This is a genomic window from Rhodococcus sp. BUPNP1 (genome assembly GCF_002215235.1).
Classification (GTDB): Bacteria; Actinomycetota; Actinomycetes; order Mycobacteriales; family Mycobacteriaceae; genus Rhodococcus.
Map to the genome: position 1 here is coordinate 114,821 of NZ_NERM01000010.1, position 56,242 is coordinate 171,062.

Sequence of the window (56,242 nt, forward strand, 5' to 3'; positions counted from 1 at the left end):
GACCGCCGCCGCCGTCACCCGCGACCACCTGACCTCGCTCACGACGGCACTCGGCCGGTAGCCGAGCCGAGGTTCCCACCATCTCGGCTCGACCGCGCCAGCACCTCTCCCACCGCGCGGTCCCGCAGCACCTCTCGAGAACATCACCGACGACATCCGAATGGCCGCATAGTTCGATGAGAGACCCCGTCGTTGGAAAGCATGTCCCCACGGCAATTGGCCAACGGGTCGTTGGCCGATTGCGTCCGGGTCGGGCCACGCCTCAGCGAACCTGCGCATGTACTCGAGGTTGGCCGGGGAGAAACCCTTCACTCCGGGGAACTCGGTGCGCAGATCCGCGGAGAGCCGGGACAGGACCTTGCTGCCCCAGGGAGCTGTCTTCTGTCGCTCGATGATCGTCGCACCGATCTGCCAGTAGAGCCGGAGCAGTTCGGTGTTCACCCGGCGCTGGGCCACGTAGCGCGCTTGATGCACGAGCCGTTTGATGCTCTCGAGCGTGTCGGCGTACTCGGACGGGACGGGAGACGACATTCCTCGACGCTAACGGACCGAGCCGACACTCCGACCTCTCGAGAGGGCGAACCTACGAAGCTGCCGCCGCATAACAGGCGCCCTGCCTCCCCGATACCGGGTCCGATCCGACGAGCAGTAAACCGACCATCGCCGCCTCAGCTCGACCGCGCCAGCACCTCTCCCACCGCCCGGTCCCGCAGCACCTCGGGGCGGGCGATACGCGCCTCGTCGGCGACCGCGCGACGGAGCAGCAAGTGGGCGGGATGTTCCCACGTGAAGCCGATTCCGCCGTGGATCTGGATGCAACCCTCGGCGTTGGACACCGCGGACCGCAGCGCCGCCGCGGTCGCCAGGTGCACGGCCGCGGCCTCCTCGGGTTCCTGCGGCGAACGGTCGGCGGCCGCCAGTACCAGTCCCCGCGCGCCCTCGGCTGCGACGAGCATGTCGGCGCAGCGGTGCGAGATCGCCTGGTACGAACCGATGGGCCGGCCGAACTGCTCGCGTTGACCCGCCCAGTCCACCGCCATCGTCAGGGCCCGGTTCGCGACACCCACCGCGTCGGCGGCGACCAGCAGTTCCGCGACGCGGAAGGACGATTCGAGTGCGGCATCGGCATCGACGCCCGACACGAGCACGGTTGCCGCGGCGTCCTCGAAGGAGACGACCCCCACGGTCCCGGTCGGATCGAGCGACGTCTGCACGATGATGGATGCGTCGGTCCTGTCGACAGTGAGCAGGACGTGTTCGCCCGTCGCGTCGTCCGTCGCAAGGACGACGAGCACCTCGGCGACGGGTGCACCCGCGACCCGCTCCACGCGACCGGTCAGCCTGCCGTCCCGGAGGACGGGGAGATCGGCGGTGTCCCACCCGCGATCTCCGACGGGAACGACGAACGCTGCCGGGGAACCACCGATGATGCGTCGTGCCTCTTCGTCGGCGCCGGCCGCGACGAGGACCTCCAACGCGATCGCGGTGGGGACGAGCGCGACCGGCGCGAGATGGAAGGCCACCTCCTCGACCGCCGCGCACAGCATCCGCAGCGACCTGCCGTCGCCACCGAGATGCTCGGGCGACGACAGACCCGGAAGGCCGAATTCGACGAGCGTGGACCACAATCCGGCGTTGTGTTCACCCGCGGAGTCGACACCCTCGAGTAGCGCGACGGTATCGACGCGGACGGACAGGATGTCGCGCAGGGCCTCCCGCAGATTCGCCTCGTCCTCCGGCGGGGGTGTGAGGGGGCTCCCCGGCACCACGGCCGGTGCGCGGGTGCCCTCACCCCGGTGCGAGGGCAGACCGAGAACGTTCTCGGCAATCGTATTGCGTTGGATCTCGGAGGTTCCGGCACCGATGGTCGCGGCGCGGGACATGAGATATCCGTACGTCCAGCGCCCCTTCTCCACCACGCCCTCCGAACGGGTGCCGAGAACGGCGGCCGATCCGGTCAAACGTAACGCGAGCCGGTGCATGTGCTGTTCGAACTCGGCCTTCACCAGCCGGTTGACCGACGCCACCCCACCCGGATCGCGTCCTGCGAGAACGGCATCCAGCGCGCGAGCGCTGTTCGCGGCGATCTGACGCACCCCGGTCTCGACGGTGGCGAGTTCCTGCCGGATCAGCGGATCGTGCGCGTGTCCCTGTCCGACGGCCAGGCGGAAGACCTTGTCGACGGTCGAGCGGTAACGGAACTCGTCGGCGAGGAAGGCGGTGGCGCGCTCGTGGCCGAGCGAGGTCCGCATGATCGACCAGCCCTGCCCCTCCTCCCCCACCCGATTCTCGACCGGCACCTCGACGTCGTCGAAGAAGACCTGGGCGAAGTGGTGTCCACCTGCGGCGTCGCGCAGGGGTCGCACCTCGATGCCGGGCGAGTTCATCGGGATGAGCAGGTAGGTGATGCCCGACGTGCTCCGCCCGGACGGACCGGTGCGCACGAGGATGAAGATCCAGTCGGCGTGGTCGGCCATCGTCGTCCAGATCTTGCTGCCCGACACCCGGTAGACGTCGCCGTCGCGGACGGCGCGTGTGGACAGCGACGCGAGATCGCTGCCGGCACCGGGTTCGGAGAATCCTTGGCACCAGAACTCTTCCGCCCGCAGCAGCGGCTCGAGGAAACGCTTCTTCTGTTCGGCGGTGCCGTGGACGATGATCGTCGGCGCGACGATGAACGACAGCGGGCACGGATGCTTGGGCGCACCGGCTTCGGTGATCGCACGGTAGTAGTCGAGCTGATCCTCGAGCGACAGCGCTATACCGCCGACCTCTTCGGGCCAGCCCGGCGCCGCCAGGGAATGGTCGACGAGTTCGGACTGCCACGCGATCGCGGCCTCGAACCGTGCGCGGGACGTCTCGGGACGGGGGCGCCGCCGGAAGTCGTCGAGCAGAGCGGACAGTCGGGGACGCCAGTCGCTGCGAGCGTCGGACTCGAGCGTCACCGTGGGCTTGCCTTCCTCCACGTCACCTCCCGGGGTGATGGTGCTGTAGGTCTCGGAAACCGACTGCTGCTCAGTCGGTTGTCGAAAGCCGACTGCGGCTCAGTCGGACTGCGCGCGGCGCTTCGCGTAGCGGGCACCGATGTCCGCGCCGTCCGCGCGGTAGGTGGCCGCCGCTTCGGATTCGAGGGCGAGGGCGTGCGCGAGCGACGTGCCGGCGCCTTCCTTGAGCAATCGGAGCATCCGCCGGATCGCACCGGGATGACCGCCGGCGATCCGTTGCGCGACGGCCACGCTGCGGTCCAGGAGTTCGTCGTGCGGGACGACCTCGTTCGCGAGGCCGATGCGCGCGGCGGTCGCGCCGTCGATCGGCTCCCCGGACAGGATGAACTGGATCGCGGCGGGCAGACCGATCATCCGCGGCAACACGGCACTACCGCCCCAGCCGTTGAGCAGACCGATCTGCGCGTGGGTGTCGGCGAACTCGGCGCGTTCGGACGCGATGATGAACGAACAGTTCACGGCGAGTTCGTAACCGCCCGTGTAGCAGGGGCCGTTGACCGCCGCGATGACCGGCTTCGAGATGCCGCGGAGCACGTGCGTCGGGGTAGGGCCTTCCGCGGCCGGAGGCGGACCCGACAACGCCTCGGGCAGATCCACACCCGCACAGAAGGACGTGCCCGCGCCCGTGAGGACGACGACGTTCACCTCGTCGTCGGCATCGGCGCGCCACAGTTCCTTCTTCAGCGCCTTCCGCATGGCACGGTTGATCGCGTTGCGGCGGTCGGGACGGTTGAGGGTGAGGATCGTGACGGCACCGTCGCGCTCGACGAGCACCGGCGCGTCGTCCTCGCGCACGTCCTCGGCGGTGTCGGCCTGTCGTGTCATCGGTTTCTCCTCAGGGGACGGAAACGGAGTCGACGACGATGTCGGCGGTCAGGGAGCGCAGCTTCGTCTCGGCGTCGGCAGCGATCCGCTGCACCAGCTCACCGGCGGGCGGGATGTCGCGGATGAGGCCCTGCGACTGCCCCACCGTCCAGATACCGGCCTCCGGGTCGCCGTCCTCGTAGACGGTGCGTCCCCGCGAGCCGGCGACGAGGTCCTTGACGTCCTTGAACCGTCCGCCCTTGGCGAGAATGTCCACGACCTCCTCGCTCACCGAGTTCCGGGCGGTGCGCATGGTGTTGCGCAGTTGCCGGAAGATGAGCTGGGTGTCGAGTTCGCTCGCGTCGACGATCTGCTGCTTGATGCGTTCGTGGATGGGGCTCTCCTGCGTGCACATGAAACGGGTCCCCATGTTGATGCCGTCGGCACCGAGGGTGAGAGCGGCGGCGAGTCCGCGACCGTCGGCGAACCCGCCCGACGCGATGAACGGGATGTCGAGGGCGTCGGCGCACGCCGGGATCAGGACGAGCCCGGGAACATCGTCCTCGCCGGGATGACCGGCCGCCTCGAAGCCGTCGATGCTCACCGCATCGGCGCCGATCCGCTGGGCCTTGAGGGCGTGTCGCACGCTCGTGCACTTGTGAATGATCTTGATGCCGTGCTCTTTCAGATGCTCGACATGCTTGGTCGGGTCGGATCCGGCGGTCTCGACGATCTTCACGCCGGAGTCGATGATCGCCTGCCGGTACTCGGCGTAGGGAGGCTGGTTGATCGACAGCGTGAGGGTGAGGTTGACGCCGAACGGCTTGTCGGTCAGCGCGCGGCACCGCTCGATCTCCGTGACCAGATCCTCCGGGGTGGGCTGGGTCAGTGCGGTGATGATCCCGAGCCCGCCACCTTCGGAGACGGCCGCGGCGAGTTCGGCGCGGCCGACCCACATCATGCCGCCCTGGATGATGGGGTGTTCGATCCCGAATTCCGCCGTGAACCGCGTGTTCAGCATGGATGCTCCTGTCCGAGGCCAGCCGGGGCAATACATAGGTAACATAGTTCACTATGTAGGCATCAGCAATAGTCATTGGCTCTCCGCCTCGACCCGCGGCGACCGGTTACCTGTGAGTACGATGAGACCGGAACTTTTACCAAGTAGTCGAAGTGATCTCGGAGCAGGAGGCCGTTCCCGTGACCGACGAAGTGTTGGCGACCGGATTCGACGCGCGTTCGGGGGTCGGATTCGACACTCGCGCGAGCGGTGGCCGGGCCATTCGCACCCCCAAGACCGCAGAGCTCGTCGCCCGGAAGCTCCGCCGCATGATCGTCGACGGTGAGCTGAAGGACGGCGACCACCTTCCCCACGAGGCGTCGCTCATGGAGCACTTCTCGGTGAGCCGGCCGACGCTGCGCGAAGCGGTTCGCGTCCTCGAGGCCGAACGGCTCGTCGAGGTACGACGCGGTTCACGATCGGGTGCGCGGATCTGCGTCCCGGGCCCCGAGGTGGTGGCGCGACCGGCGTCCCTGCTGCTCGAACTCGCCGGTGCCACCGTGGCGGACGTCTACGTCGCCCGTGAGGCCGTCGAGCCCGCCGCTGCGCGGCTGCTCGCGGAGAACGGCAGCGACGAGGCATTCGACGAACTCGAACGTCTGGTGGACGAGACGATTCCGTCGTCCTTCGCCGACGGCACCTTCGGCCAGGCTGCGGCGATGTTCCATCTGCGGATGGTCCAGCTCGCCGGCAACTCGTCGCTGTCGCTCATCGCGGGCATGTTGCACGAGATCTACGAGCGGCACACCATGAACGTCACGCGCGAGAGCATGCAGCGCGACGCGGAGAAGTACGAGGACCACTACAAGGTGTTCGTCCGCTCGCAGCGCAAGCTCATCCGGCTGTTGCGTGCCCGCGACGGCGAAGGCGCCTTCACACACTGGCAGAAGCACATGGCCGCCGCGCGCGAACTCGTCGTCGGTGGACGCGAGGACGTCGAGGTGCGCGACATCCTCGACTGACCGGACCTGGTGTCGCCGTTCAGTTCTCGATCTGCACGGCGACGGCCCGCACCGGTGCGCCGTCGATGCCGGCGAACGGGATCGGCAACAGCGAGACGAGCGGATCCGGGAAGTCGACCGCTTCGAGGTTGCGCAGGTTCTCGCAGATGATCGCGCCCGCGTCGGCGAGCACGTGGTGCGCCGCGAGCGTCTCGTCGCCCGTGGGATCCACGCTCGGCGCGTCGATCCCGATCGTGCGGACGCCGCGGTCGAGCAACCAGCGGCAGGCGTCGACGCTCAGAGCCGGATGTTCGAAATAGCGGTCGGTGCCGAAATACTGCGACCAGCCGGTGAGGACGAGCGCGATGTCGCCGGAACCGATCGCCGGCTCACCCCACATGTCGGCGGTGACGAGCGCACCGGTGTCGACGCGGGAGCGCACGTCGAGCACCACCCCGCGTCCGACGAAGTTCTCCGGCGGCACCGCATCGATCGCGGTGCCACCGCTGCGCACGTGCCGCGGCGCGTCGACGTGGGTGCCGGTCTGCGATCCCATGTCGATGCGCATCAGGTCGAACCCGTCGGTCTCGACGGTGGCGTGCGGAGTGAAGGTCGGTGCCGGATCCCCGGGATAGACCTGGATGTCCGGGGAGACGACGTGGGTCAGGTCGACGATCCGCCGTACACGCATGCGATCACTCCTGTTCGGGTCAGCCGAAATCGACCTGCCGCTGCGCATTCGCGAGCGCGGTGACCACACCGGTGCCGAATGCGCCGAGACGGTCGAACAGCACCGCGGTACCGACCGCGATGCCCTCGCTGCTGATGTGGTTGTCGGCCTCGATACCGACCTCCGGTCCTTCCGGCAGGCGGGACAGCGCCAGGGTGACATCGGAATTGATGTAGCCGACGCCCTTGTCCGACCAGTTGGTCACGAACGACGTGCCCTCACCGACGGTCGCGGTGTTGACGAACGGTGACAGTTCCTCGCCGACGATGATCGGCAGCTGCCGCGACCACAGCCGCTTGCGATCGGAGTTCTGGTGCTCCGACCGCACCCGCGTCCATCCCGGGCCGTCGCTGCCGTACCAGGACGAGTACTCGAGCGGTCCGGGCTGCGTCTCCAGGGAACCGGGAGGAGGCGTCGGTGACTCGCCGCGCAACCACACCGACCCGGGCGGCGGGGCCGACTTGCGGAGGAAGGTGAGCGTCGCGCGCGCCGACACCTCTCCACCCTGCATCAGGTTCGCGTCGGCGACGCGGATGCGGTTGCCGTCGCGCACCCGGGTGGTGGTGAAGGTGATCGGCTCGTTGCGGACCGGCCTGAAGAGATCGAGCGTGAACCGGGACGGGACGAAACCCTCGACGGCATGGTGGATCTCGAGCTCGCGTGCGACCAGACCGCTCACACACGGCCCGTTGAGCATCGTGTCCGACCACGGACTGGACGCATACTTCGTGGGCAGGTAGACACCGTCGTCCTCGGTGAAATAACCGCGGTTCTTGCGCTCGTGCATTCGGGAATTCTCCCAGCACCGGCCGCAGTGCGCTCATCCGGATACCCCAAGATGGGTTCGTGCACGTACACGAACCCGATGTTCCGGCCGCCCGTACCCGTCTGATCGTCGACGTCGACACCGGCATCGACGACGCTCTCGCCCTGCTCTATCTCGTCGCGAGCCCGGAAGCCGAGATCGTCGCCGCCCTGTGCACGGCGGGCAACGTGCCGGTGGACCAGGTCACCGCCAACACGCTGTCGTGGCTCGAGGTGTGCGGCCGGCCCGATATCGAAGTGGCTGCCGGATCGCAGGTTCCGCTGGTCGCGCCGCTGATGACCACCGAGGACACCCACGGTCCGCAGGGAATCGGGTATGCGGAACTTCCCGCTGCGTCGCGGTCGCGGTCGTCGCGGTCGGCCGCGCAGGCGTGGGTCGACCTCACACACGAGCATCCGGGAGAGCTCACCGGGCTCGTCACCGGCCCGCTCACCAACCTCGCCCTCGCCCTGCGCATCGATCCGGAACTGCCGTCGCGGTTGCGTCGCCTCGTGATCATGGGTGGGTGTTTCCACCATCCCGGTAATACGACACCGACCTCGGAATGGAACGTCGCGGTGGATCCGGAGGCCGCCAAGGTCGTGTTCGACGCGTTCTCGATCGTCCCTCCGGACCGGCGGCCCATCGTGTGCCCGCTCGACGTCACGGAGTCGATCGAGATGCATCCCGAGCATGTCGCGCGGATCGGGGACGTCGTCGGTGTGCCCCGCTCCGGCGAGCTGTCCCCGGACGCTCCGCGCGGTACGCGGTCGACGGCCGATGTCCCTCTCGTCCGCCACATCTCCGATGCACTGCGGTTCTACATGGAATTCCACCGTGACCAGGGCCTGGGCTTCCTCGCGCACGTGCACGACCCGTTCGCCGCGGCGGTCGCGCTGGGCACGGTTCCCTATACCTCCCGGCCCGCGACGGTCGACGTCGAACTCGACGGCCGGCTCACCCGGGGCACGACGGTCGCCGATCTGTCCGGTATGTGGCAGAGGACGCCGAACGCGGATATCGTGGCGGGCACCCGTCCGGCAGAGTTCTTCGATCATTTCGTCGAGCGGGTGGGATCGTACATTCGCGACTTGAACCTACCCCCGAGTAAGAACTAGCGTCGACAGCGCACAGTTCGGGGACAAGGAGATAAACGTGGCACAGAAAGTGCGCGTCCAATATTTCGACGATATCGACGGCCAACCGATCATGGACGGCCTGGCGCAGTCGTTCCGCATCACGGTCGACGACGACGAGTACGAAATCGACCTGCGGCCGGCGAACGCAGACAAGTTCCTGGCGGTCCTCCGCCCGTGGCTGCACGAGAAGGCACCGGCGAAGCCCGCTTCGAGCACCCGCACCATCACACCGAAGCAGACGGCAACAAAGGCTCGCACGCGGACGGCGGGGACCCACAAGGCGATTCCGCCCACCCGGTCGCCGGAGCAATTGGCCGCGATCCGACACTGGGCCCGCAACAAGGGTTACGACGTCAGTTCGCGCGGCCGGATCCCGCGTCACATCCTCGAGCGGTTCGAAGCCGCTCATTCCTGAGCATCACCCCGCCGCCTCCCGCGGCAGGCCATGAACACCACCGACGACCGGTGCCGCCTCGTCACGCGACGAGATGGTGCCGGTCGTCGCGTCGGATGGTCACCGCAGCGACGATCACGCCCACGACCACGCCGATGACGGTGTCGGCGACCCGGTTGACGGCGAGGCCCGGACCCGCGTGCTGCCCGAGACCGGTGAGCAGCAACGCCATCGTCGTCACCCCGACCGAGGCGAGCCCGTAGTTCCGGGTCACCGTGAGTTCGGTGAGGGTCTGGAACAGCACGGCGGCCGCGACCACCGGCCAGTAGCCCAGGTCGAGCGCGAGCAGCACGGCAGCGATCATCGCGCCGCCGACATTTCCGATCAGACGCTGGATGCCGCGCTGAACGGTGTTGCGGTAGTTCAATCCCTGCAACGCCGCCATGGCACCCATCGCAGCCCACAACGGATGGTCGAGCCCGATCAGTGCGGCCAGCGACGCGGCGAGCAACGACGCGACGAAGATCCGGGCCGCTCCGATCAGCACGAGACGGTCGAGCAGACGACCGCATCCTTCGCGGACGAAGCCGGGCGGCGTGGGCAGCACCGGCCGCCCCTCGGCATCCACGCGCGGAATCTCGATGTCGCGCCGCGCTTTCCGAAGCTCCTTCTCGACTCGGGCGAAATCGTCGCGGCGGGCGCGGGAGGTGTCGTGCGACCCGCTGTCGAGCACCACCTCGGCCGCATCGAGGAGGACGGCCAGTTCGTGGACATGGGCGTCCGGACGTCGCGGGGTATTCAGTGCGACGGTCTCCCGCGCCTTACGGATGCTCTGTCGCGCAGCGGGAACGGCGTCCGCACCGCGGATCTCGACGGCGGAGACCGCCGCGAGGGCACGCGCGACCGCCAGACGAGCGGGCGTGTGGGGATGGGAGAGCGCGGGCAGCATCGCGATGACATATCCGAGCAGCGCACCGATGGTCGCCGCAGCGGTGACCAGACCCGCGTCACCCCATCCGTCGGAGAAACCGGCGGCGCCCGCGGCGGCGAAGATGAGGATCACCGGGCCGGGGCCCATGAGCGAGAAGGCCGTGAACACCCAGTACGCGACGGCCGAGCCCAGCGAGAGCGCGACGATCTGCGCCCACAGCGGGGCGCCCATCGCGCCGAGTACAGCCCCGAAGGCGGTGTAACCGACGATGCCGAGGCCGACCCACGGAAGGCGCACGGCGAGACGCGGATACGGCTCGTATCGCAGGAAGGCACTGGTGAGTGCGCCGAGGGCGGCGAAGCCGGCGACCTGTCCGTAACCGAGCAGACCGCCGCCGACGAGGGCGAGCATCGTCGCGAACCCCACGCGCAGCGCCACGGCCACGGTCGGATCGCCGCGCCGCACTTCGAGGGCGTCCTTCCACGCGCTCGCCGACAGCGGATGCGCGAGCGCTCCCCGGGTGTGACGGAGCTGAGGGCGGTCGTCGAGTCGGCGGTCCAGCATCCGTCCACCATATTACTTCACTGGTAAAATATCTATGAAATTGTTCGTCCGCTGCCGTTAGACTTGCCACATGCCCTCCGAGACACCCCAGCCCGATTACGTCGATCGCGTACGTCTCGGATGGACTGCCCACTACCCCGACCTCGACCTGCGCCCCATCGACGTGATCGGCCGCATCACCCGCATCGGGTCGCTCGCGCTCACCTACTTCGATCGGGAACTCGAACCGAGCGGCATCAGCCGCAGCGAATTCGAGGTACTCAGCGCGCTCGCCCGCAGCGACCACCCGTTACGCGCCAGCGAGGTCACCTCGATCACGGGGATCTCCGGTGCGTCGACGACGAAGCACACCGAGCGACTCGCCAAACTCGGTCTCGTCGAACGCAAACGACTCGAACGCGACGGCCGCGTCGTCCTCCTCACCCTCACCGGCGAAGGGCGCGCACTCGTCGAGAAGGAATTCCCGCGACGCCTGGCGCGCGAGCGGCAGATGCTCGACGGACTCGACGACGACGAGGTGCAGACCCTGTCCGACCTGTTACGCAAGGTCGTCCGCAACGTCGAGAACCACTACCCGGCCTGACCCCCGGAACAGCTCAGGGCATCTCCTGCGTCTCGGCCCGCTCGATCTCGCTCACGGCGCGACGCAGATACGTCTCGGGAGCCACGCGGCGCGCAGCGACGAGGTCGGCGACGACGAGCAGGCCCGCGGCCAGATACTGCTCGGGACGAATCCTCGGGCGTTCGGCGTCGGGATCGGACACACCGAGCGCGCCCGTGAGTACGGCGACGACGGCCTCGGGTTCCAGCGACGGCAGCCATCGCAGCCCGGAACGGATGGAGCGTTCGAGCACGGCCTGCACGTCCTCACCGGCGAGGCCGTCGGGATGCAGTTCCTCGAGCAACTCCCGGACCATGCCCGCGTGCACGGCCGTGACCTGCTCGTAGGGCAGGTCGACCAGTACCGCGACCGCCTCGTCGAAGGGCTCGGCCGACTCGCTGCGGGCAGCGGCGAGCGCATCGGCGGTGGCCGTCGCGATCTCCCGCGGCGTTCTCGGCCAGTGGTCGGGCCACACAGCGATCTCCTGTCCTTCCTCCGGACGCCCTATCACAGTTGTTTCTGTCACAGGCGTTCCTGCAACGCGAGCGCGTCGTGCGGTGCATAGCCTTTCATGTCGTTGTCGAAGTACACGTAGACGTCCCTGCCGTCTCCGAGCCATCCGCGGATCCGCTCGGCCCACACGTCGAGAACGTCGGGGGTGTATCCGCTCGCGTACAACTCCTTGTCGCCGTGCATCCGCACGTAGACGAAATCGCTCGTGACGTCGGTGAGGAACGGGAACTTTCCGGCCGTGTCGGCGACGACGAGCCCGATGTCGTGCGCGCGCAGCAACTCCACGGCCTCCGGGCTCGCGAGGTCGGGATGTCGCACCTCGACGGCGTGCCGCAGCGGACGCTCGGCGTCCACCTCCACCCACACCCGGTCGTCGGCGAGCTTGTCGGTGTGCCGTCGGGCGAGTTCGCCGGCGGCCGTCGTCGTGCGGGGCAACCGGTCGAAGAAGTCCGCGAGCCTGTCCTCCTCGAAACCGAGGGTCGGCGGGAGCTGCCACAGCACCGGACCGAGTTTCGGGCCGAGCGCGAGCACACCGGAGGCGAAGAAATTGGCGAGGGCGTCGTCGACACCCGCGAGCCGTTTCATGTGGGTGACGAACCGCCCGCCCTTGACGGCGTAGACGAAGTCGTCGGGTGCGGCGTCCCGCCACGCGAGATAACTGCTCGGACGCTGCAGCGAGTAGAACGAGCCGTTGATCTCGATCGATCCGAACCGCTCGGCGGCGTATTCGAGTTCCCGGCGCTGGACGAGTCCTTCCGGATAGAAGTCTCCGCGCCAGCCCGGATAGCGCCATCCCGATATCCCGATCCTCGCCACGGCCACGTTCCCGAGCGTAACCTCGGCTTCGATTCGGCACGCGAAGCAGCACAACCGCGCTTATCCTCTGGGCTACAAGATCACATCACACGCCAGGAGCCGTCATGTCCACGAGCTCGGTTTCTTCCAACGATCCGTTCCGATCACTGCTGAAGCAGATCTGGTGGGTGGTGCTGCTGCGCGGCATCCTCGCGGTCCTCTTCGGTGTCGTCGCACTCGTCTGGCCCGGCATCACCGTGTGGGCGCTGGTGGTCGTCTTCGCGGCCTACGCGATCATCGACGGCATCGTGCTGGTCGTGCAGTCGATCCGCGACAAACCCGAGGGTTGGGGCTGGTGGCTCGCCATGGGCGTCGTCTCCGTCCTCGCCGGTCTCGTCGCGCTGTTCTGGCCCGGTATCACCGCACTGGCCCTGCTGTATGTGATCGCGTTCTACGCCATCCTGTTCGGCATCACCGGCATCGTCGGCGGCATCCGCTTCCGGAAGGTGCCCGAGTCCGGATGGGTGTGGTCGGTGCTCGCAGGTGTCGTCGCCGTCCTGTTCGGCATCGTGCTGCTGATCTTCCCCGGCGAGGGCATCCTGAGCCTGATCGTGCTGCTCGGCATCTACGCGATCCTGTTCGGCGTGCTGCTCATCATCCTGGCGTTCCAGGCACGCAGCGCAGCGAAGAAGGCCGGCGTCATCTGACCACCGGCCTTCTCCCCGATCGATCTCAGGCGTTGCGCAGACGACCCCATGCGTGCCATCGGTCGATCTCGATCCACGCGTTGACGCGTTTGCCGTCGCGCGCGTGGTACGGCTTGCCCGTGTAGTGGCGAGCGATCCGGTCGATGTCCTCCAGGGACGGATCGTCGGTGAATTCGACGACCCGTCCCTGGAGGCTCACGTGCGTGATCCAGTCCTGCGGATCCATCGCCGACAGGCTCACCCGCGGATCGTTGCGCAGGTATTCGAGGCGCTTGCGGGTGGAGTCCATGTTGACGAGGATGCGGCCGTCCTCGTAGACGTACCAGGTCGGAACGGACACCGGATGACCGTCCGGGCGCAGTGAGCTGATCGTGGCGTAGTTGGGCTGGGCGAGGAACTCGGCGACGGCCTCGGGTACGGGTCGTTTCGGCACGGCACTCCCTTTCGATACGGCGGACAGGGTCTCGATATCGAGCCTAGGCCGCGATTCCCGGCGAAACCGTCCCCGGCGACGCGGGGTGGACCGACCATGGAGGTCGGGATCTCGAAAGGAGACGGTCATGCCGCGATATCTCTGGCAGGTCAACTACACCGCGGACGGCGCACGCGGGCTGCTCACGGACGGCGGTACGTCCCGGCGCGACGCCATCGTCCGGATGGTCGAAAGTGTGGGCGGGACGGTCGATTCGGTGCACTTCGCGCTCGGTGGTCACGATCTGTACGTGCTCGGCGAAGTGCCCGACGAGATCGCGGCCGCGACACTCGAACTCCGCACCATCGCCTCCGGCGCCGCACGCTCCACGCCGATCGCCCTGCTCACTCCCGAACAGGTCGACGAGGCCGCGCGCCGCGACGCGAGTTACCGGATGCCGGGGACCGCGGACGGCTGACCGCTCGCCTCCCGGGACGCGCTGCTGGGTATCGTCTGCTCATCCTGTTGCTTTCTCGAAGAAAGTGAATTCACGATGAGTGTGCGCTCGGCCCAGCGCAGCGACCGCCGCCCGGCCCGCATCCACCCGGCATGGTGGGTCGCCGCGGTGGCCTTCCTCGCGTTGTTCGGCGCCGCCGGCTTCCGGGCCGCACCCGGCGCGCTCATGGTGCCGCTGCACGACGAGTTCGGCTGGTCGACGAGCGTCATGTCGCTCGCGGTCAGCATCAATCTCGTCCTGTTCGGACTCGTCGCACCGTTCGCCGCCGCCCTGATGGACCGGTTCGGCATGCGCCGGGTCATCTCGTCGGCGCTGTTCCTCGTGGCGCTCGGCGCCGCCGGCAGCGTCGCCATGACCGCCTCGTGGCAGTTGCTCGTCTTCTGGGGACTGCTCATCGGTACCGGCACGGGGTCGATGGCCCTGGTGCTGGCGGCGACCATCGCCGACCGATGGTTCGTCGAACGGCGCGGGCTGGTGATGGGCATCCTCACGGCCGGTTCCGCGACCGGTCAGCTGGTGATCCTGCCTCCCGTCGCCGCCCTCGCGGAGAACGTCGGGTGGCGGCAGGCCTCCCTCGTGATCGCTGCGGCGGCGCTCGTCGTCGTCCCGCTGGTGTGGGCGGTGATCCGCGATCACCCCGACGAACGCGGCGTCCTGCCCTACGGGGCCGACCCCGAGAACTACGTCGCGCCGGTGCGGGCGACCGGTGGTGCCGTCAGCAGAGCTCTCGAAGGGCTGGCCTTCGCGGTGCGTCACCGGGCGTTCTGGGCCCTCGCGATCGCCTTCGCCATCTGCGGAGCCACCACCAACGGACTCGTCGGCATCCACTTCATCCCGTCGGCCCACGACCACGGCATGCCCACGACCACCGCGGCGAGCCTCATGGCCGCCGTGGGGATCTTCGACATCGTCGGCACCATCGCCTCCGGATGGCTGACCGACAAGTTCGACCCCCGCAAGTTGCTGGCCTTCTACTACACCTTCCGCGGCGTGGGTCTGCTCCTGCTGCCCTGGTTGCTGCAGGAGTCCGTGCACCCCAGCATGATCCTGTTCGTCGTGGTCTACGGCCTGGACTGGGTCGCCACCGTGCCGCCGACCGCGATGCTGTGCCGCCGCATCTTCGGCGACCGCGGAACCATCGTGTTCGGCTGGGTGTTCGCCTCCCACCAGATCGGTGCCGCGGCGGCCGCTTTCGGAGCCGGGGTCATCCGCGACAACCTCGGCACCTACACCTACGCGTGGTGGGCCGGAGCGTCCCTGTGCGCGGTCGCCGCGTCGCTGTCGATCCTCACCAGGGGCCGCGTCGCCACGACCGCACCGATGGTCCGCAACTGAGCGACGCGACCGCGTGCGGATCGTGACGACGCAGAGGCACTATCCGGTTCGGAAGTCGCGTTCGCTACCGGCCCACTCGCGGGCCCACTCGCGCAGTTCCACGGCGCGGATCTTCGATCCGTTGCCCCCGACCGTGGTGGGCATCCGTTCGATGATGTGGATCGCCGTGGGCACCTTGAAGGCCGCGAGGGTCTCGCGGCACCAGGCCCGAAGGGTCTCCGAGGTCGTGTCCGCGGGTGCGTCGTCGGTGGGGACGACGAAACCGATCGCCTCGGTGTAGCCGCCGTCGCCGGTGATTCCGACGACCTTGGCCGTCGCCACGCCGGGATGCTCCGCCAGACGCGTCTCGATCTCGGCCGGATCGACGAGGAAGCCGCGCAGGCGCAGGACGTCGCCCATCCGGCAGATGTAGCGGAAGCCTCCGTCGCCGAGGTCGACGGCGAGGTCGCCGCTGCGGAACCAACCGTCGGCCGTGAACGCGCGCGCCGCCGCGTCGGGGTTCCCGAGATAGGCGTCGACGACGTTCGGGCCGCGGAACTGCAGTTCGCCCTGCTCACCGGCCGGGAGGACCCGATCGTCGTAGGGATCGGCGACCCGCAGTTCGATCGCGGTGTCGACCGCGCGGCCGCCACCGTTCCAGCGCACCGCTTCCGGATCGTCGGCGTTCCACAGCATCGCGAGAGCGAACACCTCCGACGAGCCGAACACACCGGAGGTGTGGGTGCCGAACTCGTCGCGCAGCCATCGGGCGATCTCGTGGGAGCGGCCGAGGAAGTCGGCGATGCCGACCCAGCGCAGTGACGACAGGTCGACGCGTTCGCCGTCGTGCCAGGCGTCGTAGAGACGGCCGAACAGGTCGTCGGCGCCGACCGCGTGCGTGACTCCGACCTCCCGCATCCGGTGCAGGACCGCATCGGGATCGAAGACCGTCTCCATGAGCAGCGCTCCCCCACCGGCGAGCGCGGCCATCGCGGTACTGAAACCGAAGACGCCCGAGACCGGGAGCACGCACAGCGCCACGTCGCCCCCGGCGACCTTCATGATCGCGGCGTCGGCGCGTCCGTGACGGACGACGGCGTTGCCGCGGTGTGCGGCCAGCTTGGGCACGCCCGTGGAACCGGACGTCGTGAACGCCACCGCGATCCGGTCCTCGGGATCGTCGTCGATCCCGGCCGGGGTGAGTGTCGCGGTGTCGGGGGTCTCGGGTGCGCTCGCGCCGCGCGTGTCGCCGCTGCCGGCCGTCCACGCGCCACCGCCGAGATCGAAGTCGGCCGGGGACGCCGAGGCGTTCGCCGGTCCGGGCACCACCGCGACCACCGGGGTGGCCACGTCGGGGACGGACGCCGCGGCCTCGGTGAGTCGGCCGAACAGGTCGAGTCCGTGGAAGGCGGCCGGCACGGCCACGACGGCAGGTCGCGCGGCGGTGAGGATGTGGGCGACCTCGCGGGTGTTGTAGCGGGTGTTGACACCGATGACGTGGGCGCCGAGCGCGGAGGCCGCGAACTGCCACACGAGTGCGTCGGACCAGTTCGGCAACATCACCGCGATGCACTGGCCGGCGCGCAGGCCGATGCCGTCGAGTTCGCTGCGCACGGCCTCGACCCGGTCGCGGAACTCTCCGCGGCTGCGGGCGACCGCCACGTCGTCGACGATGTCGTAGGCGATCGGGGCATCCGGGTTCGCGGAGACGAGTCCGTCGAGCAGTGCGGGCAGGGTATCGGTGCGGGTGGTGGTCACAGCGCTGCCTCCTCGGGAACAGCGACCCGGCGCAGTTCACCGATCCAGGTGTCGGCGAGCGCGGCGAAGTCGTCGATCTCCTCCATCGGATAGTGCCCGATGCCGGCCAGTGCCGTGAAGCGGGCGCGTCCGGGAAGTGCGTCGTTGATGGTCTCCGCGGCCCGGGCCACGGCGTCGGGGTCGATCCACGGGTCGTCGACTCCGGCGACGAGGTGGATCGGTGCAGTCACGCGGTCGAGGCGGTCGCGCACGTCGTGGGTTCCCCAGCCGATGAGGTCGGACGACGAGATCTCCGGGTCCTCCCGCTTGTGCATGAGCGCGATCGTGTGCGCCTTCGCCTCCGGCACCGAACGGCCCACGGATGCAAGGGTTCCCAGATAGGTGCGTTCGGAGCGCGACGGTCCGGCGACGTCCTCGAGTTCGCGACGCAGACCGGCGACGTTGACGCGGCCCGGGCCGGGTTCGGCTTCCATCGCCACGGCACCGGACAGCGGACGGTCCGGGCGGGTCGCGAGTTCGAGGGTGAGCTTGCCGCCGATCGAGCAGCCCATGACGAACGGCCGGTCGACGCCGAGCGCGTCGAGCACCTCGCACAGCCAGTCGCCGTAGGTGATCAGGCTCGTGACGGGGCCGCCGGGTGCGGGTTCTGAACGTCCGTGGCCGGGCAGGTCGGGGACGATCACCCGGTAGCCGCGGTCGGCGAGATCGCGGGCCACGTGGCGCCACTGCACGCCGCTCTGGCCGGCGGTGTGGATGCACAGGACGGTGGGCAGGTCGGTCGCGTCGAGCGCGTTGCCGGATCGTGCGTCGGGAGTGACGATCTCGACGAAGCCGAGCGCTCCGCCGATCTCCAGGTAGCGGGCCTCGATCATGAGCGGGCCTTTCGGGCGAGGGCACGGGCGTGCCCGATGATCGTGTTGAGCGGCTTGGTCAGGCGCAGGTACTCGTATCCGTCTCCGGTGGAGGAGAATTCGCCGCGGATGGCGCGGCGCATGAAGTCGTTCTCCTCGGACAGGACGAGATCGGCCCAGGCGTGGTCGGGGGCGACGAAGGTGAACGTCGCACCGTGCGGGGTGCGCCGGGTGACGTCGACGATGCGCCCCTTGTAGATGCGCAGGTGCAGTTCGGTCTCGCCGCTGCGCAGTCCGATGGTGCCGTCCCAGGTAGACAGCGACGAGGTGAATTCCCGGTCTTCCGAGAGGCTCTCGGCGAGCAGCGCACCCCAGGCCGGTGTGCAGAAGTCCAGTTCGGCAACGGTCGGCTTGTCGTCGTCGAAGGTCCATGTCTCGGTGCCGGATTCGCGTACCGTGCCGGTCGCGTCCACGAGCCGGATGAAGCGGCGCGCGGTCCGTCCGGACACGCGGGTGATCACGGTGTCCGCCGACACGATGTCCGAGGCGGAGACGGGATCGTGTGCGTTCCAGTCGAAGCCGGAGGGGACGCCACCGGGGACGGGCGGGACGAGCGATGCGACGGCCAGCGCACCGAGGACGGGTGAGTTCGGCGGCGCCACCGCACCGGAGTCGGTCAGGACATCGGCCACGATGCGGGGTTCCGAGGTGGTGCGGTCCCCGACGGTGAGCGGGCGGGTGACGGTGTGTGCGCTCATGCCTGTTCGGGCCTTCCCAGGAGTTCGTCGGAGATGATGCGCATCTGGATCTCGCTGGTGCCCTCGAAGATCTTCGTCAGACGCGCGTCGCGCCAATGGCGTTCGACCTGGAAGTCGGTGGTGTAGCCGGCGCCGCCGTGGATCTGGACGGCCTCGCTGGTGACCTGCTCGGCCATCTCGGTGGCGACGAGCTTGCACATCGAGGCCTCGAGCGAGCATCGCCGGCCGGTGTCGATGTCGGTGGCGACCGAGTACATCAGCTGGCGTGCGGCCTCGATGTCGGCGGCCATCTTCGCGATCTTGAACCTCAGGTGCTGGAAATCGCCGATGGGGCGGCCGAACTGGCGGCGGGTGTGCACGTACTCGATCGAGTCCTCGAGTGCGGCGCGGGCGAGACCGATCGCGCGGGCGGCGGTGTGGGCGCGGCCCACCTCGAGACCGGACACGGCGAGATAGAAGCCCTTGCCCTCCTCGCCGAGCATCTTGTCCGCCGGGATGCGGAAGTTGTCGAACGACAGTTCCCAGGTGCTCCACCCGAAGTAGCCGATCTTGCGGACCTTGGTGCCCGAGATGCCCTCGGGGAACACCCCGCGTTCCTTCTCGACGAGGAAGGCGCTGATGCCGCGGTGCGACTTGGCCGGGTCCTTGTTCGGATCGGTGCGGGCGAAGAGCACGAGGTAGTCGGCCTCGTCGGCGTAGGTGCACCACATCTTGGTGCCGTTGACAACCCAGTCGTCGCCGTCGCGCACGGCGCGGCACGATATGTTCGCGACGTCGGATCCGGCCTCGGCCTCCGACAGGGCGTACGCGCCGAGGTACTCACCGCGCGCGACCTTGGGCAGCAGCGCCGCCTCCTGCTCGGGGGTGAAGCCGCCGCCCATGCCGTTGCCGCGGGCGAGCAGACCCGACACGCTCATCCATGCCCGCGACAGCTCCTCGGCCACGAGGCAGTACTCGAAGACACCGAGCCCGAGCCCGCCGTGTTCCTCGGGGATCATGATCCCGAAGAAGCCGATCTCGGCCATCTCCTTCTTGAGGGAGTCGGGGATGGTGCCCTGGACCGGGTCGAGTTCGTTGGCGACGGGCAGCACCTTCGTCATCGCGAAGTCGCGGGCGAGGTCGCGGATCGCGAGGCGTTCCTCGGTGAGATAGCGCGGGGAATCGGTGCGCGGCTGCGAGGGGCGGTGGGTCATGGGAGGTGCACTCCTTCGATGGACCGGAGTAGGTCATTAACGCTTGTTCACCCAGTACAGCACGGCACCCATGACCCGTCAACGGTTCAGCGCGAATATCCGACCAGATTGAGCGCGTATCCGGCGAAATCGTCGGCGACCTCCTGCGCCGAGAGGGGGCCGCTCTCCCGGAACCAGAGGGGGATACCGGCGCACATGGTCAGCACCGCGGTGACCCCCTGGTGCACCCGCTTGAGCGTGAAAATCCCTTGCTCCACACCGTCTTCCGCGATGTCGACGAAGAGCTGCTCCTGCGCGTCGCGCGAGCCCACCACACGCTTGCGGTCGAGCGGACCGAGATACCGCAGCTCCGAATTCGCCACCAGACACGCTCGCGGATTCCGAGCGGTGTACAGCGCGTGGGCCGAGACCGCCGCGCGCCACCGCTCGGCCGGATCGTCGCCGACCTTACGCAGGGCGTTGCGGGTCGCCGTGAACTGCTCGTCGCTCGCGCGGCGGAGAATTTCCACGAGCAGTTCCGACTTGTTCTCGAAATGGTTGTAGACGTTGGCAGCGCTGCAACCTGCGGCGTTGGCGATATTGCGCATCGTCGACCCGTGGAATCCGCACTCGTAGAACTCGTCGAGCGCGGTCTCGAGAATCCGTTCCCGAATGGACGAGGACGCACCGTTCGACCGGCTGTTCATCCCTGCACAGTAGGCACACCTCGCGCCGACCAGCAAGAACCTTCCCGTTGACGGGGCTGTTCACCGTTGTTATGGTCCGCATCACATGAACGGTTGTTAATAACCACGCACAACGGAGGATCTGCTGTGTCCAGTCCCCATCCCGAACCGTCCCTGCTCGACCGCATCACCCGCCTCGAAGACCTCGAGGCGATCCGGAAGCTCGACGCGCAGTACTGCCGCCATCTCGACGACGGCAATTGGGACGCGCTCATGGAGCTGTTCACCGACGACGGCGAGTTCGACGGCCTGTCCCACCCGAGGGGAAAGGAGGAGATGCGCACCTTCTTCGCGGGACTCGCCGACGGCGGACTGACCTCCTTCTGGCACTTCATCACCAACCTCGAGATCGACCTCGACGGTGACCGCGCCACCGTGCGCTCGTTCCTGTGGCAGCCGTGCGTCACCGACGGCGCCCCCGCGATCGCCGCCGGTCGCTACAACGACCAGGTCGTCAAGATCGACGGCCGCTGGCTCTACAAGGTCAAGCAGGTCCGTTTCCACTTCTTCGGTCCGCTCGAGGCCGGCTGGGACGAGAACCTCTTCGCGCTCGACAGCGCCCGCGGCGCGGCGGTGCGGGCATGACCGACACCGTGAACAGCGCCGTCCCCGCATCCTCGACGGACGAACTCGTCTGGACGCGGATGCTCCACCTTCCCGAGATCGCGGAACTGCGTCGCCGACGCGCCCGGGTGACCAACACGCTCGGTGGCATCACCGTCGTGCTGTTCACGTCCTTCCTCGTCGCCTTCATCGGGTTCCCCGATCAGCTCGGCGCCACCGACGTCCTCGGCATCCCGCTGTCGCTGTGGGTGGTGTTCTCGCAGTTCGCCGGAACCTGGGTGCTGGTCTGGGCATACTTCCGTCTCTCCCGCACCTACATCGGCCCCGCCGTCGACGACGCCGTCGCAGCCGTCGAACAGAACCGTCCCGCATCCGAGGAGGTCGCATCATGACCGGTGACGCCGATTATCTCGCCATCGCGATCTGCAGCGCCGTCATCTCCCTGACCCTGTGGGTGACCTTCGCTGCATCCCGGCGCGCGAAGAGCGCCGACGGATTCTTCGCCGCGGGTCGCTCGATATCCAGCTGGCAGAACGGATTCGCCATCGCGGGCGAATTCATCTCCGCCGGCAGCTTCCTCGGCACCACCGGCCTGATCTTCTCCAAGGGCGTCGATGGCACCGTCATCCTGTTCACGTCCGTCATCTCGTTCCTGCCGGTGCTGTTCCTCCTCGCGGAGAAGATGCGCAATCTCGGCAAGTACACCCTCGCCGATGTCCTCGTCTTCCGCACCGACTCGCGGAACGTGCGGGTCGCGGTCGCGCTGAGCACGATCGCCACCGGCACCTTCGTGCTGCTCGCCCAGCTCGTCGCCGCGGGTGTGCTCCTCGAATCCGTCTCGGGCATCCCGTTCTGGCTGTCGGTGGTGGTCGCCGGATCGCTCATGGGCATCTACGTCTTCGTGGGCGGCATGCTCGCCACCACCTGGGTGCAGGTCATCAAGTCGACGATCCTGTCGGTGCTGGCGATCATCGTGTGCTTCGGCATCCTGGCGCAGTTCGGCTTCGCGTTCCCGAAGGTCCTCGACGCCGCGACCGACAACGCCGTCGCGGGCGACGCGATCCTGTCCCCCGGACTGATCTTCGGCCAGACCAGCGCGATCAACCTCATCTCCTACGCGCTCGCGTTCGCCCTGGGCACCGCCGGGATGGCGCACATCCTCATCCGGTTCTTCACCGTCCCCGAGGCCACGACCGCCCGGCGCTCGCTCGGCTGGACCGTCGCGCTGTGCAGCCTGTTCTACCTGATCGTCATCGTGATGGGCTTCGGCGCCGCGGCCGTGCTCGGCCCGAACGGCACCGACCTCGTCGGGCCCGGTGGCAACCTCGCAGCACCCGTGCTCGTCACCGAACTCGGTGGCGGCGCCGGCACGATCGGTGGGTCCGTCGCGCTCGCACTCGTCGCCGCGGTCGCCTTCGCGTCCATCGTCGCAGTGGTCGCCGGTGTCGTGATCTCCGCGGCCGGTACCTTCGCCCGCGACGTGTGGCCGGCGGTCACGCGGAAGGAACCGATCGAGAATCTCGACGCGGACGAGCAGGCCCGCGAGGACGAGGCCCAGGCCCGCATCGCGCGGTACGGGGCAGTGTCCTTCAGCGTCCTCGCCATCGGCTTGGCCATGCTCATCGGTGACGACACCAACATCACCTTCTTCATGGGCATGGCGTTCATGGTGGCCGGCAGTGCGCATCTGCCCGCTCTCGTGCTGAGCCTGAACTGGCGGCGCTTCAACGCCACCGGTGCGGTCTGGGGTGTGCTCACCGGTCTCGTCTCGACGGTCGTGAGCCTGATGTTCACCGAGGCCTTGTGGATGGGCAGCGGCCCCGCTCCCCTGACCATCCAGCTCCCGGTGATCGTCACCATGCCGCTCGGCATCGCAGCGTGCGTGATCGGGTCGATCGTCGGCGAGAAGCGCCGGGGACGCGGCCGACTCGAGGACGAGAAGTTCGCGGAGATGCTGGTGCGCGCCGAGACCGGCATCGGTGCGGAGGTCGCCGCCACGCACTGATCCGTCAGCGGTATTTCGGGTTCGCGACCTTCAGCCGGTTCGCGGCCAACCCCCTGATCACCTCGGCGACCTGCGGGTCGTCGAGGTGATCTCGTCCTGCACGCACACCGAGGGCGAGTTCGGCTTCGGAGCGGTAGCCGAGCCCGGCGAGCCGCACCCGGTAGGTCTCCCGCACCCCAGGGGCGAGGGTGGCCTCCCGCGCGGCGATGCCGAGGACGTGCGCGGCCACCCGGCTGCGGTAGCGGGTCTTCGCATCGGCGCCCGCCCCGACCTCCAGGACGAACTCGCGGACCGCCTCGAGCAGCTCCTCGACGGGCGGTGCCCCGAGGAACTGCGGGGCGGCGGGCGGAGTCTCCGTCTCCTCGTGGGGAGGAACGCCCAGCAGATCCAGCAGGTCGTGTTCGCACTCGGCGACGCGGCGGCCGATGGCGAGCAGTTCGAGGGTGTTGTCGCCTCCCGTCGCTGCTGCGGCGGCCTGCATCCGGCAGATCACCGCCCATCGCAGCGAGCCGTAGACCTCCCACCAGTGGACGACCTCGGGGTCGGGACTCTCACCCGATTCGTCGGCGTACCCGCGGAACAGGTCGTCGCGGGAACCGAACCCGCCGACCGGATGCGGCGAACCGAAACGCCACGTCCGGGTGCACAGCCACCCGAGGTCCTCCATCGGATCACCCATGTGCGCCAGTTCCCAGTCGAGCACCCCGCGCACACCCTCCGCGTCGACGAGGAGGTTCCCGTTGCGGAAGTCGCCGTGTACGAACGCTTTCCCGGTCGCCGGTGGACGGTTGCGGGTGAGCCACGCGAAGGCGGCCTCGAGCGTCGGCACAGGGTCGCCGTTGGTGAGGTACTCGTCGAACAGGGAGGTCAGCGGGTCGTGTTCCGGCAGGTTCGGTACGGCCTCGATGTCCATGCGGTGGATCCGGGCGAGTATGCGTCCGAGTTCGTAGGGCAGCGCGGCGCGGACCTCGGCCAGATTCTCGTCGCGCAGCAGCCGCTGCGGCAGTGCCTCGCCGGGCACCTTCGACATCACGAGGTAGGCGCCGATCCCGGGGTGCGGTTCGTCGCCGCTGCGGTCGATCACGTCGGGCACGGGCACGCCGACGCGGGCGGCCTCGTCGAAGGACGCCGCTTCCATGGCGATCCTGCGTGCGTCCTCGCGGCCCGGTGGGTCGCGGCGCAGGATGAGTTCCCGGGTGTCGCCGGTGGCCGACACCGCGGTGATCGCCCACGTCTCACGGCTCGCACCGCCGGTGAGCCGTTCGATGCGCCGCAGCGTCCAACTGCCGTCGAGTACCGACGAAAGACGCTTCGTCAGTTCGTCTTTCAATTCACCGCTGACGCCACCCACCGCGACCTCCCCTGTTCGGTTTCCTGCGGTGGATACTCCCACGGGGATCGGCGGTGTGCGAGCACTTCCACCGCGACGTCGCGGAGTGTCAGGCCGCGAACCCCACCGCCCCGATGACCGGGATGATCGTCATGAAGACGATGGCGATCGCGAAGAGCGTGATGGTGATCTTCTTGTCCCAGCGCGATCGCGTGCCCGTCGCGGCGAGCATGAAGAAGACGAACCCCACGCAGATGGATCCGATACCGATGACGACGGGTGTTTCCAACATGGCTCCATCATCGCCCATCACCGGTTTGCTCTGCGGTGGCGGCTGCGAGAACCGATCACAATCAGCCGTGTCGTCTCAGCTACCTTCGGGGACACACGAGAGAGCTCGAGCCACCGCCGGTGCTTGCATCATTTTGCGGATCGCGGCGGCGAAGTTGGGAGCCTGTGCGTCTTCGAGACGAGCCACCAGGTTGAACGGTCGACCGAGTCTGCGGTGATAGGCGATCTGTTCGAGCAGGGCTTCACGGACAGTGGAGATTGCGTCCCGGTGGACGAGCATCAGGAAGTCGTCCGGGGTATAGACCTCATAGCCGAGAAATTCGTCATGAGCTACCGCAAAGTCGTGAAACCCATTGTCGCTGGTGATGACATATTGGACGTCACCATGTTCGGCAGCGGCATGCAAGTGCGCGTCGTACTCGTCTGTATATGCCAGACCCGGATCGATTTCGTATCCCTTGATTCGGCCATGTGCGGCCACTCTGACGATATTGTCCCGCACTCCCCCGATCTGACGATCGGAGAAGTGCGGGTGCTTCTTGCGCAGGTGATATACCAACTCCGCAAGAATGTCCTCGGTCCAACGCAGATGGAACAATGGCGGACCGGACCTGTTGGCCAGCAGACAGAGCCAGTCCCTCAAAGTCCGCGAATACAGTACGTTCGCGTCCGGCAGCACGTTCGGCACTCGTGAACTCACGCGTGTGACAATAGGCTCCCTACCGCCACATACACATACGAGCCTCCCGACTGTCAGTAATCCAGTCCCTCGGCTTCCTCGAAGTCGCGCAGATCCTGCAATGCGGCCCTTTGTTGCTCGCGCAGCCGGTCTCTGTAAGCGAGGACGTCCGCAGTATGGAGTCGCGTGTGGGTCCCGACCTTGTGTCCTGGGATCTGCCCTTCGCGGATCAGTTTCATCAGCGTCGGGCGAGAGATGCCGAGTAGATCCGCCGCTGATGTAGTGGTCAGCTCATCCGGCATCGAACCGATGGTTACCGTGCCACCCGCAGCGACGATCTGCACAACTTCGGTGAGGATTGCGGCCAGCTCGGCGGGAACCACCGACAGCAGATCCGCAGGGTTGAACGCTCCGGCCTGCGACACCTGATCCGATGTCACCGTCAGTGTCGTCTTTCCCACGCCGCGATCGATCACTGCGTCCATCGCTCACACCTCCTGCATCCACTCCGACCGTAGCCACTTTCACTTATAAGTGCAACATATTTGTAGGGGGTGATACCCGCCCCTGGAAGACCCGAACGGAGAGAGGCTGTGAGGCTTCTCGACAGTCCGAGCCGCCACAGCCGAGAGATCAATGCCGGAGGCCGGACCCCGGCCGGAAGGCTCCGTGGAAGGTCATCGGCACGTGGTGCTGCAGGTTCACCGCCGCGACCGGCCCGTCGCCCGGTCGATCGGCGCGCAGGACGACGAGTCTGCTGGTCCTGCGCGCGGGCCGGTGCTCGAGTGTCAGCAACCAGCCGTCGCCCTCGGCGTCGCCGCCCGGCGCGAAGAGCGGTTCGCAGACGGTGTCGCCGGCGGCGGCCGTGTATCGGCTCACGGCTCCGGCGCGATGATCGATCGTGGTGACCGAGTCGGGATCGCCTCCCGGGACCGATGCCGATGCCGTGTAGCTGTAGCGATGCTCGGTGGTAGCGAACCGCTGGTCGAGCTGGGGGAACTCACATCCGTGATCGTCGAGTTCGATGGTGGTGACGCGGCGGGTCCGCCGGTCGACCGACAGCCGGGTGAGGGTGCCCCCGAAGGCCGGCCCGGCGGACTCGCGATAGTTGCGTAGGTGCCTGTTCCACCCTTCCCAGCCATCGGCGGGATCGTGTGCGACGAGTTCGACGACGGTGCGGTCCCCGTCTTCGTGGGCATTGGTGACGTGGAAATGGAACAGCGCATCGTGTTCGACGGTGGTCGGCCTACCGCCGTCGCGCGGGACCAGGACGATGGTGGTGCCGAGTTCCGGCCGATAGGACAACGCGTCGTCGAAGGGACGCAGACCCAGAGCAACCGGGATCGGATTCCGGACCACCAACGGTCCGAGTACGAACATCAGGTGGCGTTCGGTCAGCGCGAAGTCGTGGACGAATCCGAGCTTCGGAATCGGGACGGTCGCGAGTCCGTGCAGCCGACGGCCGCGATCGAGTCGATAGCAGCGGATCATCGGTCGCGGGAAGAAGTCGAGCCCGAAGTTGAACACCTCACCTGTCGCGGGGTCGGTCTTCGGATGCGCGGAGAACGCTCCGACGCGCTTCAACGCACCACCGAAGGATTCGGGCCCATAGGTCTGCAGGGTCTCGGCGTCGAGCCGGTGCGGTCGTCCCCCTTCCCAGAGGGCGTAGAGCACGTCGTCGTGCAACAACACACTCGTGTTCGCGAGATTCTCAGGGAACCTCAGCGCGTTTGCGAGCGCACCGCCGATCCTCTGTGTACTGAATCCTTTTGCCGGACGACGTGTCTCGTTCGTCCTCGCGAAGCTCTTCGTCCGCACGTACCGATTCCGGTAGTGGACCCCCACCGGCCCGATGTCGATGTGGGAGACCATGCCGTCACCGTCGAAGATATGACTCAGGGGATGACCGTCGACGTCGAGACGGCCGGGCCCGATCCGGTAGAGCGCGCCCCGCAGGCCCTCGGGAATCGCGCCCTCGATGTCGTCCAGGTCGTAGTCGAACTCCCGGTGCTGGGAGTCCCACGGTGACGCCCCGAGTTCCTGCGCTTGCTGTTCCGACGCCCCCGTTGCAACGGTCATGTACCGACGGTCGCACAGATGAGACAGATTGCGAAGAACTGTCTCATTGCCCTCCGCGACATCGGCGGATCAGCGATTGAGCTGTGTGATCCGTCCGGTCAGCAGCGTGGCGAACGCCGTCCACGCCGAGTACGGAGCCAGCGCAGCCCCCGCAGTCGGATTCGCCTCGGCCGTCCAGCGCGTCAGATCCGCGGTACTGGCGGCGAGCAGGGCGGCGACCACAGTGGCAGGCATCAACCGATGCCACTTGAAGAACACCCACGACCACGACGCGTTGAGGACGAGATTCGTGGCCAGAGCCGCGATATAGTTGCGACGACCCGCGTAGTCGTCGGCGTCGGTGTACTCGTCGATCGCGACGGCCGAGGTGACAGCGATATCGGCGTACAGCGCCGTCCAGACGATCGGGAACGCTGCGGCCGGAGGCTGGAAACCGGGCTTGCGCAACTTGCGGTACCACCGGGAGTTCGTGTCCTGGGAGGCGATCGATCCGACGATCGCGGTGGTCGTGGTGGCAGCTGCGGTCGCGAGGACGGTACTGAGTCTCATGTCTGTCGGCTCCTGTGGATGACGGTTGATCGTCGGCTACCCGAGCCGAAGGAGCACGAAACGGACACCTCGGTAGGGTGGCGGGCCGGGAGGTCGACATGAGTGGATTGCAGCAGGTCGGCGACGGGGTCTGGGCGTTCGTGCGTACACCCGGCGGCTGGGGCGAGGCCAACACCGGGTTGGTCGTCGCTCCGGGAACGGCGTCGCTGGTCGTCGACACCGCATGGGACGTCGCATGGGCGCAGCGCATCGCCGAGGCGCAGGCACCGCTGGTCGCCGATGCTCCGATCACCGACGCGGTGAACACCCACAGCGACGGTGACCATTGGTGGGGCAACGAGACGCTGCCACCCGACGCGCGGATCACCACCAGCGCCGCCGCACTGGACGGGATGCGCGAGGATCTTCCCCCGCGCGCCCTCACCGCGCTGGCCGGCATAGGCTCCAGGATCCGGCGCGTCCCCGGCCCCGTCGGTGCGGCCGGTGCCTACATGGCGCGGGTCCGCGGCGGTGCCCGATTCCCGCGCCGCACCCCGCGGATGCCCGACACGACCTTCGCGACCGCCACCTCACTGGACATCGGTGGTCGCACGATCGAACTCGAGCAACTCGGGCCGTGCCACACGGCCGGCGACCTGGTCGTCCGCGTGGCCGATGCCGGTGTCGTCTTCACCGGCGACCTGCTGTTCATCGGGTCGACGCCGATCCTGTGGCACGGCCCGCTCGACAACTGGTTGTCGGCGCTCGACCGATTGCTCGGCTGGGACGCCGCGGTGTACGTACCCGGGCACGGGCCGACCTGTGGTGCAGCGGAGATCCGAGCACTACGCGACTACTGGCTGTGGCTGCGCGACGCCGCCCACGATCATCACCGGGCCGGACTCACCCCGCTCGAGACAGCACGGAAACTCGTGCGCACGAGAGACTTCGATGCGTGGCGCAACTGGGAGTCGCCGGAGCGCATCGCGTTGAGCCTGAGCACCCTGTTCGACCAGTGGAACGGCAACCCACCGGCGCCGCCCACCATCACACGTCGCGCCGCAGCCTTCATCGCGGCCGAAACACTGCTGCGCGAAGGAGCATTCGAGGCAGCCTGACCGCCGGTCAGGACAGGTGCTTCGGCTCCGGGGTCGTCTTGTGCGACCAGTCCGACCCCACGGGCGCAGTTCCGAGCGCGTCCGGGCACTCGTCGCGTCCGGCAGGAGCCAGGGAGATCACGATCGACTTGTAGGTGGGGCAGTTGCTCTTCAGTGCAGTCGAATCGAGCGGGACGAGAGGGTTGGTCTCCGGGTAGTAGGCGGCCGCGCTTCCTCGTGGCAGGTCGTACTCGACGATCCGGAACCTCTTGGCGCAACGGTCGCGGTCGTCGCCGTCCCATCGTGTGAACAGGTCGACGAAGTCCCCGTCGTCGAAACCCAGTGCGGCGATGTCGTCCCGGTGCATGAACACGACACGACGGCCACCCTCGATCCCGCGGTAGCGGTCGCTGAGGCCGTAGATGGTGGTGTTGAACTGGTCGTGGCTGCGCATCGTCTGCAACAGCAGATGCCCCGGCGGAACCTGAACCACTTCCACCGGCGATACGGCGAATTCTGCCTTACCCGAATCGGTATCGAAGGTCCGGGTGTCGCGGGGCGGATGCGGCAGGATGAACCCTCCCGGACGCCGGACGTTGACCTCGTAGCCCTCACAGCCCGGGACGACGCGAGAGATGCGCGAGCGGATGTTCGCGTAGTCGTCGCGCATCGCCTTCCAGTCGATCCCGTAACGGTCACCGAGCGTGGCCTCGGCGATGCCGGTGATGATCGCGACCTCCGAACGAAGGTGCTCGGAGGGTGGCTTCAACGGTCCCCGGGACGCGTGGACCGCGCACGTCGTGTCCTCGACCGACACGAACTGTGGCCCCGAGGTCTGGACGTCCTTGTCTGTGCGCCCGAGCGTCGGAAGGATCAATGCGGTTCTGCCGCAGACCAGATGGGAACGATTGGGCTTCGTCGAGATGTGCACGGTCATGTCGATTCCGGCCATCGCCTCGGCTGTGACGCCGGTGTCCGGCGCCGCCTGCACGAAGTTGCCGCCGAGGCCGAGGAAGAAACGCACCTTGCCGTCGCGCATCGCCTTGATCGAATCGACGGTGTCGTAGCCGTTCTCGCGAGGAGGATCGAAACCGAACTCCTTCTCGATAGCGTCGAGGAAACTCTGCGGCGCGCGTTCCCAGATCCCCATCGTGCGGTCGCCCTGGACGTTCGAGTGTCCGCGCACCGGCATGAGCCCGGCACCGCGCTTGCCGATGTTGCCCTGCGCGAACGCGAGATTGCAGATCTCCTTGATGGTCGCCACGGCGTTGCGGTGCTGGGTGATTCCCATGGCCCAGCAGAACACCGTCGCCTTCGAGCGGCGCAGCATCTGGGCAGCCTCGGTGATCTGCTGGCGCGACAGGCCGGTCGCGGCGACCACCTCGTCCCAATCGATGTCCCGGACGTGTTCGACCCAGTCGTCGAATCCCCGCGTGTACTGCTGCACGAAGTCGTGATCGAGCGCGTCCCATTCGACGAGCAGCGACCCGAACGCCTGCAGCAGTGCCAGATCTCCGTTGACCTTGATCGACAGATGCAGGTCGGACAGGTCCGTTCCCCGTCCGAGCACGCCGCGCGGCGTCTGCGGATTACGGAAGTTCACCAGACCCGCCTCGCGCAGCGGGTTGATCGTCAGGATCTTCGCACCGTTCTGCTTGGCCTCTTCGAGTGCGGTGAGCATGCGCGGGTGGTTCGTGCCGGGGTTCTGGCCCTGCAGGATGATGAGCTCGGCGTTGTGCACGTCGTCGAGCGTCACGCTGGCCTTGCCGATGCCGATCGATTCCTGCAGCGCGATGCTCGTGGACTCATGGCACATGTTGGAGCAGTCGGGCAGGTTGTTGGTCCCGAACGCCCGCGCGAACAGCTGGTACACGAAGGCCGCTTCGTTCGACGCACGCCCGGAGGTGTAGAAGGTGGCTTGATCAGGGCTGTCCAGCGACTTCAGCTGCTCACCGATGAGGTCGAAGGCCTCGTCCCACTCGATCGGGGTGTAGTGCGTGGCGCCGGGCCTCTTGACCATCGGGTGCGTGATGCGGCCCTGCTTGCCGAGCCACAGTTCGCTGTGTGCGGCGAGCTCGTCGATGCTGTACCTGGCGAAGAATTCGGGGTCGGCGCGTCGCTTGGTGCCCTCCTCGGCGACGGCCTTGGCACCGTTCTCGCAGAACTCGGCGATCTTGCGATGCCCGGGGTCCGGGTCGGGCCACGCACAGCTCGGGCAGTCGAACCCTTCGGCCTGGTTCAGTTCGAGCAGTGTCTCGGCCGAACGCACCAGTCCCATCTGTTCGAGGGATCGTTTCATCGCCACGGCGACGCCGGTGACGCCGGCGGCAGCCTTCTTGCGGTCTCCGATCTCGAGGTCGGCCTCGTCGTAGTCGGACTGCAGGTCGCTCTTTTGCATTCGCTCACCTCTCACCACGCACAGCTCTGCACGGCGGGTACCCATGGTGTCCGCCCCTCGAAACCCCGCTCGGTTCCCGCTCCGGGGCGGTTGATCGGACGTACCCTCGGAGAATGGGATGGTCGAAAACGCTCGGTATCCCGGCCGCTGCGGCGGCCGCTGTCGGTGCCTACGATCTTGTGCAGAAACGACATTCGCTGCTGCGGAACTTCCCGGTTCTCGGGCATGCGCGTTACGTCCTGGAGTCGCTGGGACCCGAACTGCGGCAGTACATCACGACGAACAACGACGAGGAGCGGCCGTTCAACCGCGACCAGCGCAGGTGGATCTACGCGTCGTCGAAGAACGTCACGAACACCTTCGGTTTCGGCAGCGACAACGACATCGAGTACACCGACGGGTACACGATCATCAAGCACCGGACGTTCTCGGACCTGCCGCCGTCGGCCGCGCCTCACGGTGGCGAGAAGGTCTCCATTCCGTCCGCGAAGATCCTCGGTGGTGCCCGGGGGCGCGCCCGGGCCTTCCGCCCCGGGTCGTTCGTCAACATCTCCGCGATGAGCTTCGGCTCGCTGTCCGGTGCCGCCGTGGAGGCACTCAACCGGGGTGCCGGCGCAGCCGGGTGTCTGCAGAACACCGGCGAAGGTGGCCTGACGAACTACCACCGCAACGGCGGAGAATTGATCTTCCAGATCGGCACCGGCTACTTCGGGTGCCGTGACGAGGACGGCCACTTCGACCTCGCACGGCTGAAGCGGGTCGTCGACTCGGCGCCCGTCCGTGCTCTGGAGATCAAGCTCAGTCAGGGCGCCAAGCCCGGACTGGGCGGACTGCTCCCCGGAGCCAAGGTCACCCCGGAGATCGCCGAGGTCCGCGGAATCCCCGTCGGCAAGGACTGCGTGAGCCCCTCCCGGCACACGGAGTTCCACGACATCGACAGTCTGCTCGACTGGGTCGAACTGCTTGCCGCCGAGACGGGCCTTCCCGTGGGCATCAAGTCCGCCGTCGGCGACACGACCTTCTGGGACGAACTCACCCGGCGGATGAGCGAGACCGACCGCGGCGTCGACTTCGTCACCATCGACGGTGGCGAAGGTGGAACCGGCGCAGCACCATTGGTGTTCGCCGACGCGGTCTCCCTGCCGTTCCGCAGCGGATTCGCGCGGGTCTACGCGACGTTCGCCGAGGCCGGCCTCACCGACGACGTCACCTTCATCGGCGCCGGCAAACTCGGTCTGCCCGACAACGCAGTGGTCGCCATGGCACTCGGCTGCGACATGGTCAACGTCGCACGCGAACCGATGTTCTCGATCGGATGCATCCAGGCACAGAAATGCCACACCGACCGCTGCCCCACCGGCGTCGCCACACAGAACCGCTGGCTCACCCGAGGACTCGACGTCCCGACCAAGGCCGACCGCGTCGCCGACTACATCGAAGCCCTACGCCGCGACGTGTTCAAGATCGCGCAGGCCACGGGTGTGGCCCATCCGGGCCTGATCACCGTCGACGACATCGAGATCGCCGATGGCAACCGGCACGCGATCACTCTGCGCGAGATGTACGGCTACCGAGACGGATGGGGACTGCCGTCGCAGGCCGACCGGGAGGAGATCACGCGGCTGATGACCGTGGAAGCAGTGACTACGCCGGGTGGGACGGAGGCGTCGACAGAGACGTCGTAAACACCTGCAGGTCAAGTGATCAAAGAAGCCCAACCGATAAGACCTCGTTATGTTAACTAGTGGTTTTCGGACGTTGCATGTGATGACCGATCCGTCTGCCCCGATCATCGATGCCGGGCGCGGTGTGTCTGGAAAGTCGATCCGACCCCAGTCTCGGGCGGGACTCCGCGAAGCCGTTACCGACGGCGATTCCAGCCACTGGTCCGATCACTGCGTATCGGCCGCCACCGAGTCGCGGTGACACGCGAATGCTGTGTCCGTTGCAGAGCAACGCCATGCTGCCGGTGGCGACCGCGCGCATGGGACACCTCTATGCCCGACAGCGCGTTGGGCACCGCGAAGGCATCACGCCCCCCGGAGTGTTTCTACAACCCACCGGCCACCATCACCCCTTCCACATTTGATGGATAATCGCGGTTATCCATGTTATGCCGATCCGATAGGCGCGCGGCCAGCTTGTGAACCTTCTCGATTTCCAGCAGTTCTCCCCTCGGCGGAGAACCCTGGCTGCAGGTCCCGGCCGGTTCGTCCGCTGCGGCGCATCGCCGCCGCAGCGGACGAACCAGTACTGTTGGCTGGCTCCTGATCACCGCAGACGATGTGCGCACCGGCGGCGCCGACGCCGCCGACCATGTGCTCGCCCCGATCTGGAAGAAGGTTGCCCCATGAACGCCGCGATCGAGGTCGAGATCCTTGCTGCGTCGAAAGCCGCCGTCCATGGCCTGCGTGCGTTGGCCGATCTCGCCGCAACCGAGGCCGGGAGCAACTACCGGATCGTCGGTGGACCCAGGGATGAGACACGTACTGAATCCGGCTCGACCGAACAGCGCCTTCTGCACATTCCCCGGGTCTACTGTCGGATCAGCACTGGTTGACCGGCCGGATCGCCGCCAGTGCACGGTGAGGTGGTGATCTGCCATGGCCGACGGGATCTCTTCCGCCGAAGAAGGTCAGCTCTCCGGCCGACGTCGGTTGCTCGCCGTGCTTCTCGCGATGGCGATGTTCGTCCTTGTCGTCGACACGTCGCTGATGAACGTGTCGATCTCGGCGGTGGTGCGCGACCTCGGCACCACCGTCAGCGGTGTGCAGTCCGCGATCGCGCTCGAAGCGCTGGTCTCGGCGGCGTTCATTCTGATCGGCAGCAAGATCGGTGACCTGATCGGTCGCAAACGCGCATACGTGCTGGGACTGCTCGGCTACGCGACGGGCGCTGCGGCGATGACCCTCGCCCAGGGACTGACCGTGGTGATCCTCCTGTGGGCGGTGGTCGGTGGGATCGGCGCATCACTCCTGCTGCCTGCCATGCAGTCACTGGTACACGGCAACTTCCACGGCGCCGCTCAGAAGAAGGTCTACGCACTCGTCGGCGCGGCAGCTGCGATCGCCGCTGCAGTCGGCCCATTACTCGGCGGCTTCGTCACCACCTATCTGTCGTGGCGGGTCGGGTTCGCCCTGGAAGTGGTGATCATCGCGGTGGTACTGGCCGGCATCGGGCTCGTCCGGGACGTGCCGTACACCGGGCCGCGCGGCGTGGACCCGATCGGAGCCGTGCTGTCGGTCGTCGGCATGGGTGGGATCGTGCTCGGGATCCTGGTGTGGCAGGAGGGCGGCGACGCGGTCGCGGCACTGCTGCTCACAGGAGCTGCCGCGCTCACCGCTCTCACCTACTGGTTGATCCGCCGCACACGGCGCGGCGAGCCTGCCCTGCTGGACCCGGGCCTGTTCCGGTCGAAGGTGTTCCGGCTCGGCGTCACCGGGCAGATGCTTCAGCAGATCGCGTTGGGCGGGACGATGATCGCGCTGCCCATCTATCTGCAGATGGTGCTCGAGTACAACGCCATGCAGGCCGGTCTCTCACTCGCACCGCTGTCGCTGAGCATGTTCGCCGTCGCTCTGCTCGCGGGGAACAAGGCAGGCAATCGCCGTCCCGCAGTCATCATTCGGTGGGGGTTCGCGCTCGTCACCGTCGGCGTCGCCGTGCTGCTCCCGTTGGTACCCCGCGCGGACTTCGGGTGGGTGCTGCTGGCACCACTCGTCGTTGCCGGTGCCGGGCTGGGGCTGCTGGTCTCGCAACTGAACAACTACACCCTCGCCCCGATATCGGAGGAGCGGGTCAGTGAGGCCGCGGGCACCAATTCCGCGGCCGGGTCGTTCGGGCTGTCGTTCGGACTGGCCTTCGCCGGGGCCGTCATGCTGGCCACCTTGTCCCTCACGTTCACCGCCATGACGCAGTCGAGCACCGTCCTGCCGCCCGACGAGAAGCAACACATCGCGCAGGTCCTCGAGGAGGACGCCGAGGTCATGAGCAATACGCAACTCCAGGACCTGCTCGCCGGCCGGCCACCCGAGATCCGCGACGAGATCATCCGCATCAACACCGACGCCCGGCCCGTCGCGCTGCAGGCCGCGCTGCTCGTGCCCATCCTCACGGGACTGCTCGGACTGCTGAACTCCTTCCGGATGATGCGTGAACCCGACGCACCGCCCGCGGCACCGGGAGCCGCACCCGGACTGCTCTGACACCGCTTCCGCACTGCACCAGTCGGCGCCGGCGTGACAAGGAAAGCCGTTCCGCGAGACCCGGGACAGGCAAAGAAGATCGGTGCCACACGCGTCACGATGTCCGCCACCGTCGGATAGTGGATGGACCGGGCAATGCGGGCCCACGCCGTAGCCAGCGGCAGGTGAGACCGTCGCAGGGTCCGGAACCCGTCCATCGTGCGGAGGCCCCCGCTCGTTGTTGAATCGACGATCGAATTTACCAGAATATGTTGCGGTGTCCGACCGAGCAGGCGCACAATTCGGCAAAAGAGGGCGATGAGCGCCCAGTGTGGGAAGTGACCGTGTCGATGATATCGATGCTGGGGGACCGATCGAGCGGCGAGCCCTTGCGCGACGCCCTCGCAGAATTGTGATTGCAGCGGAGCCTGCAGCGTTGTCACGCCGATTCGGGTACGAGCAGGACGATTCACCGTCGTCGAGTCCGGACCGACAGCGCTGACCCGTACCACGAGGTCGGTGACCGGACGATCGAACGCGGTGACACCGTCGTTCTCGACTTCGGCGACCAGAGAACGCAGGACTCGAGATGAGCACTGTGCGCGCCACACCCGACAGTCAGATCGCGGATCGGCTTGCCGCCGAGTTCGAGGGCTTCCTCCCGCGGTATCGGATCGAGGCAGTGGTTGCGAGCTGTCTGGAGGACCTGCGAGGAATTCCGGCGCCGGCTCTGCCGGAGCTGGGCGAACGCCTCGCCCGCCAACGTCTGCTCGACCTGGTCGAAAAGCCGAAAGCCGCGGTGCCCTAGCTACGGCGGTGCAGTGGCAGAAAGACGTACTCTCCCCCGCGGCCAGACCACTCCGAACTTCTCGGCCTGTCTCGCCGGTCCCTTCACCGGAGGTGCACATCATGGACTCGTTCTGGGATCTCCTGTGGTACACGATCATCGTGTTCGCCTTCGTGGCGTACCTGCTCGTGTTCTTCCTGATCCTGACGGATCTGTTCCGCGACCACACCGTGTCCGGGCTGGGCAAAGCCGTCTGGGTGATCGCCCTGATCCTGATTCCTTTCTTCAGCGCTCTGCTCTACCTGATCGTGCGCGGACAGGACATGGCCATCCGGGCCCGAGAGGCTCAACTCGCCGCCCGGCACGCCACCGACCAGTACATCCGGCAGGCCGCCGGCAGATCCGCCGTCGATCAGATCGCCGACGCGAAGGCGCTGCACGAGTCCGGGGCGATCACCGCGGCCGAATTCGAGCAGCTCGAGAACCGTGCCCTGGAACAAGACACCCCGGGGCGCGGCGAGATGCCGAGCCGATGATGACCACCGGGCCGTCGTGCTCCGTGCGATTGTGGCGGCGCGCGCCCTGGCACCGGAGCCCGCTGCTGCGCCGTCGCGACCGGCTCGAGTCGACGGCAGCTCTCGTGGTGGTCGTCTTCGTGGTGATGATGGTGCCTTTGGCAGCCACCGTCGGCACCGTCACCTACGGCACGCTGGTCGAGCAGGCCCGCCAGGACATCCACACCCACCGTCAGGTCGAAGCAACCGTTCTGGACAGCGCCCCCACCGTGGCCGCGGCGCCGGAGACCGCCCCACCGCTCCCGCCGGCCGTCGACCAGACCGAACTCCGGTGGGTGCGGTGGAATGTGGACGGGCACACCTACACCGGTCGGCTGAGTCGGCCGCTCGACGCGCAACCCGGCGCGACGATCGACCTGTGGGTGGACCCCAGCGGCGTCCCGGTCGATGCTCCCCACAGCGGGACGGACAGCGCCACTACGGCCGTGCTCACAGCGATAGCCGTGTGGGCGGCCGCGTTGGTCGGCGGGGTCGGGTTCTGGTACGGCGTGCATCGGTACAACGAGCACCACCGACTGCAGGAATGGGAACATGAATGGCGCCGGGCGCACCACACCCCCGGGTGGACTATCGGCTGACCGACCGAAGGGTAATACCGCCAGCGGAGATGTGTACGCCATATCGATCATTCGTCCCGAGCTTCCGACCGCGTGGACGAAGCTATCAGGACGCCACGATCGGGGCACTCGGCCGCGAACTTCACCTCGGTGATGTTCCCCGCACCCGTCAGTACGGTGAGGTCCCGCGATGTAGCCGTCCAATCCGTTCCACCAGAGCGGATAAGTACGAGTGCGGGCCGAGACTACTCCTGAGGCTCGCCGCCGTCGGCTCCCACTTGCCCCGCCCTGCCCCGCACTGCCGCGCCGCTGAGACAGCGTGGAGACGGTGACGGCCACTGTCGCCACTACGGCTGTGCGGCCGGTGTCCCCTACCGGGGGAGTTCGAGTGCGACGCACTTGTTTGCAAGCTGGGAGAACGAAGGGTTCTAATATTGTTTCTCTCAGTAAATTTCGTAACCTGTCGACTCAGATTCGGCACGTCGCGTTGCACGGCAACCTTGCCCGACGCGGCGAACTGGAGGCGTGCAAGTAAGTGAGTGGACGAGCGAAAGCCCGCGCGGTTCGTTGCGGCGCCGCGGCTGTACCCCAGTCGGTGGCCGACACGCGGGTAGCTGCACCGTTGTCCATTGCCATGTGCAGGAGACTTTTCGACTCCCGGTATCCACAGACGCCGAAGTTCGGGCACGCGAGACGCCAATCCTCGTCCGTTCGTCCCGAACCCACGCACTGCGACTTTCAGAACATCCTGAATCCGACCGAACGCGCGGACGATCGCAATTTCACCGTCCACCGTTCGGTGACGGGAATGTCAGCCGGCGTTCGCGAGCGTTCAGGGGTAACGAAAATTCATACCGAGCGGGTCACGGGTAGGACGGTCGAGTGGTCCGGTACCCGCCAGATTGGCGGAAGTCTCCGAGGCATTACTGCATCGAACATCGATTTTATTGGAATGTGCTGCGGCGTCCGACTGGGCAGGCGCACAATTCGGGTAAAAGAGGGCGATGAGCGCCCCATAGGGGAGGTTGACCGTGTCGATGATGTCGATGCTGGGGGACCGATCGAGCGGCGGGCCTTGAGCGACGACCCTCGCAGGGGTTGTGTACGTGGCGAGTTCGTAGAGGCGAAATCAGCTTCGCGCCTAGCAGATTAGGCAGTCGGTCGAGCATTCCCAAGGCCCTTGGAGAGCCCGATGACATCGCAGGTGCATCCCGCTCCGATGCCGTTCACCAGTGAGGATTATGCCGCCCGTATGACGCGGGTGGTGCACGACGCGGCCCTCGCGGGTCTGGACGGCGTTCTCATCACCCCGGGACCTGATCTGGTCTGGTTGACGGGATATCGACCGACCGCGATCACCGAACGCCTCACGTTGTTGGTGCTGCGCCTGGACCGATCACCCATCATGGTGGTTCCCACGCTCGAACGGGCCGATGCCGAAGCGGCGGACGGCGCTGCCGCGGTCTCGTTCGCCGACTGGGCCGATGGCGCCGACCCGTATGAGCTGGCCGGGGCACTGCTGGATCCGTCGAGCCGATACGGCGTCTCCGACTCGGCGTGGACGATGCACCTGTTGGGCCTGCAACGGCAACTGCCGCACTCGTCGTACGTGGCCTTGACCTCAGCGATGCCGATGTTACGGGCCGTCAAGGACGCTCGCGAACTGGCACGGCTCACCGCAGCCGGCGCCGCGGCCGATGCAGTCTACGAGCAGATCGTGCAGAGACCCTTCGCCGGCCGGCGCGAGCGGGACATCGCAGCGGAGCTGGCAGCGTTGTTGCGTCGATTCGGGCATGAACAGGTCGATTTCACCGTCGTCGGGTCCGGACCCAATGGCGCTGATCCGCACCATGAGGCCGGTGACCGGACGATCGAAGGTGGCGACATCATCGTTCTCGACTTCGGCGGCTTGATGTTCGGTTACGGGTCGGACACCTCTCGCACGATTGCAGTCGGGCCGGTGGATGCCGAAGCGCAGCGGGTGCACGAGGTCGTCCGGCGGGCGCAACAGGCAGCGGTCGAGGCGGTCCGTCCCGGAGTCAGTTGCCAGCAGATCGATCGGGTGGCGCGGGCGGTGATCAGCGAGGCCGGCTACGGCGACCGATTCATCCACCGCACCGGTCACGGGATCGGAGTCATCACCCATGAACCCCCGTACATCGTCGAGGGTGAGCAGCAGCGTCTCGTTCCCGGCATGTGCTTTTCGATCGAGCCGGGAATCTACCTCCCCGGCAGGTTCGGGATCCGCATCGAGGACATCGTCACCGTCACCGACGACGGCTGTCGTCGTCTGAACAACACCAGTCGCGACCTCCGGGTCGTCGACTAGCCCGCCACGCAGACCGGATCGAGGAGGACAGCGTATGCACCGCCACCGCAGGTCCACGACAGGGGCGCCCGATCGCGCCGTGACGAGGAAGGCACTGGGATGACCCGCGCCCTCGGCGCTCAGAGCGCCCGGTACAGGATTTCTGGCAGGTGGATATCATGAGCGCACCGGACATCCCGGCCGACCAGCCGCCCACCGAGTCGAAGGTCCGGACCCGGGTTCCGGCCGGGCCCTGGATCTCCTGGGTGGCTCTGGCGTTGATGACCACCAGTTCGGTTGCCAGTCTGCGGCCGTCGCCGACGATGGCTGTCTACGGTCTGGCCTGCGTGTTCTTGTACGTCATACCCGCCCTCGTGTTCCTGCTCCCGACGTCGCTGGTGTCGGCCGAATTGGCGTCGGGATGGGAAGGGGGCGTCTACAACTGGGTCGCTCTCGGGATCTCCAAGCCGATGGGGTTCCTGGCGGTGTGGTGCCAGTTCGCGATGACGATCTTCTACTATCCGAGTCTGCTCGGATATGTGGCCAGCACACTCGCGTACGTCATCAACCCCGCCCTGGCCAGCAACGGTGTGTGGACCGCGTTGGTCATCATGGTCTGCTACTGGTCCGGGGTCTATATCTCCTCCCGCGGCACCAAGGGTGTCGCGGGCCTGGCCAGCGGCGGACTGATCATCGGCACCCTGATCCCCGGGGTGCTGCTGGTGATCTTGGGGGCGGTCTTCCTCGGGCAGGGCAACCCGTCGGCCGCGCCGATGACCGCCGATCATCTGCTGCCGGCCTGGGCCGGACTGGCCAGCCTGGTGTTGATCGTCAACAACTTCCTGTCCTACTCCGGGATGGAGATGAACGCCGTTCACGTCTCCTCGTTGCGCAACCCCGCCAAGGAATTTCCGAAGGCGATGTTCCTGGCGATGGGGTTGGTGCTGCTGATTTTCATCCTGCCCGCGCTGGCCATCAGCTGGGTGGTGCCCGCCGAACAGCTGTCTCTGACTGCGGGAGTGATGCAAGCATTCGACGCCGTGTTCGCTCAATTCGGATGGCAGTGGCTGACTCCGGTGATCGGAATCATGCTGGTAACCGCTTCGCTCGGCGGCATGTTGACCTGGTTGGCGGGCCCCTCGAAGGGCCTGCTGCTGATCTCCCGGCAGGAAGGCTATCTACCGCCCTTCCTGCAGCGGGTGAACAAGCAAGGGGTGCAACAGAACATCCTGGTCACGCAGGGTCTGGTGACCACGGTCATCGCCCTGCTGTATGCGTTCATCCCGGACGTGTCGAGCACGTACTGGATCTTCTCGGTGATCACCACCCAGGTGTACCTGATCATGTACCTGCTGATGTTCGTCGCCGCGGTCCGGCTACGGCGCAAGTTCCCCGATCACCCCCGCGGTTACCGGGCACCGATGCTCGTCGGACTCTGCGGGGTCGGCTTCGCCGCCTCGCTCGCTGCCCTGCTCATCGGCTTCATCCCGCCCTCGCAGTTCAGTTCCGGAAACGCCGGGGTCTACTTCCTGATCGTCGCTGCCGGCGCACTCGGTCTCGGCCTGCTCGTGCCCTACCTGTTCTACAGGTCCCGCAAGCCGTCATGGAAACAACCCGAGGAGAGCCCCTCATGACCACCGCGGAGGAAACATGGAATCGCCGTGACCGCATGATCATCTACGGGATCGTCGCATTCATCATCGTCATCCTCACCGTCATTGCCCTGCTCCTGTTTCCCTATGTCTCGTCGAGCCGAGAAGCCGAGGACAAGGCCGACCAGCTCATCGCCGCCCTGGACGAGGCCGGCGCCCACACCCCCTCCCGCGACCAGATCATCGGGGTGCTCGGCGAAGACGGCGGAGCCATCTGCGCCAACCCCAATGCTCCGCTGACCCGAGCCACGTTGCTGTCCCAGATGGTCAACGGCGCCGGTGGGCCGGGTACTCGCCCGGTCGTCGTGGACGAGCGGGTCGTTCAAGGAGAACTGCTGATCATCGAGATCTACTGCCCGGACAAACTCCCCGAATTCCAACAGTTCGTGGACGACCTCGCGACCAGCGACGTGGCAGGGGGGTAATGGCATGGACCTGAAGCAGCGCATCCACGATCTGATGCCGCAGGTGAAACACGATCTGACCGAACTCGTCGCAATGCGATCAGTGGCCGATCCTGACCAATATCCTCCCGAAGAATGTCACCGCGCGGCGGAATGGGTACGGCAGAAATTCACCCAGCAAGGGTTCACCGATGCCCGTCTGGAAGAAACCGCCGACGGAAGTGATGCCGTGGTCGGGACGAGGCGCTGCTCGAACCCGCACGCCCCGACCGTATTGCTCTATGCCCACTACGATGTCCAACCGCCGCTCGACGACACTGCCTGGAATACACCACCCTTCCAGCTCACCGAGAAGAACGGGCGCTGGTACGGACGCGGAACCGCCGACTGCAAAGGCAATATCCTCGTCCACCTCACCGCACTGCAAGCTCTCGGCGACGAACTGCCCGTGCACCTCAAACTCGTGGTCGAAGGGTCGGAGGAGCAAGGCACCGGCGGACTGGAAGCCTTCGTCCCCGACAACGCCGACCTGCTGCGCGCCGACGCGATCCTCGTGTGCGACACCGGCAATGCCGACGTCGGAAAACCCGCCGCCACCGTCAGCCTGCGCGGAATGGTCAATGTCGTCGTCACCGTCGAAGCACTCACCTCGGAGCTGCACTCCGGCATGTTCGGGGGCGCCGCGCCGGACGCCCTCGCCGCTCTGGTCGCCATGCTGGCAACCCTGCGAGATGCCCAGGGCAACACTACCGTCAACGGTCTGGACAACAACCAGACCTGGGCCGGCGAGCACTACCCACCGGAACAGTTCCGCGCCGACGCCGGCATGCTCGACACCGAATCAGTGCTCGGCGATGGCACCGTCTCCGACATGCTCTGGGCGCGTCCGGCCCTGACCATCCTCGGTATCGACTGCCCGCCGGTGATCGGATCGGCGGCAGCGATCACGCCCCGGGCCCGTGCCCGTTTGAACCTGCGGATACCCCCCGGCCTCGAAGCCGCCCGGGCGCAGAAAGCGCTCGTGGATCATCTGCATGCCGCCGCACCGTGGGGGGTTTCCGTGGAGATCGAGGTGGAGGCCGTCGGAGCGCCGTACCGAGCCCGCACCGACGGGCCCGCCTACCAGGCTCTCGCTGCAGCCATGCAACAGGCCTACGACCGTCCCATGGTCATGCTGGGACAAGGGGGATCCATCCCGTTGTGCAACGTCCTTGCCGACACATACCCCGACGCGGAGATCATCTTGATGGGCGTCGAGGAACCCCGGGCACTGATCCATGCCCCCAACGAAAGCGTCGACCCAGCCGAGATCGCCGCGATGTCGCTGGTCGAATCCACATTCCTGCAGAACTACGCGAGCATCCGTCCATGAGGCACGAGAAAGGAATGACCCGAAAAGTCGCCGGTCAAGCGAAGTGTGCAAAGAAACCGCGTTCCCGGTGCGGTCCTCGTCGTCATCGCCTGAGTTCTCGTAGTCGAACACGGCGCACAGGTGCAACGCGATCGCTCCGACCCCACCAGTATCCGAAAACCCTGCGATAAGGGCAGGATTCAGCGCTGACTTGCCTCATCACGTCCACTGACAAAGGAGACGACCGTGTCACAGAATGCGCATACCGATCGGGAGAGTATGTCCGTCAAACAAGGCATCGCCGCCGGCACCTCGATCGGCGCCGCGATCATCATGGCCACCATCGGCATCCTGCAGTTCTTCCAAGGCATCGCGGCGGTGGCCGAGGACGAATTGTTCGTGCAGGGCCAGGAATACATATTCAAATTCGATTTCACCGCGTGGGGATGGATTCACATCGTCTTGGGTGTGGTGATGGTGGTCGTGGGCATCGCCTTGATCACCGGGGCCACGTGGGCACGGATAGGGGCGATCGTCATCGCCGCATTGTCGATCCTGGCGAACTTCCTGTGGCTGCCGTACTACCCGTGGTGGTCCATCCTGATCATCGCCCTCGACGTAGTGGTCATCTGGGCCGTGTCGACCTGGCAGCCGCGAGCCGACTACTACTGAGCCGAACACTCTCGACCGCGCGCCTGATGCCCGCCCAGGCGGCTCGAACAACCCACTCTTCATCTCGGTGATCTGGTGCTCGGCGGCCATCACCAGGTCGGAATCAGTTGCACCGAGGGGCAGGCGCGAGATCCGATCGTCGCCGCGTTCGGTCTTCACCTACGAATACAGGACGGCAGCGATGACCGCAGAGACCGACCAGCCTGACCGGTCTGCTCAGCACACCCCCACCGGTCGGCTGCACACCGACGAACGTGCCGAACTCGAACGGCTGCGCCGCGAGGTAGCCGCCCTGCGGGAACAGGCCACCGAGGCGGTGGCGCGCGCACCGGATCGGCCGCGGCCCCCACGGCACGGCTGGCGATGGGCTGCGGTGACTGTGCTGACCGTCCTGGTCGCCGTGCTCGCCATCACCTCGGTCGTGTCACGATTCGTCCGCAGCGAAATCCTCGACACCGACCGCTATGTCAGCACCATCGCTCCCCTGGCCACCGACCCGGCCCTGCAAACCCAGCTCACAAATACCATCACCGACGAGATCTTCACCCGTGTCGACGTCGAAGGCTTGACCACCGACGCTTTGACCGCCCTGACCGATGCGGTTCCGGCGACGGCGAATGCCCCTCGCGTCGACCGCGCGGTCGAAGGACTGGCCCCGGTCCTCGCCGGTCAGGCCCGCACCTTCGTCAACCAGACGGTGCTCTCTTTCGTACGCAGTGACCAGTTCGAAGACCTGTGGATCCAGGCCAACCGTGCCGCCCACACCGCGCTGGTGGCCGTGGTGACCGGCGCCGGCGGTCCGTCTTCGGTGACCGTCGACCAGTCCGGCACCGTCAGTCTTTCCCTCGGCACGGTGATCGACACCGTCAAAGCCCGGCTGCTCGACCGCGGATTCACCTTCGCCGAGAAGATCCCCCGCGTGGACAAACAATTCGTGCTGTTCCAGTCCCCGGAACTGGTCCGGGCCCAACGCGCGGTCAACACCCTCGACAAGCTCGCGGACGTGCTGCCCTGGCTCACCATCGCCGCCGCAGTCGCCGCAGTCGCCGTCGCACCCTCAGGGCGACGGCGACGGGCGCTCGCCTTCGTCGGACTTGCCCTGGCGGTCGGGATGCTGGTGCTGGCGGTTGCACTGCTCGTCGCCCGCGCGGTGTATCTCGACCACGTGCCCCCGGAGGTGCTCTCCCCCGACGCAGCTACCGCGATCGTCGATTCCGTGCTGGTCCCGCTGCGGGCCGCGCTGCGTGCGGTGGCCGTGCTCGGGCTGGTCGTCGCGCTGGGAGCCTATGTGACCGGGGATTCCGCCTCGGCCGTGGCGGTGCGTCGCGGTTTCGGACGGTCCCTGGACTCCGTGCAACGCGCCCGCCGCTCCCGGGCGCCGAACCCGTTCGAGATGTGGGTCTTCCACGTACGCATCGCACTGCGGGCAACCATCATCGGGATCGCTGCCCTGCTGTTGATGTTCTGGCGTTATCCCACCGGACTGGTGGTGGTGTGGCTCGTGCTCGGCACTCTGCTGGCACTGCTGGTCCTGGAGATCGTGATACGGCCCGCGCGCACACAGGAAGAGTCGTCCTCTGCCCGAGAGCAGGCGTCGGCTCTGCCCGAGAGCACGGCAGCGGGCAGCTCGGGGGAAAGGACCACGCCGTGACCGATAACGTCGCCCCGTTGAGCTGGGATCCGTATCCCCTGTCCTCGGCATCATTTCCGCGGCATACCGGCATCGACGCCCCGGTACCTCGGAATCCGGCCGGTTCCCGACCCAGCGAGGACGAGACGTTACAGATCGAGCTGGTGATCGAACGGCTCGTCACCCGCTTTCCTTCGGTGCCGCCCACCGACATCGAAGCCGCAGTGCGGACCGCCGAAAAGCGGTTCGCCGACGCAAAGATCAGGGCCTACGTTCCCCTGTTGATCGAGAAATCGGTCAAGCGCGAAATCGGGAACGGTTCCGCTCTTGCCGGACCGGTTGCCCAGAGACAGACAACGAAGGGACCGTAGGGAACCCGGGGCGATGCGGGCGCCGAGCACGACCGACACGGCGAACACGAAAGCACGCTGTCCGTGATTGTGGACCGCACGCTGTTGCATGTCGGCCGCGTCGCCCCGGAACAGTCCCACACCGGCATCGTTCAGAACCGTCGGCACCCCGCCGAGACAGCGTCCACCACTTCCGTAGTCAGAGACAGCTCTTCGGCGGGCACCACCCAGCTGATGGCCGGCGCGGGCAGGATGAAAATCAGCAGCACCAACCCCATCGCCAAGACATCGCCTTCGGAAATTCCTTGGCGGGGTTGCGCAACGAAAAGACGTGAACGGCGTTCATCTCCGTCCCGGAGCAGGACAGGAAGTTGTCGACGATCAACACCAGGCTGGGCAGTCCGGCCCAGGCCGGCAGCAGATGATCCGCGGTCATCGGCGCGTCCGACGGGTTCCCCTGCCCAAGGGGAGACCGCCCCAAGATCGCCGGCAGCTTGTGCGCCTGCTCAGCCCTGCGCCGCAGCATATTCCGGTCAAGGCGACCGCTTGCCGGATTCGGGACGAATCAGGTGAGCGTTTCGTCTCACAAATCCGAACGTCGGTGTCGGTGATCCCCGGAGTCCGCAGAGCGCGTTGGCCTCCGCGTTCTGCGGTACGGCCGTCGTCTTCGGCTAACCGCCCGCGCCCGCAATCGCTACCGCAGCGGCGTACCTGCGGCACATGCACCCGGGCACGCACCTGCAACCGGCTCGGCCCGCATCTGGAGCGCCGCAACGGTGGCCTTGTAGCGGGCTGTCATCTCGCCGATTCAGATCCGAAGGCGGTGGGAAAGGGGTTGGGACCGAGGGCGAGGGTGAAGGTGACGGGGTGGAGTCCGATCTCGGTCCAGCCGACGGTCACGGTCAGGGACCCCGAGCGTGGATAGCCGCCGATCCAGTAGGTCGGGGTAGTGCGGTACGCCCTCGACGCCCCGGAGTCCGGCTCGCTCGGACGCCGCGGGTCAGCGGGGCCGTCCAGGTCGTCGGAGCGGACCCGCACGCTCAGGTAGGACCACTGCGCCGACCAGTCCTGGGGGTCTGTCAACGGCCGGGTTTCGTGGCGGGCGAAGTCGGCGCGGAGCCCGGTGACCCGCAACGCCAACTTCAACAGCAGCCCGGACGCGAATGCGGTCACCGAGGACAGTTCGAGGATGAGGTCCTTCTCGGTCGCGAGCAGCAGGGGTGACCGCACGTACAGGCCGCGCTCGGGCGGCGGCGCGAGAGCCGGCCAACGGTGGCGGCGCATGTCTAATCTTCGCACCACCCACCTGCGATCGGATCGAAATCATGGGCGTGGATCGGGTCCTCGGTGGACACTCGCGCCGAACGGATCCGCGGGGATCGTGCATCGAACACCGCCCGTCTCCGCGCGCCCGGGTGAGCGCGGTCGACACCATGCAGATCTTTCGATGGCCAAACACCAATCTGGAGGTCCTTCTGTGGGGAACCGTGGAAGGTATGGACGAGAAGGGTTCTCAGGTGCCCGACGGCGGTGACGGGGCGGCCGGTGCAGGTAGAGACGCTTCGGTGGCGGTGCGGTCGATGACCGTGCGCGGTGCTGCCTTCCTGGGGGTCGGCTCGATGGTCGGGGCGGGGATTTTCGCGCTGCTCGGCGAGGCCGGGGCGGTGGCCGGGTCGGCTGTGTGGGTGTCGTTCCTGCTGGCGGGGATTGTGGCCACTTTGCAGGGCTATGCAGTAGCCCAGCTCGGTGCGCGATATCCGTCCTCCGGTGGCATCGTGACTTTCCTGCTGCAGGCGTACGGTCGCGGCCACACCACCGCCATCTCGTCCTGGCTTCTCTACTTCGCCGCGCTCATCGTGACCGCACTGGTTGCCGTCTCGTTCGGCCGCCCCCAAGGTCTGCGATCGCGGCAGACCACCGCCGCCGCGGCCTTGCATTCGCCGGTGACGATCGTCCAGCCCGCACCTGACGGCACGTCCGTTTACCTCTAGACGACCAGCCGGGCCGCGTCCAGGCGGGCCTGCCGGGCCGCCTGCAGCTCGAGCCCGTACAACAGGCCGAAGGTGAAACCGTTCTCCCCTGGGGTGGCCCCGGCCCGGGCACCGAGTCCGCGCAGGATGCCGGCGGCCACCACGCTGTCCTGGTGCTCGCCGAGCACTTCCTGCATCGTCTTGTACCGCGCCACCTTCTTCCGGGCCTTCTTCTTCCCCAGGACGGGCCGCGCGAGCTCGGCGGCATAACGGGCACGCTTGGCCGCCTTGCGCGCGCGGTGCAGAGCTTCCTCGTCGCTACCTTCCGCGGCGACCGACACCCTTTTCAGCGCCTTCCGCTCCGCCCGCCGCAGCGCCGCGCGGATCACCCCGGGATCGGTCGCAGCATCGGTCAGCGGTGGAGCCGTGCGCCACCGCGCCAACGTGGCCAGCAACGTCCGGTAGCGCTCCCCGTTCAGGGTCGTCCGCACCTCGGCCAGGTGATGGAGCTGTTCGGCGAGCAGATCTTCTTCGATACGCGCAGCGACCGGACCCATCACCAACTCGCTCGGCAGGGCGGCGACCGCGTGCGCGAACCGGACCCGTTGCACCTGCCGATCGCGCACCTCGCCGAGTACCCCTGCATACCAGGACAATTCCGCTTCGAGCGTCGCCGTCGCCGTAGGCTCGAACAGGTTTTTGAACACCCGCAGAGTGCTGCGGAAACGCCGGATGGCGACCCGGGTGGGATGGACGGGGTCCAGGCCGCGGCGCAACCAGACATCCCCCGCCACGATCGCCTGGACCTGCGCCTCCAGATAATCGGTGAGCAACCGCGCCGCCGTCGACGGACTCGTGTCGGCGTCACCATCGCCCGTGTGGTGGTCGTCTGCGTGGTGACGGTCGGCGAGCGCGCGGGACAGCGTCGACGGGTACCGCGACGGACGGCCGCCGCTGCGGGTCAGGGATTTACGCAGCGCCTTCACCATCTTCTTGTCGCCGATCTCGCCGGGTTCGACCGTGATCTCCCGCCACTCGGTGGCCACCGCGCCGTCGCCGGCGACGGTGCCGTGCACCACATCGTCGGTCACCTGCATCAGCAGTCGCGCGTCCCGGTCGAGGAGGCGGTGGGTGTGCCGCGCGGTGGTCAAGGTGATCACCGGGTGCACGGGTTCGCCCCCTATCACGCCCGCCACCCAGCTCGCCAAGTCCTCGGGCACGGTGTCGTCGTCGCCCGAGGGCACGCAGACCTCGGTGGGGGTCTTGTCGGCCGGTACCGTCAGCTGCCATCCGAGATCGGTCTCGTCCGTCCGGTGACGCAACGTCAGGTGCTGGCGCAGCAGATCCCTCGCGGCGGTGTCGTAATAGACGCTGCGTCGGGTCGTGTCTTGTTGCTCGATCCGCCCGTCGGCAGGAAGCAGCGCGCCCAGTTCCGGGAGGGTGAAGTCGAGCCCTATCTCGTACGTGCCATCGTGCGCACCCCGTGACGAGTTCATGCCTTCAGTCTGCGCCTGCATCATCACCGCGGACCCGGGAAAGGCGCACCGACCGTATGGGATCTTCTGCTCCGGCGGTGACCGTGCGGATCGACTGGCATGGACCGGCCCGGTCGGGAGCGGAATCGGCAGCACACAGTGGGACCCACAGCTCTTACGATCTTGGTCGGTGGTCCTCGCGCCCGGACCGCACACCCCTGCAGTGCCATCGTCCGCGGCTGTTGAAACGCTCCACGCGGCGCACCTGCCGGTTCCCGGCACCGGCGGTCACCGGCTCGAGCGCGTCAGCCCGGTGTGGACGAGGAAGCTTTCACATCGCCAGACAGTGACGAGTCCGGCCCGTAGCGCGACCCAAATGAGACACCCGGCGCGGACGCAGCCAACGAACACCGAAACCCTCAGGGAGCAGCGCCGTCCCACACACCATACGCACGGTGCGTGCGAGGCATGCACCGCGTGCACGCCTCGCACGCCGATAGGGCGCTCTTATGTTAAATATCAGTTTGGTTATTCGCGTGGACTGCGAATGCAACCCTGCCGTCGCCGCCGATGAAGACGCCGCGGGGATTAGTCCGAGCGCGACCTGTCGGCACGAACCAGCGATCCGTAGTCATCGCCCCTGTCAGTCCGGACGCGCGTCGATCAACTCGGATACCTGGCATCCACCTCGGCAATGACCGACACCTCGAAGCGAGGCGAGGACCATCCCGGGTGGCGGGATGCCGACCGAAGACACGACACACGACCGCGGTCGTCATGCTCATGTCGGCGACGGTCGCCTCCGTGCCATAGACCGTTCTCCCGGCACTGATCAGCTTGCGGCGCAGGTCGCGGTGGTCGCCCTCGCGAGTTCGGGTGCCTCCATGGTTCCCGCCGCGCGGGTCAAGTTGAACGCGATGACCACCAGCACGAGCCATGCGGCATTAGAACGACAGGTGTGCCAGCGCTGAGTGCTTCAGGTCGGCATGGACCGCGGCACCCTTCGACGGCATGAAGCAGAGCGGGATCGGCCGGAGGGCAGACACGAGGGCCTGCCTGAGTCCACAGAGTCGCAGTACGTCGCGCTCACCTGGTGATGACCTGCCACCAAGGGGCCGACCTCGCCTCGGTGCTCCGGTAACGACAGGGTCTCGCGAGGGCCCGATCGGCAGGCGTTTTTACTGAATCGTCACTGGTGTCGGCGAGCTGACTCAGAGTCACAGTCCCCGATCGAGCGCCTGCTGCTCGAGTACCGCGCTCTGTTCCAGTACACGGCCCGCTTTCCGGAGTTCCATCACTGCATGCGTCAGAAGGCGCAGACCAACACCCCCTGGCTCGATTGGGTGGCGGACACGGTCATCAACCCCCTCCTCGAACGCCTCCTCCCTCAGTCGGCGCCTGCGGCGTCCGGTCAGGGCCAAGCCGCAACCAGAAGCGGTGCACTCACATGCTCCTTGTCGATGTCGCGCGTGAGGCCACCGCGACGGCACAGGACCTCGGGCGTAGAGAAGACGGTGCACGAACAAGCGGCGAGCACATCGTGTTCGGTGCGTGGCTACCCCAAAGGAGTACCGCTCACGCGGTCATCACGCGTATGGCCAGCTCGGCCACGCGGCGCAACTGCTCCTCGTCGGCGCCGTCGCGAGCGTAGGACGACAGGCCCACGAGCAGAGCATGGGTGAAGGCAGCGAGCGTGTCGGCGTCGACGCTCGTCTCCGTGTCGATGTCGACTGTCCGCAGTCGGTCTGCGGTGATCGCGCGGTTCTGGTTGCGATTGCCGATGAGCTCAGGTGCGGTGTTGACGAGACATCCACGCGGATGTGCTTCGCTGACGTACTCCTGGCATGCACGGTCGAGCATCAATCGCAGCACCTCGTGCGGAGTCGTTCCGGCGATCCCGGCTGTCGTCACCGACGCGGGGTTGGCTTCATAGCGGGCCACGGCCTCCTCGAACAGGGTCCGTTTGTCGCCGAACGCGGCGTACAGGCTCGGCGCGGAAATGCCGAGCTCCCGCGTGAGGTCGGCGATGGAGGTCTGCTCGTAGCCGTGCTCCCAGAACAGAAGCATCGCCTTGTCCAATGCGGTGTCTCGATCGAAGTTGCGCGGCCGTCCCATACATTCATTCTATAGCGACCACTACAGATGTGCTAGCGTTCTGTATCGACCACTACAGATCGGCGGTCGGCGATCGCCACCAGAGACAGGACACCTGATGACCCCCACCACAACAGACACCACGACCGCCTTCCTCGAGGCCCTCGGAGCGCAGGACCCGGAACAACTGGGCGAGCTGTTCGCGGAGGAAATCGACTGGTTCGTTCCCGGCGACCCGGCGTTAGCACACTGGGTCGGCGCTCGCTCGCGCAAAAGCGAGGTGCCCGACTACTTCCGTGCCCTGTGGGCCGCTCTCGTACCGGGCAAGAGCGTCGTCTCGGTCGAGGCTGTCGTCACCGACGGCGAGGATGCCGTCGTCTTCGGTGCGTTCGACCACGTCGCAGCTGCGACCGGACGCCCGTTCCACACCGACGTCGCGATGCGCTTGACCGTGAAGGCAGGAAAGATCACGCGCATGCACCTGTTCGAGGACACAGCAGCAACCGCAGCGGCGTTCGCAGCCTAGAGGGGTATGGGCAGCCCCGGCGTTGAGCCAGAGGCTGCCCATACCGTCCAGGTGAGGAACCGCCCACCGTCCGGCAGAGCGACTTCGACCAAGCGGACTGAGACATGCGCTTTCTGTCCGCGCTCACCCGACATCTGTCGGCACACCCCTCGGGACACCGGGGTGTACGAGATCGAGTAGCTGAGCTGGGCAAATTCGGTCATGACGCTGGGGCGCGCATGGGGTCGCGACGACTCCGGCCTGGTGGGCTGGCGCGAACACCTGCCCATCGTGCGAGCAAGCTTCGGACCCGACGATCCGCAGATAGTCGCCGGGCATGGCACACCGGCGAGTTCTATCGCGCTACCTGCCGCCACCGTACTCATCTGGTCCCGACGGCATTCACTGGACCCGGACCGGACGACTGTCTCACTCCAATAACCGGTGATGCTGACCTCGCCATAGACCGTCACAGAAAGTGGACCAGAACCCAAAGACTGACCCCTTAGCGGAGGTGAAATCAGACCCGTTGCGTATGGGGGTCAGGAATCACCCGGTCCGCGATGCCCGGGGTCACTGGTGACGTGGTCGCTGAAGAAGTCGCTGCGAGCCCGTGCAAACAATTCGGGATAGTCCATCCCGTAGGTCTGCGCGGTGTGCCGCATTGCTTCGATCGGCGGCTCGAGCGGAGCTGCCTCCGAATACATATTCCGCGCGTACGCCTGCATCGCCTCGTACCGCTGAACGAGCTCCGCACTCGCAGGTAACCCGGATACGAGGCCGAGCCGGATCCGCGGATCGGCGTCGGTCCGGTTACGGGGGTTGGGGTGCTGCCGATGAAGTCCAGGTGGACGGGGTGTCCGGCATTATCTCGGCGAGCCGCTGCACGAGTCCGGCACGTTCCCGTGCCCGGTGCACGCACCAGCGCGTGAAAGTGCGTTGCCGATCGCCGTCGAGTGCTTCGACTCAGTCGATGAGGTCGCAGTCCAGTCCGGCGACGTGCCGGGTGGCATGGATCGTCTTGAGGGAGAACATCACCGAGATCGCAGCCCCCAAGCCGGTAGGAATCGCCCCCAGGGCGACGACCGCGGGGAACCATCAGCGCGTCAGCCCGCCCACACGGAGACGTGACTGCACAATTCACCGATCAGCGACACCACCCGGTCATCGTGGGGATCGATCCAGACCACGGCGTCGTCGACCTGTCGCGGCCGCAACAGATGACGACCACGCGAAGGCCACTGCACGAAGTCGTAGGGGGCCAGCTCGGCCTGGGCGGTATCGGCAACCCAGATTGCAGCTTCGGCGAACGAGGTATTCATCGACAGTCCCTGACACAATCCAAATCCACTGATAGCCGCAGCGCCGTGCCATCCGATGATGACGGCATAGGTCCGGCCGATCGACAGTTCCCACATCAGCCGGTCGCAACCGACGCCCCGGCTGTAGGGCAGACACCGCAGATCCCGCACGGTGGCCACAACTCGCCGGTAGCGGCAACAGTCACCTCGAAGGCTCCGCCTCCTCCTTGCGGGATCGGTCCGAGCTGTACCAGTGCTGGTCCCGCCATGTCGGCGACGGACCTGACCGGATGTCGCGTGCGAACACCGTCAGCTCGCGGATCTGACCGTAGCCCGAGACATCGGTGCCGCCGTCGAAGCGCTGCAACAACACATCCAACGCACCACCGACTTGCTTGTCGCCTACACAATTCCCGTGAATCCAAAGTTGTTGATACAGAAGAGAATACTGATATTCAACCGAGCTGGATGAACGAGGCGGTCGGTATTGACGCCGAGTCGACACGCGGAGCAGGCATCGGCTGGACGCGTAAGCAGTTTCGGTAATGGTGCGTAGTCGTCGCGTGCCCTCGGCTCATGGGGTCAAGCCAGGAGTCGATAACCCGCCGCACACCGGTGGGCATGGGCGACTGTTCAGGGGCGAAGTCGAGGCACACCCATGAGCATCCCTGTCCCCCATGCCTACTCGAGAACTTGGAGCCACCCTCAGGGATCCTGCATCACGCCAGGTACTCGCCCTGTGGATCGACAACTTTGGCGCGTTGCCGGGTACTCCCCTCGGTGCTGGCAAGACTTCGGGTGAAGTTGTCCGGGAGTGCGAATGCGGCCGTTGCACTGAGCACTCCGAGGACAATCAGGAAGACAGCGATAAGCCAGGTGTTGCTCCCACCGCCGGCCATCGCAAGCAACGAGGTAGCGATGAGCGGGGAGAATCCTGAACCGACAGTCTGTGCAAGCTGATACGTGGTGGAGACTCCGGTGTACCGAAGCTCGGTGTCGAACAGTTCGGTCAACAGGACTGGGGCAACTCCGGTTACCGCTGGCATGACCAGCGCCAGGTACGCGGCGACAGCTGCCACGAGGACGGTCGGATTACCGAGGTTGACCAGGTGAAATAGGGGGAAGGCAAGGATTGCGGTGGCCAGGATTCCGCCGAGAACAACTGGTCGACGGCCGATGCGGTCGGACAGCGACGCGTACACCGGAGTGAGTGCGATGCTGCCCAGTGTGCCGAGCATGACAGCCAGCAGGGCGGTGGAGCGAGAATATCCGATGGTGGGAGCGTACGAGATGATGAAGATTCCGAACACCCCCTGACCGGCATAGGGCCCGATCTGGAAGAGCGTTGCCTTGACGAACGTCGTCGGCGACTTCTTCAGCATCCGAGTGATCGGAGCGCCCGCCGGACGTGCCGAGGTGGTACTTGCTTCCAGGAACACCGGACTTTCGCTGATCCGAGTACGGAAGTACAAGGCAAGGGCCAGCATGGCGAAGCTGGCAATGAAAGGCACTCGCCACCCCCAGCTGAGCATTTGTTCATCCGGCATGGCTGCTACGGCAAGCATTGCTGCCGTGGCCAGTACTGATCCGCTGGGCGCACCCATGGCCGCAGCACTGCTTGCCAGTCCCCGCCGCCCCGATTGCGCATGTTCGGAGGCCATGAGAACCGCACCCCCGTACTCCCCTCCCACTGCAAATCCTTGCAGCAACCTCAAGCCGACGAGCATCAAGGGCGCGAACGAGCCGATCTGGTCATATGTAGGAAGAAGACCGATGGCCCCGCTGGTCAATCCCATGACGACGAGCGTGACCAGCATGACGTTCTTGCGGCCGAAGCGGTCTCCGAAGTGCCCGAAGACGACTGCCCCGAGGAAGCGGGCTGCATACCCGGCCGCAAGTGTCGCCAGGGCAACGATGGTGCCGATGACAGGACTGAGGTTCGAGAAGAAGACTTTGTTGAAGACCAGGGCTGCAGCGGTGCCGTACAGGAGAAAGTCGTAGTACTCGATGGTGGTCCCGAGATAACTCGAGAGAGCAACTCGACGGACTTCGGAGCGCGATCGGGACGGCTCGGATGCCATAGTCGTCCTTCCTGAAGGAGGGGTGAGCGGCCGGAGTGCGACCTGAAAGTGATGCGGCCCACATCTGGGCCGAATGAAAGCTACATCACATTCAATATTGAATGCAATAGGCGGACAGGTCGCCCTCAGCTAGGCGCCGATCCGTTCATGAGTATTGCATTCAATATTGAATTCATTCTATGGTGTGCTTCAGAGCACACGTCCAACCGGATGTGTCGACAGACATCCGAGGGATCCATGACCATCTCGACATCACCGAACAGTGCGGACATCGGCACCATGCAACTCGAACCTCTACCTGCCGCCACTGTGCACGAGGCCGGCGGAAGGATCGGCGCACTTCCGGCCCGACTCCGGCCGGCCTTCGCCTCAGCCACGATCCTCGGCCCGGCATATCCGGTCCTGTGCCCGACCGGAGACAATCTCTGGCTGCATCGAGCTGTTGCCGCTGCCCCAGCCGGCCATGTTCTCGTGGTGCAAACCACAGGAAGCGACGAATTCGGTTACTGGGGAGAAATTCTCAGTGAGGCAGCACTAGCGCGGGGGATTGCCGGGCTCGTACTCGATGGCGGAGTGCGCGACATACGAGCCCTCGAACGGGTCGGCTTGCCAGTCTTCGCTTCGGCTACTTGCATCAGGGGCACCATCAAGGACCCGGAAGGACCCGGCCGTCTCAACGTTCCGATCCGACTGGGTGAGGTCAGGATCGCTCCTGGAGACCTGATCATCGCCGACTTCGACGGCGTTGTTTCCATTCCTCGGGATTCCGTGTCGGAAGTCTGGCAAGCAGCAAGAAAGAGAGAAGAAAAGGAAGCTCGGATGATCGCCGAGATCCGAGCAGGAGCCTCCACCCTCGAC

Annotated in this window: 57 protein-coding genes and 1 pseudogene (3 of these 58 running past the window's edge); 27 read left to right on the plus strand and 31 right to left on the minus strand. The window is 66.6% G+C overall.

The features are described 5' to 3' along the window. Window positions 1-61 carry the 3' end of a FadR/GntR family transcriptional regulator gene (locus B9C99_RS12500; RefSeq protein WP_088898077.1) on the plus strand. The gene continues 611 nt to the left of window position 1, outside the view, so the window shows 61 of its 672 coding nt (coding positions 612-672); its start codon lies beyond the left edge, outside the window; the stop codon is at window positions 59-61. Here B9C99_RS12500 and B9C99_RS26120 read toward each other — a convergent pair. From B9C99_RS26120 to B9C99_RS12520, 4 genes are all read right to left on the minus strand, one after another. Continuing rightward, window positions 1-531 carry the 5' portion of a DUF1016 N-terminal domain-containing protein gene (locus B9C99_RS26120; protein ID WP_253250060.1) on the minus strand. The gene continues 30 nt to the left of window position 1, outside the view, so the window shows 531 of its 561 coding nt (coding positions 1-531); the start codon lies at window positions 529-531; its stop codon lies off the left edge, out of view. The genes B9C99_RS12500 and B9C99_RS26120 overlap by 91 nt on opposite strands. 137 nt (window positions 532-668) lie before the next feature. Then, window positions 669-2,966, minus strand: a complete 2,298-nt coding sequence (locus B9C99_RS12510; RefSeq protein ID WP_088898078.1) for an acyl-CoA dehydrogenase family protein — start codon at window positions 2,964-2,966, stop codon at window positions 669-671. A gap of 78 nt (window positions 2,967-3,044) precedes the next feature. Next, complete coding sequence (locus B9C99_RS12515; protein WP_088898079.1) at window positions 3,045-3,830, minus strand: enoyl-CoA hydratase-related protein; 786 nt, start codon at window positions 3,828-3,830, stop codon at window positions 3,045-3,047. 10 nt (window positions 3,831-3,840) lie between these two features. Continuing rightward, window positions 3,841-4,830 carry a nitronate monooxygenase family protein gene (locus tag B9C99_RS12520; protein ID WP_172414937.1) on the minus strand — a complete coding sequence of 330 codons (990 nt, stop codon included), beginning with the start codon at window positions 4,828-4,830 and terminating at the stop codon, window positions 3,841-3,843. Between the two features lie 179 nt (window positions 4,831-5,009). Here B9C99_RS12520 and B9C99_RS12525 point away from each other — a divergent pair, with 179 nt between their 5' ends. Next, window positions 5,010-5,831: a FadR/GntR family transcriptional regulator gene (locus tag B9C99_RS12525; RefSeq protein ID WP_253250061.1), complete on the plus strand. Its 822-nt coding sequence runs from the start codon at window positions 5,010-5,012 to the stop codon at window positions 5,829-5,831. Between the two features lie 19 nt (window positions 5,832-5,850). Here B9C99_RS12525 and B9C99_RS12530 read toward each other — a convergent pair whose 3' ends face one another. Next, a complete protein-coding gene (locus B9C99_RS12530) occupies window positions 5,851-6,501 on the minus strand; it encodes a cyclase family protein (protein ID WP_088898081.1) in 651 nt (216 codons plus the stop codon). Window positions 6,502-6,520: 19 nt separating this feature from the next. Continuing rightward, window positions 6,521-7,327, minus strand: coding sequence for an acyl-CoA thioesterase domain-containing protein (locus tag B9C99_RS12535; protein ID WP_088898082.1), 807 nt, complete (start codon window positions 7,325-7,327; stop codon window positions 6,521-6,523). A gap of 59 nt (window positions 7,328-7,386) precedes the next feature. Between B9C99_RS12535 and B9C99_RS12540 the strand changes: the two genes are divergently transcribed. Then, on the plus strand, window positions 7,387-8,463 hold the full coding sequence (locus B9C99_RS12540; RefSeq protein ID WP_088898083.1) for a nucleoside hydrolase: 1,077 nt from the start codon (window positions 7,387-7,389) through the stop codon (window positions 8,461-8,463). A 37-nt stretch (window positions 8,464-8,500) separates the two neighbouring features. Beyond that, the gene (locus tag B9C99_RS12545) at window positions 8,501-8,899 is read left to right on the plus strand and encodes an Lsr2 family protein (protein ID WP_088898084.1); all 399 of its coding nucleotides are present in this window, start codon (window positions 8,501-8,503) and stop codon (window positions 8,897-8,899) included. Between the two features lie 61 nt (window positions 8,900-8,960). Here the strand turns inward: B9C99_RS12545 and B9C99_RS12550 are convergent, their stop codons facing one another. Then, entirely contained in the window at window positions 8,961-10,373 is a 1,413-nt protein-coding gene (locus B9C99_RS12550) for an FUSC family protein (protein ID WP_088898085.1), read from the minus strand. A 70-nt stretch (window positions 10,374-10,443) separates the two neighbouring features. Between B9C99_RS12550 and B9C99_RS12555 the strand changes: the two genes are divergently transcribed. Next, window positions 10,444-10,956: a MarR family winged helix-turn-helix transcriptional regulator gene (locus B9C99_RS12555; RefSeq protein WP_088898086.1), complete on the plus strand. Its 513-nt coding sequence runs from the start codon at window positions 10,444-10,446 to the stop codon at window positions 10,954-10,956. A gap of 13 nt (window positions 10,957-10,969) precedes the next feature. Here the strand turns inward: B9C99_RS12555 and B9C99_RS12560 are convergent, their stop codons facing one another. Together B9C99_RS12560 and B9C99_RS12565 are read right to left on the minus strand one after the other, a co-directional pair. Next, complete coding sequence (locus tag B9C99_RS12560; protein ID WP_172414942.1) at window positions 10,970-11,449, minus strand: hypothetical protein; 480 nt, start codon at window positions 11,447-11,449, stop codon at window positions 10,970-10,972. A gap of 47 nt (window positions 11,450-11,496) precedes the next feature. Next, the gene (locus B9C99_RS12565) at window positions 11,497-12,309 is read right to left on the minus strand and encodes a DUF72 domain-containing protein (RefSeq protein WP_088898088.1); all 813 of its coding nucleotides are present in this window, start codon (window positions 12,307-12,309) and stop codon (window positions 11,497-11,499) included. A 98-nt stretch (window positions 12,310-12,407) separates the two neighbouring features. On the opposite strand from B9C99_RS12565, the gene B9C99_RS12570 reads away from it, so the two are divergent. After that, window positions 12,408-12,989, plus strand: coding sequence for an HdeD family acid-resistance protein (locus B9C99_RS12570; protein ID WP_060652608.1), 582 nt, complete (start codon window positions 12,408-12,410; stop codon window positions 12,987-12,989). A 25-nt stretch (window positions 12,990-13,014) separates the two neighbouring features. Here the strand turns inward: B9C99_RS12570 and B9C99_RS12575 are convergent, their stop codons facing one another. Further along, a complete protein-coding gene (locus tag B9C99_RS12575) occupies window positions 13,015-13,422 on the minus strand; it encodes a TIGR03618 family F420-dependent PPOX class oxidoreductase (RefSeq protein WP_088898089.1) in 408 nt (135 codons plus the stop codon). Window positions 13,423-13,549: 127 nt separating this feature from the next. On the opposite strand from B9C99_RS12575, the gene B9C99_RS12580 reads away from it, so the two are divergent. Together B9C99_RS12580 and B9C99_RS12585 are read left to right on the plus strand one after the other, a co-directional pair. Beyond that, window positions 13,550-13,879: a GYD domain-containing protein gene (locus B9C99_RS12580; RefSeq protein ID WP_088898090.1), complete on the plus strand. Its 330-nt coding sequence runs from the start codon at window positions 13,550-13,552 to the stop codon at window positions 13,877-13,879. A gap of 75 nt (window positions 13,880-13,954) precedes the next feature. Continuing rightward, window positions 13,955-15,253, plus strand: coding sequence for an MFS transporter (locus B9C99_RS12585; protein ID WP_088898091.1), 1,299 nt, complete (start codon window positions 13,955-13,957; stop codon window positions 15,251-15,253). Between the two features lie 39 nt (window positions 15,254-15,292). Here B9C99_RS12585 and B9C99_RS12590 read toward each other — a convergent pair whose 3' ends face one another. The 5 genes from B9C99_RS12590 to B9C99_RS12610 all read right to left on the minus strand — a co-directional run bounded on the left by B9C99_RS12590 (window position 15,293) and on the right by B9C99_RS12610 (window position 20,478). Beyond that, window positions 15,293-16,990, minus strand: a complete 1,698-nt coding sequence (locus B9C99_RS12590) for an AMP-binding protein (protein ID WP_088898092.1) — start codon at window positions 16,988-16,990, stop codon at window positions 15,293-15,295. Further along, window positions 16,987-17,862, minus strand: coding sequence for an alpha/beta fold hydrolase (locus tag B9C99_RS12595; protein WP_088898093.1), 876 nt, complete (start codon window positions 17,860-17,862; stop codon window positions 16,987-16,989). The genes B9C99_RS12590 and B9C99_RS12595 overlap by 4 nt, the downstream gene beginning before the upstream one ends. Beyond that, complete coding sequence (locus B9C99_RS12600; protein ID WP_088898094.1) at window positions 17,859-18,599, minus strand: hypothetical protein; 741 nt, start codon at window positions 18,597-18,599, stop codon at window positions 17,859-17,861. The genes B9C99_RS12595 and B9C99_RS12600 overlap by 4 nt, the downstream gene beginning before the upstream one ends. After that, window positions 18,596-19,792 (minus strand): acyl-CoA dehydrogenase family protein, encoded by a 1,197-nt coding sequence (locus tag B9C99_RS12605; RefSeq protein ID WP_088898095.1) that lies wholly within the window; start codon window positions 19,790-19,792, stop codon window positions 18,596-18,598. Before B9C99_RS12605 ends, B9C99_RS12600 begins: the two co-directional genes overlap by 4 nt. 86 nt (window positions 19,793-19,878) lie before the next feature. Then, a complete protein-coding gene (locus B9C99_RS12610) occupies window positions 19,879-20,478 on the minus strand; it encodes a TetR family transcriptional regulator (RefSeq protein WP_088898096.1) in 600 nt (199 codons plus the stop codon). A gap of 126 nt (window positions 20,479-20,604) precedes the next feature. On the opposite strand from B9C99_RS12610, the gene B9C99_RS12615 reads away from it, so the two are divergent. Genes B9C99_RS12615 through B9C99_RS12625 form a run of 3 tightly spaced genes read left to right on the plus strand, consistent with a single transcriptional unit; the run spans window position 20,605 to window position 23,086 of the window. Further along, window positions 20,605-21,102: a nuclear transport factor 2 family protein gene (locus B9C99_RS12615; protein ID WP_088898097.1), complete on the plus strand. Its 498-nt coding sequence runs from the start codon at window positions 20,605-20,607 to the stop codon at window positions 21,100-21,102. Next, entirely contained in the window at window positions 21,099-21,473 is a 375-nt protein-coding gene (locus B9C99_RS12620) for a DUF485 domain-containing protein (RefSeq protein ID WP_088898098.1), read from the plus strand. Before B9C99_RS12615 ends, B9C99_RS12620 begins: the two co-directional genes overlap by 4 nt. Further along, window positions 21,470-23,086 carry a cation acetate symporter gene (locus B9C99_RS12625; protein ID WP_088898099.1) on the plus strand — a complete coding sequence of 539 codons (1,617 nt, stop codon included), beginning with the start codon at window positions 21,470-21,472 and terminating at the stop codon, window positions 23,084-23,086. Before B9C99_RS12620 ends, B9C99_RS12625 begins: the two co-directional genes overlap by 4 nt. Before the next feature lie 4 nt (window positions 23,087-23,090). Here B9C99_RS12625 and B9C99_RS12630 read toward each other — a convergent pair whose 3' ends face one another. From B9C99_RS12630 to B9C99_RS12655, 6 genes are all read right to left on the minus strand, one after another. Continuing rightward, on the minus strand, window positions 23,091-24,437 hold the full coding sequence (locus B9C99_RS12630; RefSeq protein ID WP_088898100.1) for a phosphotransferase family protein: 1,347 nt from the start codon (window positions 24,435-24,437) through the stop codon (window positions 23,091-23,093). An 88-nt stretch (window positions 24,438-24,525) separates the two neighbouring features. Next, a complete protein-coding gene (locus B9C99_RS12635) occupies window positions 24,526-24,708 on the minus strand; it encodes a hypothetical protein (protein ID WP_026061210.1) in 183 nt (60 codons plus the stop codon). Between the two features lie 75 nt (window positions 24,709-24,783). Beyond that, the gene (locus B9C99_RS12640) at window positions 24,784-25,407 is read right to left on the minus strand and encodes a PIN domain-containing protein (RefSeq protein WP_253250062.1); all 624 of its coding nucleotides are present in this window, start codon (window positions 25,405-25,407) and stop codon (window positions 24,784-24,786) included. Window positions 25,408-25,460: 53 nt separating this feature from the next. Further along, window positions 25,461-25,871, minus strand: coding sequence for a helix-turn-helix domain-containing protein (locus B9C99_RS12645; protein WP_016692580.1), 411 nt, complete (start codon window positions 25,869-25,871; stop codon window positions 25,461-25,463). Window positions 25,872-26,019: 148 nt separating this feature from the next. Further along, complete coding sequence (locus B9C99_RS12650) at window positions 26,020-27,465, minus strand: carotenoid oxygenase family protein (RefSeq protein ID WP_088898102.1); 1,446 nt, start codon at window positions 27,463-27,465, stop codon at window positions 26,020-26,022. Window positions 27,466-27,534: 69 nt separating this feature from the next. Next, complete coding sequence (locus B9C99_RS12655; protein WP_088898103.1) at window positions 27,535-28,014, minus strand: TspO/MBR family protein; 480 nt, start codon at window positions 28,012-28,014, stop codon at window positions 27,535-27,537. A 98-nt stretch (window positions 28,015-28,112) separates the two neighbouring features. Between B9C99_RS12655 and B9C99_RS12660 the strand changes: the two genes are divergently transcribed. Then, window positions 28,113-29,111 carry an MBL fold metallo-hydrolase gene (locus B9C99_RS12660; protein WP_172414938.1) on the plus strand — a complete coding sequence of 333 codons (999 nt, stop codon included), beginning with the start codon at window positions 28,113-28,115 and terminating at the stop codon, window positions 29,109-29,111. 7 nt (window positions 29,112-29,118) lie between these two features. Here the strand turns inward: B9C99_RS12660 and B9C99_RS12665 are convergent, their stop codons facing one another. Further along, window positions 29,119-31,488: an FdhF/YdeP family oxidoreductase gene (locus B9C99_RS12665; protein ID WP_016692576.1), complete on the minus strand. Its 2,370-nt coding sequence runs from the start codon at window positions 31,486-31,488 to the stop codon at window positions 29,119-29,121. A gap of 113 nt (window positions 31,489-31,601) precedes the next feature. On the opposite strand from B9C99_RS12665, the gene B9C99_RS12670 reads away from it, so the two are divergent. Then, window positions 31,602-33,173, plus strand: coding sequence for an FMN-binding glutamate synthase family protein (locus tag B9C99_RS12670; protein ID WP_088898105.1), 1,572 nt, complete (start codon window positions 31,602-31,604; stop codon window positions 33,171-33,173). 365 nt (window positions 33,174-33,538) lie between these two features. On the opposite strand, the gene B9C99_RS25590 is transcribed toward B9C99_RS12670, so the two are convergent. Then, window positions 33,539-34,012, minus strand: coding sequence for a hypothetical protein (locus tag B9C99_RS25590; RefSeq protein WP_143543558.1), 474 nt, complete (start codon window positions 34,010-34,012; stop codon window positions 33,539-33,541). A 79-nt stretch (window positions 34,013-34,091) separates the two neighbouring features. On the opposite strand from B9C99_RS25590, the gene B9C99_RS12680 reads away from it, so the two are divergent. From B9C99_RS12680 to B9C99_RS12730, 11 genes are all read left to right on the plus strand, one after another. Further along, complete coding sequence (locus tag B9C99_RS12680) at window positions 34,092-35,693, plus strand: MFS transporter (protein ID WP_088898107.1); 1,602 nt, start codon at window positions 34,092-34,094, stop codon at window positions 35,691-35,693. Between the two features lie 568 nt (window positions 35,694-36,261). Further along, on the plus strand, window positions 36,262-36,480 hold the full coding sequence (locus tag B9C99_RS12685) for a hypothetical protein (RefSeq protein ID WP_016695750.1): 219 nt from the start codon (window positions 36,262-36,264) through the stop codon (window positions 36,478-36,480). Window positions 36,481-36,581: 101 nt separating this feature from the next. Further along, entirely contained in the window at window positions 36,582-36,995 is a 414-nt protein-coding gene (locus B9C99_RS12690) for an SHOCT domain-containing protein (RefSeq protein WP_026061822.1), read from the plus strand. Further along, window positions 36,992-37,612, plus strand: a complete 621-nt coding sequence (locus B9C99_RS12695; protein ID WP_143543559.1) for a hypothetical protein — start codon at window positions 36,992-36,994, stop codon at window positions 37,610-37,612. The genes B9C99_RS12690 and B9C99_RS12695 overlap by 4 nt, the downstream gene beginning before the upstream one ends. A gap of 1,171 nt (window positions 37,613-38,783) precedes the next feature. After that, window positions 38,784-39,920, plus strand: coding sequence for a Xaa-Pro peptidase family protein (locus B9C99_RS12700; RefSeq protein ID WP_088898109.1), 1,137 nt, complete (start codon window positions 38,784-38,786; stop codon window positions 39,918-39,920). Window positions 39,921-40,078: 158 nt separating this feature from the next. Beyond that, window positions 40,079-41,533 (plus strand): APC family permease, encoded by a 1,455-nt coding sequence (locus tag B9C99_RS12705; protein WP_088898142.1) that lies wholly within the window; start codon window positions 40,079-40,081, stop codon window positions 41,531-41,533. Then, window positions 41,530-41,976: a hypothetical protein gene (locus B9C99_RS12710; protein WP_088898110.1), complete on the plus strand. Its 447-nt coding sequence runs from the start codon at window positions 41,530-41,532 to the stop codon at window positions 41,974-41,976. Before B9C99_RS12705 ends, B9C99_RS12710 begins: the two co-directional genes overlap by 4 nt. Window positions 41,977-41,980: 4 nt before the next feature. Then, window positions 41,981-43,327 carry a dipeptidase gene (locus B9C99_RS12715; protein ID WP_088898111.1) on the plus strand — a complete coding sequence of 449 codons (1,347 nt, stop codon included), beginning with the start codon at window positions 41,981-41,983 and terminating at the stop codon, window positions 43,325-43,327. Window positions 43,328-43,552: 225 nt separating this feature from the next. Next, window positions 43,553-43,978 (plus strand): hypothetical protein, encoded by a 426-nt coding sequence (locus tag B9C99_RS12720; protein WP_088898112.1) that lies wholly within the window; start codon window positions 43,553-43,555, stop codon window positions 43,976-43,978. A 181-nt stretch (window positions 43,979-44,159) separates the two neighbouring features. Next, window positions 44,160-45,629, plus strand: a complete 1,470-nt coding sequence (locus B9C99_RS12725) for a hypothetical protein (RefSeq protein ID WP_253250063.1) — start codon at window positions 44,160-44,162, stop codon at window positions 45,627-45,629. Further along, window positions 45,626-45,979, plus strand: coding sequence for a three-helix bundle dimerization domain-containing protein (locus B9C99_RS12730; protein ID WP_253250064.1), 354 nt, complete (start codon window positions 45,626-45,628; stop codon window positions 45,977-45,979). The genes B9C99_RS12725 and B9C99_RS12730 overlap by 4 nt, the downstream gene beginning before the upstream one ends. Window positions 45,980-46,217: 238 nt before the next feature. On the opposite strand, the gene B9C99_RS26125 is transcribed toward B9C99_RS12730, so the two are convergent. Together B9C99_RS26125 and B9C99_RS12740 are read right to left on the minus strand one after the other, a co-directional pair. Continuing rightward, a complete protein-coding gene (locus B9C99_RS26125) occupies window positions 46,218-46,394 on the minus strand; it encodes a hypothetical protein (RefSeq protein WP_253250065.1) in 177 nt (58 codons plus the stop codon). Window positions 46,395-46,753: 359 nt separating this feature from the next. Continuing rightward, the gene (locus B9C99_RS12740; protein ID WP_088898113.1) at window positions 46,754-47,242 is read right to left on the minus strand and encodes a hypothetical protein; all 489 of its coding nucleotides are present in this window, start codon (window positions 47,240-47,242) and stop codon (window positions 46,754-46,756) included. A 131-nt stretch (window positions 47,243-47,373) separates the two neighbouring features. Between B9C99_RS12740 and B9C99_RS26130 the strand changes: the two genes are divergently transcribed. Then, window positions 47,374-47,949: an amino acid permease gene (locus B9C99_RS26130; RefSeq protein WP_253250066.1), complete on the plus strand. Its 576-nt coding sequence runs from the start codon at window positions 47,374-47,376 to the stop codon at window positions 47,947-47,949. Here B9C99_RS26130 and B9C99_RS12750 read toward each other — a convergent pair. The 3 genes and pseudogenes from B9C99_RS12750 to B9C99_RS12755 all read right to left on the minus strand — a co-directional run bounded on the left by B9C99_RS12750 (window position 47,946) and on the right by B9C99_RS12755 (window position 51,518). After that, window positions 47,946-49,424, minus strand: a complete 1,479-nt coding sequence (locus B9C99_RS12750) for a CYTH and CHAD domain-containing protein (RefSeq protein ID WP_088898144.1) — start codon at window positions 49,422-49,424, stop codon at window positions 47,946-47,948. The two genes, B9C99_RS26130 and B9C99_RS12750, sit on opposite strands and share 4 nt — an antisense overlap. Before the next feature lie 826 nt (window positions 49,425-50,250). After that, window positions 50,251-50,395 (minus strand): annotated as a pseudogene (locus tag B9C99_RS25595) (IS1380 family transposase); the annotation flags it as partial. Window positions 50,396-50,978: 583 nt separating this feature from the next. Next, window positions 50,979-51,518 (minus strand): TetR/AcrR family transcriptional regulator, encoded by a 540-nt coding sequence (locus B9C99_RS12755; RefSeq protein WP_172414939.1) that lies wholly within the window; start codon window positions 51,516-51,518, stop codon window positions 50,979-50,981. A 97-nt stretch (window positions 51,519-51,615) separates the two neighbouring features. Here B9C99_RS12755 and B9C99_RS12760 point away from each other — a divergent pair, with 97 nt between their 5' ends. Further along, window positions 51,616-52,023: a nuclear transport factor 2 family protein gene (locus tag B9C99_RS12760; protein ID WP_088898114.1), complete on the plus strand. Its 408-nt coding sequence runs from the start codon at window positions 51,616-51,618 to the stop codon at window positions 52,021-52,023. A gap of 521 nt (window positions 52,024-52,544) precedes the next feature. Here B9C99_RS12760 and B9C99_RS26020 read toward each other — a convergent pair. The 3 genes from B9C99_RS26020 to B9C99_RS12770 form a co-directional block, all read right to left on the minus strand. Next, a complete protein-coding gene (locus B9C99_RS26020; RefSeq protein WP_216359302.1) occupies window positions 52,545-52,709 on the minus strand; it encodes a hypothetical protein in 165 nt (54 codons plus the stop codon). Between the two features lie 399 nt (window positions 52,710-53,108). Continuing rightward, the gene (locus B9C99_RS12765; protein WP_088898115.1) at window positions 53,109-53,483 is read right to left on the minus strand and encodes a hypothetical protein; all 375 of its coding nucleotides are present in this window, start codon (window positions 53,481-53,483) and stop codon (window positions 53,109-53,111) included. A gap of 539 nt (window positions 53,484-54,022) precedes the next feature. Next, complete coding sequence (locus B9C99_RS12770) at window positions 54,023-55,384, minus strand: MFS transporter (protein WP_088898116.1); 1,362 nt, start codon at window positions 55,382-55,384, stop codon at window positions 54,023-54,025. A gap of 147 nt (window positions 55,385-55,531) precedes the next feature. Here B9C99_RS12770 and B9C99_RS12775 point away from each other — a divergent pair, with 147 nt between their 5' ends. Further along, window positions 55,532-56,242, plus strand: the 5' portion of a protein-coding gene (locus B9C99_RS12775) for an RraA family protein (RefSeq protein ID WP_216359303.1). The gene runs 21 nt beyond the window's last position; only the first 711 of its 732 coding nucleotides appear in the window; it begins with the start codon at window positions 55,532-55,534; the stop codon falls past the right edge of the window.

What these genes read in the sequence shown, in the direction of transcription:
- B9C99_RS12515 (WP_088898079.1), bottom strand. Translation starts at nt 3,830, where the DNA reads ATGACACGACAGGCCGACACCGCCGAGGACGTGCGCGAGGACGACGCG.
- B9C99_RS12520 (WP_172414937.1), bottom strand. Translation starts at nt 4,830, where the DNA reads ATGCTGAACACGCGGTTCACGGCGGAATTCGGGATCGAACACCCCATC.
- B9C99_RS12530 (WP_088898081.1), bottom strand. Translation starts at nt 6,501, where the DNA reads ATGCGTGTACGGCGGATCGTCGACCTGACCCACGTCGTCTCCCCGGAC.
- B9C99_RS12535 (WP_088898082.1), bottom strand. Translation starts at nt 7,327, where the DNA reads ATGCACGAGCGCAAGAACCGCGGTTATTTCACCGAGGACGACGGTGTC.
- B9C99_RS12550 (WP_088898085.1), bottom strand. Translation starts at nt 10,373, where the DNA reads ATGCTGGACCGCCGACTCGACGACCGCCCTCAGCTCCGTCACACCCGG.
- B9C99_RS12555 (WP_088898086.1), top strand. Translation starts at nt 10,444, where the DNA reads ATGCCCTCCGAGACACCCCAGCCCGATTACGTCGATCGCGTACGTCTC.
- B9C99_RS12570 (WP_060652608.1), top strand. Translation starts at nt 12,408, where the DNA reads ATGTCCACGAGCTCGGTTTCTTCCAACGATCCGTTCCGATCACTGCTG.
- B9C99_RS12580 (WP_088898090.1), top strand. Translation starts at nt 13,550, where the DNA reads ATGCCGCGATATCTCTGGCAGGTCAACTACACCGCGGACGGCGCACGC.
- B9C99_RS12585 (WP_088898091.1), top strand. Translation starts at nt 13,955, where the DNA reads ATGAGTGTGCGCTCGGCCCAGCGCAGCGACCGCCGCCCGGCCCGCATC.
- B9C99_RS12595 (WP_088898093.1), bottom strand. Translation starts at nt 17,862, where the DNA reads ATGATCGAGGCCCGCTACCTGGAGATCGGCGGAGCGCTCGGCTTCGTC.
- B9C99_RS12600 (WP_088898094.1), bottom strand. Translation starts at nt 18,599, where the DNA reads ATGAGCGCACACACCGTCACCCGCCCGCTCACCGTCGGGGACCGCACC.
- B9C99_RS12605 (WP_088898095.1), bottom strand. Translation starts at nt 19,792, where the DNA reads ATGACCCACCGCCCCTCGCAGCCGCGCACCGATTCCCCGCGCTATCTC.
- B9C99_RS12610 (WP_088898096.1), bottom strand. Translation starts at nt 20,478, where the DNA reads ATGAACAGCCGGTCGAACGGTGCGTCCTCGTCCATTCGGGAACGGATT.
- B9C99_RS12620 (WP_088898098.1), top strand. Translation starts at nt 21,099, where the DNA reads ATGACCGACACCGTGAACAGCGCCGTCCCCGCATCCTCGACGGACGAA.
- B9C99_RS12625 (WP_088898099.1), top strand. Translation starts at nt 21,470, where the DNA reads ATGACCGGTGACGCCGATTATCTCGCCATCGCGATCTGCAGCGCCGTC.
- B9C99_RS12635 (WP_026061210.1), bottom strand. Translation starts at nt 24,708, where the DNA reads ATGTTGGAAACACCCGTCGTCATCGGTATCGGATCCATCTGCGTGGGG.
- B9C99_RS12645 (WP_016692580.1), bottom strand. Translation starts at nt 25,871, where the DNA reads ATGGACGCAGTGATCGATCGCGGCGTGGGAAAGACGACACTGACGGTG.
- B9C99_RS12650 (WP_088898102.1), bottom strand. Translation starts at nt 27,465, where the DNA reads ATGACCGTTGCAACGGGGGCGTCGGAACAGCAAGCGCAGGAACTCGGG.
- B9C99_RS12655 (WP_088898103.1), bottom strand. Translation starts at nt 28,014, where the DNA reads ATGAGACTCAGTACCGTCCTCGCGACCGCAGCTGCCACCACGACCACC.
- B9C99_RS12660 (WP_172414938.1), top strand. Translation starts at nt 28,113, where the DNA reads ATGAGTGGATTGCAGCAGGTCGGCGACGGGGTCTGGGCGTTCGTGCGT.
- B9C99_RS12665 (WP_016692576.1), bottom strand. Translation starts at nt 31,488, where the DNA reads ATGCAAAAGAGCGACCTGCAGTCCGACTACGACGAGGCCGACCTCGAG.
- B9C99_RS12670 (WP_088898105.1), top strand. Translation starts at nt 31,602, where the DNA reads ATGGGATGGTCGAAAACGCTCGGTATCCCGGCCGCTGCGGCGGCCGCT.
- B9C99_RS12680 (WP_088898107.1), top strand. Translation starts at nt 34,092, where the DNA reads ATGGCCGACGGGATCTCTTCCGCCGAAGAAGGTCAGCTCTCCGGCCGA.
- B9C99_RS12685 (WP_016695750.1), top strand. Translation starts at nt 36,262, where the DNA reads ATGAGCACTGTGCGCGCCACACCCGACAGTCAGATCGCGGATCGGCTT.
- B9C99_RS12690 (WP_026061822.1), top strand. Translation starts at nt 36,582, where the DNA reads ATGGACTCGTTCTGGGATCTCCTGTGGTACACGATCATCGTGTTCGCC.
- B9C99_RS12695 (WP_143543559.1), top strand. Translation starts at nt 36,992, where the DNA reads ATGATGACCACCGGGCCGTCGTGCTCCGTGCGATTGTGGCGGCGCGCG.
- B9C99_RS12700 (WP_088898109.1), top strand. Translation starts at nt 38,784, where the DNA reads ATGACATCGCAGGTGCATCCCGCTCCGATGCCGTTCACCAGTGAGGAT.
- B9C99_RS12705 (WP_088898142.1), top strand. Translation starts at nt 40,079, where the DNA reads ATGAGCGCACCGGACATCCCGGCCGACCAGCCGCCCACCGAGTCGAAG.
- B9C99_RS12710 (WP_088898110.1), top strand. Translation starts at nt 41,530, where the DNA reads ATGACCACCGCGGAGGAAACATGGAATCGCCGTGACCGCATGATCATC.
- B9C99_RS12715 (WP_088898111.1), top strand. Translation starts at nt 41,981, where the DNA reads ATGGACCTGAAGCAGCGCATCCACGATCTGATGCCGCAGGTGAAACAC.
- B9C99_RS12725 (WP_253250063.1), top strand. Translation starts at nt 44,160, where the DNA reads ATGACCGCAGAGACCGACCAGCCTGACCGGTCTGCTCAGCACACCCCC.
- B9C99_RS26125 (WP_253250065.1), bottom strand. Translation starts at nt 46,394, where the DNA reads ATGACCGCGGATCATCTGCTGCCGGCCTGGGCCGGACTGCCCAGCCTG.
- B9C99_RS12740 (WP_088898113.1), bottom strand. Translation starts at nt 47,242, where the DNA reads ATGCGCCGCCACCGTTGGCCGGCTCTCGCGCCGCCGCCCGAGCGCGGC.
- B9C99_RS12750 (WP_088898144.1), bottom strand. Translation starts at nt 49,424, where the DNA reads ATGAACTCGTCACGGGGTGCGCACGATGGCACGTACGAGATAGGGCTC.
- B9C99_RS12755 (WP_172414939.1), bottom strand. Translation starts at nt 51,518, where the DNA reads ATGGGACGGCCGCGCAACTTCGATCGAGACACCGCATTGGACAAGGCG.
- B9C99_RS12760 (WP_088898114.1), top strand. Translation starts at nt 51,616, where the DNA reads ATGACCCCCACCACAACAGACACCACGACCGCCTTCCTCGAGGCCCTC.
- B9C99_RS26020 (WP_216359302.1), bottom strand. Translation starts at nt 52,709, where the DNA reads ATGTATTCGGAGGCAGCTCCGCTCGAGCCGCCGATCGAAGCAATGCGG.
- B9C99_RS12770 (WP_088898116.1), bottom strand. Translation starts at nt 55,384, where the DNA reads ATGGCATCCGAGCCGTCCCGATCGCGCTCCGAAGTCCGTCGAGTTGCT.